At 42.5% G+C, this 57671-nt stretch carries 56 protein-coding genes, 7 tRNA genes and 1 rRNA gene (1 of these 64 running past the window's edge); 11 read left to right on the top strand and 53 right to left on the bottom strand.

Annotation, left to right across the window (positions count from 1 at the left end; genetic code table 11):
• From CRO04_RS18310 to CRO04_RS18295, 4 genes are all read right to left on the bottom strand, one after another.
• Positions 1–878: the 5' portion of a DUF5711 family protein gene (locus CRO04_RS18310; protein WP_097005686.1), read on the bottom strand. The gene continues 397 nt to the left of window position 1, outside the view; the window shows 878 of its 1275 coding nt (coding positions 1–878); it begins with the start codon at positions 876–878; the stop codon falls past the left edge of the window.
• Between the two features lie 72 nt (positions 879–950).
• On the bottom strand, positions 951–2165 hold the full coding sequence (locus tag CRO04_RS18305; RefSeq protein WP_097005685.1) for a LysM peptidoglycan-binding domain-containing protein: 1215 nt from the start codon (positions 2163–2165) through the stop codon (positions 951–953).
• A 62-nt stretch (positions 2166–2227) separates the two neighbouring features.
• Positions 2228–2827, bottom strand: a complete 600-nt coding sequence (gene yyaC / locus CRO04_RS18300) for a spore protease YyaC (RefSeq protein ID WP_097005684.1) — start codon at positions 2825–2827, stop codon at positions 2228–2230.
• A gap of 142 nt (positions 2828–2969) precedes the next feature.
• Entirely contained in the window at positions 2970–4061 is a 1092-nt protein-coding gene (locus CRO04_RS18295) for a hypothetical protein (RefSeq protein ID WP_097005683.1), read from the bottom strand.
• Positions 4062–4227: 166 nt separating this feature from the next.
• Here CRO04_RS18295 and CRO04_RS18290 point away from each other — a divergent pair, with 166 nt between their 5' ends.
• A complete protein-coding gene (locus CRO04_RS18290) occupies positions 4228–4494 on the top strand; it encodes a hypothetical protein (protein ID WP_097005682.1) in 267 nt (88 codons plus the stop codon).
• A 58-nt stretch (positions 4495–4552) separates the two neighbouring features.
• On the opposite strand, the gene CRO04_RS18285 is transcribed toward CRO04_RS18290, so the two are convergent.
• The 10 genes from CRO04_RS18285 to CRO04_RS18240 all read right to left on the bottom strand — a co-directional run bounded on the left by CRO04_RS18285 (position 4553) and on the right by CRO04_RS18240 (position 14348).
• Positions 4553–5899 carry a glucose-6-phosphate isomerase gene (locus CRO04_RS18285; RefSeq protein WP_097005681.1) on the bottom strand — a complete coding sequence of 449 codons (1347 nt, stop codon included), beginning with the start codon at positions 5897–5899 and terminating at the stop codon, positions 4553–4555.
• A 111-nt stretch (positions 5900–6010) separates the two neighbouring features.
• Entirely contained in the window at positions 6011–6928 is a 918-nt protein-coding gene (locus CRO04_RS18280) for a hypothetical protein (RefSeq protein ID WP_097005680.1), read from the bottom strand.
• 127 nt (positions 6929–7055) lie between these two features.
• On the bottom strand, positions 7056–7754 hold the full coding sequence (locus CRO04_RS18275; protein ID WP_097005679.1) for a 5'-methylthioadenosine/adenosylhomocysteine nucleosidase: 699 nt from the start codon (positions 7752–7754) through the stop codon (positions 7056–7058).
• A gap of 84 nt (positions 7755–7838) precedes the next feature.
• Positions 7839–9653: a methyl-accepting chemotaxis protein gene (locus CRO04_RS18270; protein WP_166432610.1), complete on the bottom strand. Its 1815-nt coding sequence runs from the start codon at positions 9651–9653 to the stop codon at positions 7839–7841.
• Positions 9654–9724: 71 nt separating this feature from the next.
• A complete protein-coding gene (gene idi, locus CRO04_RS18265; protein ID WP_097005677.1) occupies positions 9725–10252 on the bottom strand; it encodes an isopentenyl-diphosphate Delta-isomerase in 528 nt (175 codons plus the stop codon).
• Positions 10253–10260: 8 nt separating this feature from the next.
• The gene (locus CRO04_RS18260; protein ID WP_097005676.1) at positions 10261–10641 is read right to left on the bottom strand and encodes a hypothetical protein; all 381 of its coding nucleotides are present in this window, start codon (positions 10639–10641) and stop codon (positions 10261–10263) included.
• A 31-nt stretch (positions 10642–10672) separates the two neighbouring features.
• On the bottom strand, positions 10673–11236 hold the full coding sequence (locus CRO04_RS18255) for a UbiX family flavin prenyltransferase (RefSeq protein WP_097005675.1): 564 nt from the start codon (positions 11234–11236) through the stop codon (positions 10673–10675).
• Positions 11237–11260: 24 nt separating this feature from the next.
• Positions 11261–12643, bottom strand: coding sequence for an SLC13 family permease (locus CRO04_RS18250; protein ID WP_097005674.1), 1383 nt, complete (start codon positions 12641–12643; stop codon positions 11261–11263).
• A 33-nt stretch (positions 12644–12676) separates the two neighbouring features.
• The gene (locus CRO04_RS18245; protein WP_097005673.1) at positions 12677–12883 is read right to left on the bottom strand and encodes a non-oxidative hydroxyarylic acid decarboxylases subunit D; all 207 of its coding nucleotides are present in this window, start codon (positions 12881–12883) and stop codon (positions 12677–12679) included.
• Positions 12884–12908: 25 nt separating this feature from the next.
• Positions 12909–14348 (bottom strand): non-oxidative hydroxyarylic acid decarboxylases subunit C, encoded by a 1440-nt coding sequence (locus CRO04_RS18240; RefSeq protein WP_097005672.1) that lies wholly within the window; start codon positions 14346–14348, stop codon positions 12909–12911.
• 413 nt (positions 14349–14761) lie between these two features.
• On the opposite strand from CRO04_RS18240, the gene CRO04_RS18235 reads away from it, so the two are divergent.
• Positions 14762–15652, top strand: a complete 891-nt coding sequence (locus CRO04_RS18235) for a LysR family transcriptional regulator (RefSeq protein ID WP_166432609.1) — start codon at positions 14762–14764, stop codon at positions 15650–15652.
• Between the two features lie 85 nt (positions 15653–15737).
• Positions 15738–15983 (top strand): TIGR03905 family TSCPD domain-containing protein, encoded by a 246-nt coding sequence (locus tag CRO04_RS18230; RefSeq protein WP_097005670.1) that lies wholly within the window; start codon positions 15738–15740, stop codon positions 15981–15983.
• A gap of 59 nt (positions 15984–16042) precedes the next feature.
• Here the strand turns inward: CRO04_RS18230 and fsa are convergent, their stop codons facing one another.
• The 8 genes from fsa to CRO04_RS18190 are packed head-to-tail and all read right to left on the bottom strand — an operon-like array spanning position 16043 to position 22711.
• Complete coding sequence (gene fsa / locus CRO04_RS18225) at positions 16043–16699, bottom strand: fructose-6-phosphate aldolase (protein ID WP_097005669.1); 657 nt, start codon at positions 16697–16699, stop codon at positions 16043–16045.
• 16 nt (positions 16700–16715) lie between these two features.
• Positions 16716–17111: a cupin gene (locus CRO04_RS18220; protein WP_097005668.1), complete on the bottom strand. Its 396-nt coding sequence runs from the start codon at positions 17109–17111 to the stop codon at positions 16716–16718.
• Positions 17112–17129: 18 nt separating this feature from the next.
• A complete protein-coding gene (locus tag CRO04_RS18215; protein WP_097005667.1) occupies positions 17130–18056 on the bottom strand; it encodes a transketolase family protein in 927 nt (308 codons plus the stop codon).
• The gene (locus tag CRO04_RS18210; RefSeq protein ID WP_097005666.1) at positions 18057–18857 is read right to left on the bottom strand and encodes a transketolase; all 801 of its coding nucleotides are present in this window, start codon (positions 18855–18857) and stop codon (positions 18057–18059) included. It lies immediately after the preceding gene.
• 24 nt (positions 18858–18881) lie between these two features.
• Positions 18882–19718 (bottom strand): carbohydrate ABC transporter permease, encoded by an 837-nt coding sequence (locus CRO04_RS18205; protein WP_097005665.1) that lies wholly within the window; start codon positions 19716–19718, stop codon positions 18882–18884.
• 2 nt (positions 19719–19720) lie between these two features.
• Positions 19721–20593 (bottom strand): carbohydrate ABC transporter permease, encoded by an 873-nt coding sequence (locus CRO04_RS18200; RefSeq protein WP_097005664.1) that lies wholly within the window; start codon positions 20591–20593, stop codon positions 19721–19723.
• A 58-nt stretch (positions 20594–20651) separates the two neighbouring features.
• Positions 20652–22007: an ABC transporter substrate-binding protein gene (locus CRO04_RS18195; RefSeq protein WP_097005663.1), complete on the bottom strand. Its 1356-nt coding sequence runs from the start codon at positions 22005–22007 to the stop codon at positions 20652–20654.
• Positions 22004–22711 carry a FadR/GntR family transcriptional regulator gene (locus tag CRO04_RS18190; protein WP_097005662.1) on the bottom strand — a complete coding sequence of 236 codons (708 nt, stop codon included), beginning with the start codon at positions 22709–22711 and terminating at the stop codon, positions 22004–22006. The genes CRO04_RS18195 and CRO04_RS18190 overlap by 4 nt, the downstream gene beginning before the upstream one ends.
• Positions 22712–23219: 508 nt before the next feature.
• On the opposite strand from CRO04_RS18190, the gene CRO04_RS18185 reads away from it, so the two are divergent.
• Positions 23220–24242 (top strand): right-handed parallel beta-helix repeat-containing protein, encoded by a 1023-nt coding sequence (locus tag CRO04_RS18185; RefSeq protein ID WP_097005661.1) that lies wholly within the window; start codon positions 23220–23222, stop codon positions 24240–24242.
• Positions 24243–24304: 62 nt separating this feature from the next.
• Here the strand turns inward: CRO04_RS18185 and CRO04_RS18180 are convergent, their stop codons facing one another.
• The 21 genes from CRO04_RS18180 to CRO04_RS18080 all read right to left on the bottom strand — a co-directional run bounded on the left by CRO04_RS18180 (position 24305) and on the right by CRO04_RS18080 (position 46107).
• The gene (locus CRO04_RS18180) at positions 24305–24922 is read right to left on the bottom strand and encodes a nucleoside recognition protein (RefSeq protein WP_097005660.1); all 618 of its coding nucleotides are present in this window, start codon (positions 24920–24922) and stop codon (positions 24305–24307) included.
• A 53-nt stretch (positions 24923–24975) separates the two neighbouring features.
• Complete coding sequence (locus tag CRO04_RS18175) at positions 24976–26091, bottom strand: NAD(P)H-dependent flavin oxidoreductase (RefSeq protein ID WP_097005659.1); 1116 nt, start codon at positions 26089–26091, stop codon at positions 24976–24978.
• Positions 26091–27815 carry an acetyl-CoA carboxylase carboxyltransferase subunit alpha gene (locus CRO04_RS18170; RefSeq protein WP_097005658.1) on the bottom strand — a complete coding sequence of 575 codons (1725 nt, stop codon included), beginning with the start codon at positions 27813–27815 and terminating at the stop codon, positions 26091–26093. The genes CRO04_RS18175 and CRO04_RS18170 overlap by 1 nt, the downstream gene beginning before the upstream one ends.
• 21 nt (positions 27816–27836) lie before the next feature.
• Positions 27837–29189 (bottom strand): acetyl-CoA carboxylase biotin carboxylase subunit, encoded by a 1353-nt coding sequence (locus CRO04_RS18165; protein ID WP_097005657.1) that lies wholly within the window; start codon positions 29187–29189, stop codon positions 27837–27839.
• A gap of 10 nt (positions 29190–29199) precedes the next feature.
• Positions 29200–29625, bottom strand: coding sequence for a 3-hydroxyacyl-ACP dehydratase FabZ (fabZ, locus tag CRO04_RS18160; protein WP_207654470.1), 426 nt, complete (start codon positions 29623–29625; stop codon positions 29200–29202).
• 62 nt (positions 29626–29687) lie between these two features.
• The gene (accB, locus tag CRO04_RS18155) at positions 29688–30161 is read right to left on the bottom strand and encodes an acetyl-CoA carboxylase biotin carboxyl carrier protein (protein ID WP_097005655.1); all 474 of its coding nucleotides are present in this window, start codon (positions 30159–30161) and stop codon (positions 29688–29690) included.
• Between the two features lie 12 nt (positions 30162–30173).
• Positions 30174–31412, bottom strand: a complete 1239-nt coding sequence (gene fabF / locus CRO04_RS18150) for a beta-ketoacyl-ACP synthase II (protein WP_097005654.1) — start codon at positions 31410–31412, stop codon at positions 30174–30176.
• A 16-nt stretch (positions 31413–31428) separates the two neighbouring features.
• Entirely contained in the window at positions 31429–32169 is a 741-nt protein-coding gene (fabG, locus tag CRO04_RS18145) for a 3-oxoacyl-[acyl-carrier-protein] reductase (protein ID WP_097005653.1), read from the bottom strand.
• 16 nt (positions 32170–32185) lie between these two features.
• Positions 32186–33103, bottom strand: a complete 918-nt coding sequence (gene fabD, locus CRO04_RS18140; protein ID WP_097005652.1) for an ACP S-malonyltransferase — start codon at positions 33101–33103, stop codon at positions 32186–32188.
• Positions 33104–33119: 16 nt separating this feature from the next.
• Complete coding sequence (gene fabK, locus CRO04_RS18135; RefSeq protein WP_097005651.1) at positions 33120–34043, bottom strand: enoyl-[acyl-carrier-protein] reductase FabK; 924 nt, start codon at positions 34041–34043, stop codon at positions 33120–33122.
• Positions 34043–34276 (bottom strand): acyl carrier protein, encoded by a 234-nt coding sequence (acpP, locus tag CRO04_RS18130; protein ID WP_097005650.1) that lies wholly within the window; start codon positions 34274–34276, stop codon positions 34043–34045. Before acpP ends, fabK begins: the two co-directional genes overlap by 1 nt.
• A gap of 78 nt (positions 34277–34354) precedes the next feature.
• Positions 34355–35320: a beta-ketoacyl-ACP synthase III gene (locus tag CRO04_RS18125; protein WP_097005763.1), complete on the bottom strand. Its 966-nt coding sequence runs from the start codon at positions 35318–35320 to the stop codon at positions 34355–34357.
• A gap of 146 nt (positions 35321–35466) precedes the next feature.
• Positions 35467–36324 carry a 16S rRNA (cytidine(1402)-2'-O)-methyltransferase gene (rsmI, locus tag CRO04_RS18120; RefSeq protein WP_097005762.1) on the bottom strand — a complete coding sequence of 286 codons (858 nt, stop codon included), beginning with the start codon at positions 36322–36324 and terminating at the stop codon, positions 35467–35469.
• A 40-nt stretch (positions 36325–36364) separates the two neighbouring features.
• Complete coding sequence (locus CRO04_RS18115) at positions 36365–37102, bottom strand: tRNA1(Val) (adenine(37)-N6)-methyltransferase (protein WP_097005649.1); 738 nt, start codon at positions 37100–37102, stop codon at positions 36365–36367.
• Positions 37092–38000: a PSP1 domain-containing protein gene (locus CRO04_RS18110; RefSeq protein ID WP_097005648.1), complete on the bottom strand. Its 909-nt coding sequence runs from the start codon at positions 37998–38000 to the stop codon at positions 37092–37094. The genes CRO04_RS18115 and CRO04_RS18110 overlap by 11 nt, the downstream gene beginning before the upstream one ends.
• A gap of 3 nt (positions 38001–38003) precedes the next feature.
• A complete protein-coding gene (holB, locus tag CRO04_RS18105; protein ID WP_097005647.1) occupies positions 38004–38993 on the bottom strand; it encodes a DNA polymerase III subunit delta' in 990 nt (329 codons plus the stop codon).
• A gap of 107 nt (positions 38994–39100) precedes the next feature.
• Positions 39101–40180, bottom strand: a complete 1080-nt coding sequence (locus CRO04_RS18100; protein WP_242974546.1) for an alpha/beta hydrolase family protein — start codon at positions 40178–40180, stop codon at positions 39101–39103.
• Positions 40181–40261: 81 nt separating this feature from the next.
• Positions 40262–41857 (bottom strand): extracellular solute-binding protein, encoded by a 1596-nt coding sequence (locus CRO04_RS18095; protein WP_097005646.1) that lies wholly within the window; start codon positions 41855–41857, stop codon positions 40262–40264.
• Positions 41858–41897: 40 nt separating this feature from the next.
• Positions 41898–42809 carry a carbohydrate ABC transporter permease gene (locus CRO04_RS18090; RefSeq protein WP_097005645.1) on the bottom strand — a complete coding sequence of 304 codons (912 nt, stop codon included), beginning with the start codon at positions 42807–42809 and terminating at the stop codon, positions 41898–41900.
• A 10-nt stretch (positions 42810–42819) separates the two neighbouring features.
• Positions 42820–43767, bottom strand: coding sequence for an ABC transporter permease (locus tag CRO04_RS18085; protein ID WP_242974545.1), 948 nt, complete (start codon positions 43765–43767; stop codon positions 42820–42822).
• A 183-nt stretch (positions 43768–43950) separates the two neighbouring features.
• Positions 43951–46107 (bottom strand): helix-turn-helix domain-containing protein, encoded by a 2157-nt coding sequence (locus CRO04_RS18080; protein ID WP_097005643.1) that lies wholly within the window; start codon positions 46105–46107, stop codon positions 43951–43953.
• A gap of 363 nt (positions 46108–46470) precedes the next feature.
• Here CRO04_RS18080 and CRO04_RS18075 point away from each other — a divergent pair, with 363 nt between their 5' ends.
• The 6 genes from CRO04_RS18075 (at position 46471) to CRO04_RS18050 (ending at position 54196) form a co-directional block, all read left to right on the top strand.
• Positions 46471–48114: a response regulator transcription factor gene (locus CRO04_RS18075; protein ID WP_097005642.1), complete on the top strand. Its 1644-nt coding sequence runs from the start codon at positions 46471–46473 to the stop codon at positions 48112–48114.
• A complete protein-coding gene (locus CRO04_RS18070) occupies positions 48115–49149 on the top strand; it encodes a sensor histidine kinase (protein WP_097005641.1) in 1035 nt (344 codons plus the stop codon).
• Positions 49146–50498: an ATP-binding cassette domain-containing protein gene (locus CRO04_RS18065; RefSeq protein WP_097005640.1), complete on the top strand. Its 1353-nt coding sequence runs from the start codon at positions 49146–49148 to the stop codon at positions 50496–50498. Before CRO04_RS18070 ends, CRO04_RS18065 begins: the two co-directional genes overlap by 4 nt.
• 188 nt (positions 50499–50686) lie before the next feature.
• Positions 50687–51664, top strand: a complete 978-nt coding sequence (locus CRO04_RS18060) for a sugar ABC transporter substrate-binding protein (protein WP_097005639.1) — start codon at positions 50687–50689, stop codon at positions 51662–51664.
• A gap of 34 nt (positions 51665–51698) precedes the next feature.
• Positions 51699–53198 carry a sugar ABC transporter ATP-binding protein gene (locus CRO04_RS18055; protein ID WP_097005638.1) on the top strand — a complete coding sequence of 500 codons (1500 nt, stop codon included), beginning with the start codon at positions 51699–51701 and terminating at the stop codon, positions 53196–53198.
• Complete coding sequence (locus CRO04_RS18050; RefSeq protein WP_097005637.1) at positions 53195–54196, top strand: ABC transporter permease; 1002 nt, start codon at positions 53195–53197, stop codon at positions 54194–54196. The genes CRO04_RS18055 and CRO04_RS18050 overlap by 4 nt, the downstream gene beginning before the upstream one ends.
• 64 nt (positions 54197–54260) lie before the next feature.
• Here the strand turns inward: CRO04_RS18050 and CRO04_RS18045 are convergent, their stop codons facing one another.
• Entirely contained in the window at positions 54261–54845 is a 585-nt protein-coding gene (locus CRO04_RS18045) for a guanylate kinase (protein ID WP_097005636.1), read from the bottom strand.
• Positions 54846–54862: 17 nt separating this feature from the next.
• On the bottom strand, positions 54863–56344 hold the full coding sequence (locus tag CRO04_RS18040; RefSeq protein ID WP_097005635.1) for an aminotransferase class I/II-fold pyridoxal phosphate-dependent enzyme: 1482 nt from the start codon (positions 56342–56344) through the stop codon (positions 54863–54865).
• 138 nt (positions 56345–56482) lie between these two features.
• On the opposite strand from CRO04_RS18040, the gene CRO04_RS18035 reads away from it, so the two are divergent.
• Positions 56483–56713, top strand: coding sequence for a hypothetical protein (locus CRO04_RS18035; protein ID WP_097005634.1), 231 nt, complete (start codon positions 56483–56485; stop codon positions 56711–56713).
• 69 nt (positions 56714–56782) lie between these two features.
• Here CRO04_RS18035 and CRO04_RS18030 read toward each other — a convergent pair.
• The 8 genes from CRO04_RS18030 to CRO04_RS26620 form a co-directional block, all read right to left on the bottom strand.
• Positions 56783–56855: transfer RNA gene (locus CRO04_RS18030), tRNA-Lys, on the bottom strand.
• Positions 56856–56858: 3 nt separating this feature from the next.
• A tRNA-Phe gene (locus CRO04_RS18025) sits at positions 56859–56931 on the bottom strand.
• Positions 56932–56974: 43 nt separating this feature from the next.
• Positions 56975–57048: transfer RNA gene (locus tag CRO04_RS18020), tRNA-Met, on the bottom strand.
• 46 nt (positions 57049–57094) lie between these two features.
• Positions 57095–57176, bottom strand: a tRNA-Tyr gene (locus CRO04_RS18015).
• A 20-nt stretch (positions 57177–57196) separates the two neighbouring features.
• Positions 57197–57269, bottom strand: a tRNA-Thr gene (locus tag CRO04_RS18010).
• 35 nt (positions 57270–57304) lie between these two features.
• A tRNA-Val gene (locus tag CRO04_RS18005) sits at positions 57305–57377 on the bottom strand.
• Positions 57378–57399: 22 nt separating this feature from the next.
• Positions 57400–57473: transfer RNA gene (locus CRO04_RS18000), tRNA-Asp, on the bottom strand.
• A 92-nt stretch (positions 57474–57565) separates the two neighbouring features.
• Positions 57566–57671: ribosomal RNA gene (locus CRO04_RS26620) — 23S ribosomal RNA — on the bottom strand; the annotation flags it as partial.

Raw genomic sequence — 57671 nt, 5'->3', positions numbered from 1 at the left:
GTGGAGAAAAATGAAATACCGTTATCTGCAAACGCACAGGAATACGTGTCATCAAGGAACCGGACCTGTGCTACAAGTGATTGCTCGTATGGTTCATCAAATCCGCCTACCAGCCTGTCCGGTACACTTTTACCAATTTCGGCAAAATTATGAAAGGCAACTCTACCATTCATTGTTCCATTTTTTAAATATGCATAGGCTCCAATCAGCTGGGTTCCATCCGGAGATAAACTGATGTCAACCGGATAACCGGAATCTCCTCCTAACAGAGCTTTGATCTTCACATCCAAAGAGCTGCCATCCCGTTTGTAAAAATACACGTAATTAGAAGTGCTGTCTTCTAATATTACCGCCACAACTCCGTGGGCAGATACTGTAGCTTTTACAATGGGCAGCACCGTCGTAGCCATGCCTGTATTTCCTGTCTTGTCAAAGATATAGATGGAATTGCCCTGCTGGTCTGCAATGACCGCGAAAGGTCCATTCACACTGACAACCGGGGATTTCATCTCGTAGCTTTGGATCCATACCTCTTTGCCCTGGGAATCGATATAGGAAGCTCCATCTTTGCTGTATTTCAGCACATTGCTGCCGAAGCTTAAATATCCTACATAGCTGCCCTCATTCAACGATTTTTCCCAGATGACACTGTATCCAGTATACTGACAATATTTAAAATATGTATACAGACTGACTGCTCCGGCAGACAGGAGCAATAACACCACCAGAAAAATCTTAAATCTTTTCTTTTTTACCTTTGTGCGGGCTCTTTTTATAATTTCATTGCTGTCCTCGTCCTTTTGCGGTAAAGCCGGGACAATCTGACGCCGCAGCTGGTCTTTCTTTATCTCTCTGTTCATTGAGTTCATATCGCTCATGCAGTTTCTCCTAAAAATGCCCATATATAATTGTAGTATACATCAAATCAGAGAGAAACGCATTAAGTTTTTCTAAGGAAGACGCAATTTCTGACCCGCAACTATCTTATTTTCATCTTCCAGCCCATTTAATTCACAAATTTCTTTTAATTTACTGATATTATTGTATTCGGACATACAGATTCCATACAGAGTCTCGCCTTCCACCACAACATGAGTCCTCTGGCTGTCCGATACTGCCGCCTCCGTCGCAGCTGAGGTTTCAGGCTGTGCTGCCTGAGTTACCTTCTCTTCCGTGTTCGTCTGAGGCGCAGCCGTTGTTTCACCGGCCGTATCCCCGGCCTTTGCTTCTGACTTTGCGGTCTCAGGCATGGTTTCAGACATAGTTTCCTTATTGACTGCAGAGGTAGGATAGACTTCTCCTTCTGCTTCCTCCACCACAACTCCGGATTCCTTCTTATCTCCATTTTCCTTGCTTTTATCACCCAGAATTATTTTTTCAGCCTTTGCCGGAATTGCAGATACTACTACACTTTCCATACCACGCATCTGTTCATAGTTGTTAAACATAACAATTCCGCCAGCTAATATGACGACTGACATGGCCATGCACATGCCCCGGAGAAGTCCGACAGTCTGATGCTTGTCCGATGCCTCTTCCTTATTCTCGCCCATTCGCTTGCGGAATTCTTCAATTACCTTATCATTTGTATCGGTTTCGATACGTTTTACATCCTTTCGCAGCACCATATAGTCCTGCATCATCTGATTTCGTTCATAATAGATACTGTACCCCTGAAGTCTATAAAACCCATCCTCCGAGGTGACATAAATTGTCTCATCCCCCTCCGTACCACAACTCAGATACATTAACTTATTCGGTCCTCCAAAATACTGCATATGCTGTTTCCAGTAATTTAAAGGAGTCAGGTCATCTCCCGGACTTCCGCATATAAACCAGCCCTGTATGGACCGCTTGGGAAACAGCTGTTCCATGCTCTGGGAAGCCCTTTTCCAGGATAGCTCTGTAAATGCCACCTTCCGCCCTTCTTCCGTTACATCCTCCATTTCCAATGCTCCGTCAATGAAGATATATGGAGTTCCTTCATTTAACTCCAGACTGCCTAATAGAAGTCCAACCCTTAGTCTTTGTCCACTTACAGGATACAGACGTTTTAAATATGTGTTAACATAATCTTCTACATACAGTTTTACGATCTCATCCCGTTCCCCAATCTGTCTGATGTTTTTTGGCAGCTTTGGGAACGGATTGTATAATTCATCCATTGGATCACCCCGCTATTCTATTTAATCCAATGAATCATAGCATACGGTGATTGAAAAACGTGTCAAAGAAAGTACGTATTTTCCCATAACTTTTCGACAAGGCAGATACTCCGGCTGATACAGTCTGCCATCCGCATTACAACAGAAAGCCGGATGCTCTGAAGCATGAGCGGATCATAATTTCCGCAGCTTCCTACGATACCAGTAATAAATATATCACCTACTGCCCGGAGCTCCTTGCTCACTCCAAGTCCCGGTTTTAGTGCTCCTTTTCCAAGGGTAACATAACCGATGTGCTCCATATTTCCAACAGAAGCATCCACTGCTATCACCACATGATTGGGATAACGTAGTTTTAAAATAGTCTGATAGGTTTCTAAATTCATGGCATGAACCGGACGCTCCAGCGTTCCAAGTATATCAATATGCTCAATTCCCATTTCATTTAGCTTATAACCAATTAAGGGCCCAAGGCTGTCTCCCGTGGAACGGTCGGTACCAATGCATAGAAACAACACCCCCGCCGTTTTTCCATTCTCCTGCTCCGAGCATATCATGTTGTAAAGTCTGGCAGCAAACTCCTCAGCTTCAAAGGTCTGCCTTGTGTCATAATAAAAAACATCCCGATTTCCCCGGATTGCAATTCTTTCCCATAATTTCATAATATACTGCCCTGCTGTCCTTATTTTTCTCTGTTCTATTATAAGCCGGGTTCTCTGGAATTATTCACCTTACTCTCCTTCAAAAAAGCAAAAAAAGTACAGGTCTGCTATTTCCCTGTGCAGGTTCCTGTACCTTCTTAAATTAGTCTTTCATGCTATTGTAAACGTCTTTGGCTTCACTGATTGTTGATGCCTTTCCCATTCGTATGATATCAGCCAGCTCATCAAGCTTTTCCGGTATCATAAAATCAGATCCGATATAAGAAGCATAATTATCATTGATAAAAAGAGTTTGTTCCTTCACCCGCATCTGTGCTTCCTTCCAGTTTTTTACCGTCTCTTCATGTTCTTTCTCAAGCATTGATATCTTTTCTCTCTTGCTGCTTGCAATTTCATCCGAGATGATAGTACTTGTCACCTTATCAAACGTGTTTAAGGCCTCCTGTTTCTTATCTGCTATATTCATAAGATCCTGTTCTGTCTTAGCTATTTCATCATCAAACCGTTCCAGATTATAGACCTTCTCATTCCTGTCCTTCTTTATGGCACGGATAATGGCACGAAGCTTCCTGCGGTTGGACTTAATAGAGTTCTTAATCAGCCGCCCTTTCTTCAGTGCCTCAGGGTGTCTCACCCTGGTCCGGTTATTAATCAATATATAAATTCCTCCAAAAAGCAGAATGGAGACAAAATAAATGCCTGCCAGGTAAAATGTATTTCTTTGAGGTATCAGAAAATAGATCCCGCATGGTATAACCAGAAAGAAAATTAGTGCAGTAATCAGCAATAGGATCATTTCAGAAAATCCCCTGGTAAAAAACAGGGCATAGTACCAGGTGCTTCTGCAATAAGCCGGAACATGATCCCGTTTAAAAACAGATTTAAGTTCCCCGGCCAGCTCCCTGTTTTTATCCTTAAGCTCCTGGGTTTCTTCTTCAATCCGTTCCTTTACGCCCTGGGTCTTCGCTTTCTCCCGCTTATTCCTCAGGCGCTTTAAATGTTCCTGTTCCTTTGCGATCTCACCGTCGTAAGTATCGTTAATCTCCTGGACACGCTTCTTCACCGTAAGGCTGATAGCATCGGTCACAGCCTTTCTCTCCGCTTCCAGTTCTCTTAAAAGACTCTTTTCTTCCAGACGGTATTTTTCCAGCAAACTTTTACTTACCGACAGTTCCTGAACAGCTCTGCATGCTTCTCCCAGAAATCCAACCTGATCTTCAATCGGCTGTGCCATCTTTCGTCTTCCTCCTTCGGTTTTTCCTCTGATAATTTTATCATAGGATGATTGGTTTTACAACGTCCTGTATTTCTTCCTTGCCAGATTCCTTCACATAATGCTATAATCGACTCAGTATTATGCTATGTAAACCGAAATTTGTCTGATAGAAGGGAAAATTATTATGTTTCGTATGTGGGCAAAATTGATAACGAATACCCGGATCGTTAAGGATACCGTCATCTGCAACTCCGACTACAGTCTGTCCAGGACTTCCATGGTGTTTCAGTCTCTGGAGGAAATCTGCTATCAGTTTGATCTTGGAAAGCCCATTTGGCTTGATTCAACAGTAAAAGATTTTAAAATGCATTCAAAAGCACGATTTACTCAGGATAATTTTATAGAACCCATTGATTTTGATTTTCTTGAAATACAGATTATAGAAGAATAAACTCAGGGTATAAAAAAAGTCCGCCACAACCGTGGCAGGACTTTTTTATTGGTAATACTTATAATCTCTTTAAAAGCTCTTCTCTCTCCTTCTCAAACCCGGGTTTGCCAAGCAGAGCAAACATATTCTTTTTATAGCTTTCCACCCCCGGCTGGTTGAACGGATTGACTCCCAGAATATAACCGCTTACACCACAGGCATATTCAAAGAAGTAGAACAGCTGTCCTAAGCTGAATTCATCCTGACCCGGAATGTTAACCATCAGATTCGGAACATCTCCGTCACTGTGCGCCAGAATTGTACCATTCATCGCGCTCTTGTTGACGAAGTCCACGCTCTTTCCCGCCAGATAATTCATTCCGTCCGTATCAACCTCTTCTTCCTTTAAAAGGATTTCTGCCGGAGATTCTTCCACATTTAATACAGTTTCAAACATAATTCGGGACCCATCCTGAATAAACTGTCCCATAGAGTGCAAGTCTGTGGTTAAATCCACTGCTGCAGGAAAAATACCTCTCTGATCCTTTCCCTCGCTTTCTCCAAACAGCTGTTTCCACCACTCGGAAACATAATGAAGGCTTGGCTCATAATTGGCCACGATCTCAACCGCTTTTCCTTTTCTTAAGAGGATGTTGCGGATCGCCGCGTACCGGAGAGCACCGTTAGACTCATAAGGTGCGCCTAATGCCTCTTCTCTGGCTGCTGCCGCGCCTTCCATCAATTTATCAATATCAGCGCCGGATACTGCAATCGGAAGAAGGCCGACTGCCGTAAGCACTGAGAAACGTCCTCCCACATCATCCGGAACAACAAACGTCTGATAACCCTCCTGGTCCGCTAAATTCTTTAACGCACCCTTCGCCTTATCCGTAGTGGCATAAATCCTTTTATTTGCCTCTACACGTCCATACTTTTCGATCAGCAGATCCTTAAATACGCGGAATGCAATTGCAGGCTCTGTGGTTGTACCGGATTTGGATATAATATTAACGGAGAAATCTTTTCCTTCCAGCACATCCTTTAAATCCCGGATGTATTTACTGCTGATGCTGTTGCCGACGAAATAAATCTCCGGAGTTTTACGTTTTCCTTTTGGTAATACGTTATAAAAGCTGTGGGATAAAAATTCGATCGCTGCCCTTGCACCAAGATAAGAACCGCCGATCCCGACAACCAGCAAAACATCCGAGTCATTCTGAATTTTTTCTGCCGCTGCCTTTATTTCCTGGAATTCCTTTTTATCGTAATTGACCGGTAGATCAATCCATCCCAAGAAATCATTACCTGCACCAGTTTTGTTCATCAGCACTTCTTTCGCACACATTACTGTGGCTTTCATGTTATCCATCTCTTCTGCTGTTACAAAACCTGCTGCTTTGGAATCATCAAACACTATATTTCCCATTGCTAATATTCTCCTTTTCCTATTATGTCAGGTTCCTGTCTGCCTGTTTAGGAAAATTATATCATAATATTCATTGAAATGCGACTTTATTTTCTTCTGCCCTCCAAACGTTCATGTTAAATACTCCTGAAGAATCTCCCCGATAAGCTTTATTTCCTCCGGGTTTAAATCCTTAAGCCAGTCCTCTCCCTGCCTGCTGCCCCGCACCTTTTCCCGGCTGGCCGCAATCTGTTCCAGACTCTTTTTTAAATAATCCACGTCACGGACGGAGCCTTTTGCTTCCACTGATTCCATGGGTTCTCCTCTCATTGACAAATTCTCCATTTCATCAGAATATTCCTCCGCCTGCTTTTGAGGACGGTTACGCCCCCTTTGCCTGGTGCTCCTTCTGTCCGCTTTCCGGTCCGGTTCCGCTTCCGGCTCTGCTGCATTCCTTGTCTGGGCAGCATAGATCGAGCGGATATTCTCACGAGGCTCCAGTCTGGGACCAGACATGGAGGCCGACTCCTCCCGCTCCTGATCCAGCCGGTAGATCAATGTATTCTCCAGATAATTATCCAGTGCTGCAAACAGCTGCTGCCGCTTTTCTGTTATTCCGGCACCATGATCCACCAGTATGGTAAACAGCCCTGCCATAATACCTACCGAACCATACAGCACAATATAGTAAGGATCTGTCCGGTACCAGTAGGAACCAAATGCGGCGGCACCGCCTCCTAAGAAGCACCAGAGTGTCATTTGATTGGAAAACATGTTCCAGCCATGGAGTGTAATACCCATATGTTTAAAATCATACATCTGTCTTTCCAAATAAGCCTTGACCCTGGGAATCCCCTGGTTCATTTGATAAGTTGATTCGGTCTTCTGTTTAAATGCACGAAGGTTCCTGTTTTTGGTAAGTGTCAGATTATCTGATTCTTTAATCAGTCTTTTGTAGAGGTTACGTGTCAGCCATCTGGTAATAATACCAATACCGCAGAAAATTGCAAGCACGTATAACGCTTTGCCTGTCTGTAAAAATTCCAGCATAATAATAGCTCCCCTTTCTTCCCGGCATCTCCGGGTGATAGGTTTATTATAAACACCCGGACTGCCTTTGGGAAGATGAGAGAGCCTAGAATCGTTCGTCAAATCCTGCCAGGATTCGATTCTTAAGTTAATCTGAATATTTTTCTGCCATAGCTAAAATAAGGTTCACAGAAGCTTTAACCGCCTTCTGTTCAAACTCGCTGTAGTCCATATTTGCGCTGTCATCCGCCTTATCTGAGATTGCTCTGATAACCAGAAACGGTATGTGGTTTAAGTGGGCTGTCTGAGCAATTGCAGCACCCTCCATCTCCGTACAAAATCCTTTAAATGTATCAGAGATCCATGTTTTTTTAACCCTGTCAGAAACAAACTGGTCCCCTGAAACCACTCTTCCTTTAAAAATTCCAACTTCAGGATTCACCTCTTTGCAGCAATTCTCAGCCAGATTCCGAAGATTTTCATCCGCATGAAATGAAAATTCCTTCATCTGGGGAATCTGCCCTGCCGGGTAACCAAAGCCGGTGGCATCCATATCATGATGTACCACATCGGTGGACAGAACTACATCACCAATATTAATTTCGTTCTTTAAAGAACCGGCTATTCCAGAATTAATGACCGCGCTCACATGGTAATGATCCGCCAGAATCTGTGTACAGATGGCAGCATTAACCTTTCCAATCCCGCACCGGACCACAACTGCTTCAAGTCCTTTTAACGTTCCTTTATAAAAATCCATTGCCGCTATGGTTTCAACCGTAACATCCTTCATGGATTCTTTTATTTCTGCAACTTCCACATCCATTGCTCCGATAATTCCTAACATAGCAGTCCTCCTTTATATTTTATCCATTATTTCACCGGCTACCGTATTATTATAACGGAAAACGGAGCAATTGTGTGATTAATTTCAATATTTTCCAGACGCAGAGTCAATAGCAGCTGATTGATTTAATTCCGGTTCCACAGTTCTTTTCTTGTAAGATTCTTTTCCGGTTGTACCGGTTACCGTTGTAAGCTTGAATTTTGAAATCTGTTCCCGAAGAATCTGTGCCTGTGCAGCCAGCTCCTCACTGGAAGCAGAACTTTCCTCTGCAGTTGCAGCATTGGTCTGTACAACTGCAGAAACCTGGGAAAGTCCCTGATTAATTTCAACAATGGCATTTGCCTGGTCCTGAGTGTCGGATTCTATCTGTTTTATTGCTTTATCAACCAGATCCGCTTTTACTGCAACATCATCTAAAAGCTTTAAGCTTTCATTGGCCATCCGTTCCCCTTCAGCTACCTTATCCGTAGATTTCTGTACCAGATCTGCCGTCGGCTTGGCCGCTTCCGCTGATTTTGCAGCCAGATTTCTGACTTCATCTGCAACAACCGCAAAGCCCTTTCCTGCCTCACCCGCTCTTGCTGCTTCCACTGCCGCATTTAATGCCAGGATATTTGTCTGGAAAGCAATGTCTTCCACAATCTTTGTTACCTTGGAAATCTCTTCAGAAGAATGGCTGATTTCTCTCATTGCTTCGTTGAGCTGCTTCATTCGGTTATTGCTTTCTCCCACGCCCTGGCCGGCCTGCAATACGGATTCCGTTGCATTACGTACAGATGTCGTATTCTTTTCTGCTTTTTCTGTTACACTGTGAATGGAAGCAGTCAGCTCTTCTATCGTGGCCGCCTGCTCTGTTGCACCAGATGCAAGTGCCTGGGAAGCATCAGAAACCTGACCTGCTCCGGAGTTCACCTGCTCCGCAGCGGTATGAATTACCTGCATGGTTGCATTCAGAGAAGAAATGGTACTGAGTAAAGACTCTTTAATTGCTGAAAAATCCCCAACATAATCCAGATCAACAGTAAAGTTCATATTTCCCTGAGACAGCATGGTCAGTTTTGAAATAATATCTTCAATATATGATGTAAGTCTTGCATTGGTGGAACGGATGCTGTCTGCCATACGTCCCAGCTCATCACGGCTTTCATAGTGAATTTCTGAGCGGAGATTTCCTTCCGCCATATCCTTATAAACTTCTTCTATTTCTTTGACTGGTTTAAGTATTGCCCGTGTTAATATAAAAATAATAGAGAGGGTTGCTAAAACAGATGCCACCAGCACCACCAGTAGAATCACCCAGGACTCAGCAATCACATTTTTTGCTGTCTGCTTCTGTATATCTGCTTTTTGTGCTCCAACCACATTCATCTGTTCCATTATATCTGTAATCTGATTAAAAGGCGGTAAAAATTCTTCCTGGAAAATTTTATAGGCAGCTGATGCATCCTTAGTAGACGGATCATTTAACAGTTCCAGTATTTTATTACGGGCTGCTTCTGCCTCCTGTACATGCTGATTTACATCTGCTATATTTTTATCATTTGCTGCGCTTCGCTGGTTTTTAGCAAATTTATCAAAAACCTCCATGAAATTTTGTGCGCTTTTACCGGACATATCAAGAGAGGACTGGTAATCTTTCCCTGATTCCTTTTCTAGAAGCGCCATCAGCAAAAATCTCTGAACCGACACAGCTTCCCGTTGAGCCACTAAGTTGTTATAGGTAAGTGGATAGGTAAATTTGGAATATAATTCTACCTGATTACCTATTTTGGATATACTGGCCGCAGAAGTTCCAAGGGAAACCAGCAATATTAAAAAAACAACGCCAAACCCGATTGATAACTTCCATTTAACCGATAAGCCTCTGATGAATTCATTGAAACCTTTTTTCTCTCTCATAATTGTACCTCTCATTATGTATTTATTCTAAAGCATAGATAATATCTCTGAACAGCGAAAAATCCAGGTCTTTACCCTGGTTTTTTTCCGCCCGTCAGTTTTCTTATAACCATAGGTGCTGCAGTCAGAAACCATACCGTATATTGTTCTGGATTGTGCAGCATGCTTTCAGATAAATCAGCTATTTCCATCCATTTCAGATCCATAATCTCTTCCTTGTCCGGACTGATTTCTCCATAATACTGACCAATAAATACGTGATCATATTCATATTCATACATCTCGTTATGAAACTTGTGAAAATAAATAAATTCTCCTACCTCTTCACAGCTGCAGACAACGGAAAGCTCCTGGTAAAGCCGCCGCTCAACTGCTTCCGTTAAAGATTCCTGACAGCGGGGATGGGAGCAGCATGCATTGGTCCACAAGCCGCCGGAATGATATTTCTCCAATGCACGCCGCTGAAGCAGTAATTTTCCCTCATGATACAAAAATACCGAAAAAGCCCTGTGAAGCAATCCTTTTTTATGACACTCCTCTTTGGTTGCATTCCCAATTTCCCGATCTTGTATATCAACACAGATTAAATGATCCATCATTGCTCCAATCAGTCATCTTTCAGATATTCTTTTAAAAACAGATCTGCAGCTGCTTCCACATTTTCACACAGGAGATTAATGTCCTGTGCCGTTGCATGCTCTACGTGGACGCCAAGGCTTACAGACACCGGCTCTCCGGTTTCTAAACATAACTTCTTTGCAATCTTTTCTGCCAGTTGTACATCTTTGTGTCCCGGTACTGTCAGGGTCCAAAGATCGCAGTTTGAAAGCTGCTGCCCGTCAATCTTTACACCCGGAGATGCTAATGCCACACCTCCCAGATGCGCCCGTTCGCCTCCATCAACAATAACGGCCAGCCCGCTTCCGTTTGTCAGATGGGCAGTAAGATTTATTCTATGTTTTCCAGCTCCGAAGGTTTTGCTTATCATAGTGTCACTTCCTTTTTTAATTTCCGCGGCCCTACTCTGCACCGTGCCAGGGAACAAAGCTTTTTAAATCCAGTCCAAACTGCATCAGAATCTTACCAACCACATGATTAATCTGATCATCCAGGGAACGGGCGCCATTATAAAAAGTCAGCATGGGGGGGATTATGGTACAACCTAAATCTGCAGCCTCAGACATATTGCGAAGATGAACCTTTCCAAGAGGCATTTCTCTTGTACAAAGAACCACTTTCCGGTTTTCCTTCATACAGACATCTGCTGCCCTGATCAGGAGATTATCGGTGAAACCGTTTACTACTCCGGACAGCGTCTTCATACTGCAGGGCAATATAATCATTCCGTCTGTCTGATATGAGCCGCTGGAGATGGCTGCTGCAAGATTATATACATCATAATAATAATCTGCCTGTTCAATTAACCTCTCAAAGGGTTCATCTGTCTCAAGCTCCCAGGTTTTTCTGGCACAATCCGATACCACCAGATGTACCTCACAATCCTTAAAACTTTTCAGCGCTTTTAGCAGATATAAACTCATCACTACACCGGTTGCTCCTGATACACCTACAATAATTCGCATTAAAACACCTCTCTTAACAAGCAGTTATAAAATACCGGACACGGTAAACCAGATAACTGCAAAAGCAACGGTAAAAAATATCGGAATAAGAAGCGGAACTCCCATCTTTACTGTTTCCTTTTGCGTATACATTCCATTTTCCTCTCCCTGTCCCACCAGTATATTCAGGTGGTGGAACGGAAGAATATAATGACCGGAAATAGCCAGATAAATGACAAAAATCACTGCCACTTCATTGATTCCCAGTGCATTGGTACATACAAGGATTGCCGGTATGGCAACACCCATGACTGCTATTACAGACCCCATAAACATATGAATTGCAATAGCAATTGCGGCAATCATCAGGGATAGTACAAATATGTTGCCTGGCATGGTTTTGGGAAGAAGGGTTTCTGCAAGCCATTCATTCATGCCCGTTACTGCTCCTACCTTTCCAATCGCAATGGCAGAGGTTAGAAATACCAGGACATGAACAGGAACATCCCCCCACTCCTTTACTGTCAGAACATTACCAATTACCGGAAGAGCCATACACATTGCCACAGCCAGAGTGACCCATCCCACATCAAGTCCGGTAATCCCATTGGTTAACCAGAGACCAATTGCAATCAATATCCAGATCAGGGTTCTCTTTTCCCTTTCAGTCATTTTACCAAGGGATGACTGCGCAGCACGCACTTCCTCAAAATTAACTTCAACTTCTTTTGACGGTTTAAACAGAATCAGAATCAAAAGCATGGTTGAGATGCTTAAAAACAGGGCCGGAGGTCCCATTAACTGAAACCAGCGTACAAAATTAATACTTTCTGTCGTACAGTAAGTCACTACCAGGGGGTTGATGACAGAATCTCCGGTTAAAAAAATAAGTGAAACCGGTACTGAGGCTGCAAATACCGTAAAGCCTACTTTGACTGCATCTTCCTTTGGCATATTAGCCGCCTTAATCACAACCGACATGACAGACATGATTAAAAACGCCCGCGGCCAGGGGTGGGGTATAAACAGTGATAATATAAAGGTCAGTACAAAAATGCCAATGATAATGCTCTTCCATGAGCTGACAAATCTGAGGATGTAGGCATAAGAAATACGTTCCCCTAATCCAGACTTTTTAACAGCTGCCGCAATCATATAGGCACCAATGACCAGCCACAGGGTTGAGGTTGTCCAGCCTGCAAATACCACTTTCGTATCAGCAAGCTTTAATAAACATACGCAGACCAGATAAAATCCCCCAATATAGCCTGACTGGGCAACCTGCGCCGCCCACCAGACTACTGTCATTAATGTTAATCCAAGACAAATCTGTCCTTCCTTAGACAGACCGTCAAGGGGAAGAAGTAGGACAAGGACAAAAACAATAATACCGATTAAAAAACCTGTTTTCTGTTTGGTGGATGTCACGAAGCTTCTCCTTTCACAATTAAAATCCTAAAATCACTTATCAAGAGGCGGAATAGGAGGAATAATCTGAAGAGTATCAATCTGTTCCTTTTTCAGCTTGAATTTTTCATGAATCTGAGGAGTTTCAGTAGATCTCCAGGAATAGAAGCAATCCATACATTCGTAAACTTCCCATACATTTCCTACAGGAGAGGTTGCAATCACTTCAATTTTAGTTCCGTCACAGCGGGGACATTTCATAGTTCAATCTCCTTTCGTTATCAGCTTACATCTCAGACATCAGTTTTCGGATCAGATCTTCATACTTCTCATAGCCTGCCGGCGGCTCTAAAAGTTCTACTTCTCTTGGGTTTGGCTCCGGATCTTTTGGAGTTGTGGCATCAATAATCAGTTTGGAATGCATTCCTGCAGGATATGAGGAGGGGTCCAGAGGCATTCCCGGACAGTTAGGAATCACTACAACATCCTTATCCGGTCTTACCCGGGTTGTCAGAGCCCACATAACCTGGGGGAGATTAAATGGATCGACAAATTCATCAACAATAATAATAATCTTACTGTAAGAACCTCCATGAGGGGTAGAAAGAAGCCGGAATGCCACTTCTTTGCCAAATCCGCCAAACCTTACCTTCGTGGATATAATACAGCCGATTCCATGTGTATACATCGCATTGACAGCCTGTACTTCCGGGAAGTCTCTTTTTATCTGCTGGTAAAGAGGAACCGATGTATTTAATGCCATAAGATAATCAATTTCAGTCCATGGAATACCAAGATACAGATTTTCAAAAATCGGGTTGGTTCTGTGAGTTACATGAGTAATTGTAATAACGCACTGGCGTCTGGAACCGGAGTAGGAGCCCGGAAATTCTCCGAACGGACCTTCTACTTCCCGAACCCTTGGCTCAATATAACCTTCCAAAACAACCTCAGAACCGGCAGGAACATAAAGATTCTTATATAGATCAGACTGGACAATCTGAGTCGGCACACCATCCTGCAGGGCTCCTACGAATTCGTACTCATTTTGTGTATACATAACTGGTGTGGATGCCATATAGGTTACCAGAGGGCTGTTTCCGACTGTAATACAGATCGGAACCTTTTCATTCTTTCTCTCTGCCGCTTCCAGTTGAATCGCAATATCATGAAATGCCAGCGCCTGAATGCCTACACGGTTTTTCCCTTTTATCTGAATCCGGTATGTACCTACATTTAGCTTGTCAAAGTTATCCGGCTCCTTTGGGTCCGCCGTAATAATAGAAGCTTTGGATAGGAAGAAACCGCCATCCTGGTCATTAATCCGATATAATGGAAGAAGCTCAAACAGATTAATATCCTCCGCCTTATCAATGATATTTTCTTTACAGGGAGCGTCTTCTCTTTTAAGAATTTCAGGTTTCACCGGGAATCGGTCCCATCTGCGGTTAATTTCATGAAATTGCTCCTTAACGGTTGCCTTTTTCTCCATCCCCAGCATCAGAGCATGATTAGCCCATGAACCGTGTACATTGGTGACTACGCTGTAAGGATATCCTTTAACCTTCTCAAACAAAACAGCCGGGCCACCCTCAATGTTTGCCGCTGCCCTGCCTGCCGCCGCAATATCCGGCTCTGGATTGACCTCCTCCTTAATTCGTACTAACTGACCGTTTTCTTCCAGAGTGGAAAGGAAACTGCGCAAATCCTGATAAACTTTTGCCATAAATTTTCCTCCTGATCTTCTTCATAAACTGCTGATACGGTTACAAGCTGGATTATTTTTCCAACATAATAAAATTATAATCATTTACAATTTTCATGGCAATTCGATTAAAATCGCAGTAATATTCCAAAATGGAAACAGAAAACTCCCAATCATTTCAAATTTGACTTGAAAGAAATGATAAAACTTTAGAATGGTTATATAGAAATGCGTAATTATAGTGATTATACAAATAAATGATAGTTAATACTTATAAATTTTTTATATTTATAAGTATTCTAAAATGTCATTACAAAATAGTATAAACATATTTTCCTTCGCGTCATTCTGTATTATAATAGTGTTAATGACAAAACGTACATCTGAAAATGGATTTTTACGATTTATCAGTAACTAAAGGGGGCTAAATGATTATGACAAAATGGATTGATGATTTCCTGGCATTGGCAAAATACAAAAACTTTTCATCAGCAGCAGAGAGTATTTACATCTCTCAGTCAGCATTATCAAAACATATCAAGGCAATTGAGAACGAACTTGGAATTGTACTGTTTATCAGAAGCAACACAAAAGCGGAACTTACAGAAGCTGGTAATATTTATCTGGAATACGCACTGAGCATACGCCAGTGCACCCAGGATTTAAGAAACAAATTACAGAAGTTTAGTTCAGCCTGTTATATTACTCACATAACAGTGGGAACCATTCCATGTCTTGCAGAATCGGGAGTTATGCAGACGCTTCTTGATTTTCAGGAGAAGTTTGGAAATTATTCCATAGAAATAGTGGAAGACGACCAGACGCATCTTCTCAAGCTGCTAACTCAACAGGAAGTTGATGCAGCCATCTGCCGCACTGACTTACTGACAGATTCGGAATATGATGTCATCCCTCTGGTAACAGATGAGATGGTTCTAATCTGCAGCAAAAATGTATTTCCTTTTGAGCAGGGCAGCGAAATTGATTTGACCGGATTTAAATTTGATCATATTTATACCATTGCCAAAGAGTCTGATATTTACAGGCTGACTAAAAAACAGCTATACGATATCGGATATACAGGCAGTATCTCCGGTACATTTCCCAGGCATATGATGCTTTTGTCTTTTTTGTCTCAAAAAGGAGGCTGTGCTATATTACCCCGGCAGCTTGCTAATCTTCAAATGTTTCCACAACTTACCTACTATAGAATCAGGAATTCAGTTAAAACTACCATTGGTTTTGCGAAATTGTCCTCCAATAATACAAATCCCCAGTTACTTGATAAATCCAATATACTGTTTGATTATCTAAAGGAACTGTGATCTATTGACACTGCCCCTGGAATTCGTTATAATTCTTTAAAGTTCCAGATAAGACAAGTGTTATGATTATACGGAGGTATCAATGATGAAATATAAAACACACGGAGTATGTTCCCAGGAAATTAACTTTGAAATAGAAGGCAGTAAGGTTGCTCATGTACAGTTTGTTGGTGGTTGCTCCGGTAATACCCAGGGAGTCTCAAGACTGGTAGAAGGTATGGAAGTAGACGAAGCCATTCGCCGTCTGGAAGGAATTAAATGTGGATTCCGTCCAACCTCCTGTCCTGACCAGTTATCCAAAGCTTTAAAGGAATATAAGGGAAGTCATTAATATGAAAAGGGCTGCCAGATGAGCGGATTTTTCGGCATCTGGCAGCCCTTATTTTATATTTATGATTCTCCGAATACAGCTCTGTAATCAGCCTGAAATTTAGCAATTCCCTGCGCCGTTAACGGATGGTTAACCATTTGTTCCAGGATCTTATACGGAACCGTTGCAATATCGGCGCCTGCTTTTGCACAATCAATTACGTGAATGGGGTTGCGGATACTGGCAGCAATAATTTCTGTTTTTATATGGTGTGCTTTAAAAATATCGGTAATTTCCCGTATCAAAACAATTCCTTTCATGGAAATATCATCAAGGCGTCCCATAAACGGTGATACATAAGCCGCACCTGCACGCGCGGCTAAAAGGGCCTGGGGTGCCGAAAATATCAGAGTTACATTGGTCTTTATCCCTTCTGCTTTTAGTACCTTAACTGCTTTTAAACCTTCTGTTGTCATAGGAATTTTTACTGCCATATTGGGGTGAAGGGCAGCAATCTCTCTTCCTTCCCGTATCATACCATTTGCATCAGCCGTTGTTGCCTTAACTTCTCCGCTGACCGGTCCGTCAACGATGGCTGTAATTTCCTTTATAACCTCCTTAAAATCTCTTCCTTCCATCGCAATCAGGGAAGGGTTGGTTGTAACGCCGCAGATAATCCCCATGTCATTAGCTTTTCTGATGTCTTCCACATTGGCTGTATCAATAAAAAATTTCATTTTATCCTCTTCTTCCCTATACAAGACTTCTGATATTTTCTATCTGGTCTTTGTCAAGCTTTAATATATCACTGTTCTCCATAGAAGTATTTGAATCTTCTATTAAAATCATTTTTGTATCTTTCCCAGTTATCGTATTATGCCATAAGGATGCCGGTATGTTAAATACCTTTCCAGGTACCATTTTAACAGCGCTGAAGTTTAGTCCGTTTTCTGTTTCATTAGCATAAACAAGGGTGCAGCCGCCTTCTGTCAGCACAAAGAGCTCATCCGTTTTATTATGCCTTTCCAGACAGTCAATACCAGTAATGTCATTGGCTGGTTTCCAGTTTTTAATACCAACCGTCCATTTCTTATTTTCATATACCCGCTGCATGCCTTCTCCGGCAAATTCATACTGTGTAATATTCATTTTTAAGTAACTCTCCTTTTATTTTAACATCTCTGTGCAGGTTTTTACTACATGTGCTGCCGTCAGACCGTAAGCTTCAAAAAGCTGATCCGGTTTCCCTGACTTTCCAAACTTATCCTGAATTCCCATGATTGCAAATTTAGCTCCCCCATGACCCGCCAGAACTTCTGCGACCGCAGAACCCAGACCGCCGATCACGGAATGCTCCTCCAGGGTTACAATGCCTTTACAGGTTTTATTCATTTTCAGAATAATATCCTTATCAATCGGTTTAATGGTATGCATGTTCACTACACAAGCTTGGATACCACCCTTATTAAGCTCCTTGGCGGCCTTCAGTGCTTCATGTATCATCAGACCGCAGGATATAATACAGACATCATTTCCCTCCTTCATAACATTTGCTTTGCCCGGAATGAAGGGTGTATCTGATGTTGTAATATCATCACAAACCGGTCTGGCTACACGGATATATACCGGACCGTTAATTTTTGCAGCAGCCATTACTGCCTTTTCTGTTTCACTTGGATCACAGGGAACAAAGATCGTCATGTGAGGCATCTCTCTCATAAGAGCAATGTCCTCAAATGACTGGTGGCTTCCTCCGTCCTCTCCTACAGACAGCCCGGAATGGGAGAAGGCGAACTTTACGTTTGCATTGGTATAACAGATCGAATTGCGTATCTGCTCATAGGCACGTCCTGCTCCAAACAATGCAAACGTACTTGCAAAGGGGATATATCCGGTACTTGCAAAGCTTGCGGCCGCACACATCATGTTTCCTTCTGCAATTCCCATATTAAAGAAACGGTCAGGATACTCCTCTTTAAACATGCAGGTCTGGGTGGCATGTGCCAAATCCGCATCCAGTACCACTACTTTCTCATTTTCTGCCCCTAGTTTTACAAGGGATTCTCCATATGCAACTCTCAGTGACTTTCCCATTTAAACTGCCTCCTGTTCTTTCATTGCCACGGCAAATTCTTCTGCATTCATTGGCCTTCCATGCCAGCTATACTGATTTTCCATATAGCTGACCCCTTTTCCCTTAATGGTATTGCAGCAGATGAATTTCGGCCTGCCTGATACCGGAGTCTTCAGAGCCTTTATAACAGCACTGATATCATGACCATCTACCTCCATGCACTCAAACCCAAATGCATCAAACTTCTTTCTGATGTCTCCAAGACTCATTACTTCTTCATTGCTCCCATCAATCTGAAGCTTATTATAATCCAGCATAAATGTTAGATTATCCAACTTGTAATGGGATGCAGCCATAGCCGCTTCCCAAACCAGCCCTTCCTGGCATTCCCCGTCACCAAGAACTGCATAAACCTTATAGGAAGCCCCTGCGTGTCTGGCTGCAAGTGCCATTCCCATTGCAAGAGATGCCCCCTGGCCTAAAGATCCTGTATTCATATCCACCCCAGGTGTCTTTGTACAATCCGGATGTCCCTGAAGGTGGCTGCCAATCTGCCTTAGTCCTGCCAGATCCTCCTTTGGGAAATATCCCAGATCTGCAAGAATTGCATATAATGCAGGGCAGGCATGACCTTTGCTTAATACGAGCCGGTCCCTGTCGGGGTTATCAGGATTTTCAGGGTCTATGTTCATTACGTCATAATAGAGCGCCATAAGCATTTCTACACAGGATAAAGATCCTCCAGGATGCCCTGACTGACAGGCAAATAACATCTTAAGAATCTCTGCCCGCAATTCTTTTGATTTCAAATCGTAATTCATAATTTTTTCCTCCTTATTATCAGCCTAGCCCTTTACAGCTCCGGCCGTTAAGCCTTCCACCAATCGTTTCTGTGCGAAGAAGAACATGACACATACCGGTATAATCGTTATGATTCCACCTGCTGTAAGTAAATCCCATTGAACACCAAGCTGTCCGATCAGACTTTTTAATGCTACCGGAATGGTGCGTGTCTCTGTATTGGTAAACATCACAGCAAATGTATACTCATTCCATGATGTCATAAAAATATAGACACCGGTGGCAACCAGACAAGGACCCAGAATCGGAAGAATGATCCTCACAAAAGCTACTCCCCTGTTGCAGCCATCTACCAGAGCAGCTTCCTCAAGAGACATAGGAAGATCATTTAAAAACCCCAGCAAAAGCCATACGGAAAACGGAATAGTAAATGTGGTATAAGATAATACCAGTGAGGTGTGTGTGTACAGCAGACCCAGCTTACGCATAATGGAATATAACGGAATCAACAGCAATACCGTAGGGAACATATTATTGCAGAGGAAGGTACACATTAGAATCTTTCTTCCTGTGAACCGGTATCTGGAAAATGCATATGCCGCAAGAGTGGATGCAGTCAAAGATACCAGTGTCGTCAGGGCAGCTACAATAAAACTATTTTTGATAGCTGCAAGAAAATTAACCGTAGTTGTAAAAAGCTTGCTGTAGGACCCAAACGTAATTGATTCAGGCCAGTATGTAACAACCATTCCATAAAGTTCTTCCTCTGGTTTTACTGAAGTAATAAACGTCCAATAAAAGGGAAACAAAAGAAAAAGCAGTATAAATACCAGCGGAAGATACACACACACAATCTGTTTTATATCAACTTGCTTCCTCATTCTTATCCCTCCTCCTTAAAATTCAATCTCAAATACGGAACTGCTGCAAATAACAGTAGTACTGCCAGTAATAACGCCATAGCGGATGCATAACCCAGATTCAATGCATTTCCCTTATTGAAAATATAGACACTGAGGGTCTGGGTAGAATAAGCCGGACCGCCTTCTGTCATGTTAAAAATTACGTCAACGGAGTTTGCAACCCAAATCACGCGAAGCAGCACCGTAACAAAAATTGTATTTTTAATCGATGGTATTGTTATATAAAATAATTTCTGCAGGAAAGATGCCCCATCAATGTCAGCCGCCTCATAAATCTCAGCGGATACCCCTTGCAAAGCGGCCAGAAGCATAAGTGAAAAAAACGGGATCCCCTGCCAGACAATCGTCACAATAATACTTGGAAACGCAGTGGTTACCTGAGAAAGAAATGGTACTTTATCGGTAATTATATGGATTTTTAACAAAAGGTCGTTTAATACCCCAAAGTTACCATCATAAATCCATCTCCACATTAACCCGATCAAAACCCCCGGTGTCACCCAGGGAATCATGCTGACCGCCCTTATTACTCCCCGCCCTGCAAATTCCTTATTTAATAAAAGTGCCAGAATAAACCCCAGCAGGAACTGAAAGCCAACGCCGCATATCACCCAGACTATGGTCCGAAACAAAGCCCCCTTAAAAAGCGGATCCCTGCATGCCGCTATATAATTGGAAATTCCGTTAAATGCAATCTCCTTTGGTCTTCTAAGATCATAGTTCTGAAAACTCATAATAATTGCATTAAAAACCGGTATAAATACCACGCACAGTATAATCAGCACAGCCGGAGCCACTAATACATACGGCCATATCGTCCGTTTCTTAACCATTCGTATTTTCCCTCCCAACGGATGGGCTGCATAAACAGCAGCCCTGCATATAAATTTCTTATTTATAAAGTCCATCCTGTAAGGTCTGCATACACTGTTTTGCAGTAATACTTCCAGTCAGTGCCTGAGATACGGTGTTGGGCCATAGATCAGAAATCCATTCCGTTGTCGTATCAAGAATAGGAACGATACCTGCAAACTTCTGTCCGTTAATGGATGCTTTCATAAAACGGTCGTTCTGGAAGAAATCAGACTCTTGTACGCTCTTGCTTACAGGAACATTTCCGGTTCCCTCACACCACATTTTCTGACCTTCCCCTGCTGCCAGATAGGAAACCCATTCAAATGCGGCTTTTTTATTCTCACAAGATTCAAATATGACTGTTTCCGTATCACCCATTGATGTCCACTGTCCCTTTCCTTTCGGAAATGGAAAAGCAGAAACATCATCTCCAAATAGCTTTTCCATATCTTTACTTGAGCCTGTATGATGAATTGTCATTGCAGCAAGTCCTGACTGAAAATTAGCGATAATTTCGCTAAATCCATCACTGGTAGCTGTAGGAGGTACATAGCCTTTCTGATAAATATCAATGAAATCCTGCATGCCCTGTACGGCCTCAGGTGTGGTCAGATCTTCAAAGCTTCCGCCCCGTCCATAGATAAAGCTTCCCCATGGCTCCTGGCCTCCCTTTGCACCTCTCATAGCAAAGCCGTATACATCCGTCTTTCCGTCTCCATTGGTATCCATGGTGCACTTTTCAATTGCCTCTAAAAATTCTTCATAGGTTTTCGGCACCTGGATTCCTGCTTTTTTAAAGATTGATGGTCTGTAATATACATACAGAACCTGAATATTCCATGGCATTACATAGATCCGCTGCATATCTCCAGCCTCTACCATAATGTTGTAAATATTATCATCAATTTCAGACTTTTTGTCCCAGGCATCAATCATCGGTGTTAAGTCAGCCAAAAGACCGTTATTTACAAATAATGGTGTAGATGTTAGCTTCCAGGCTGCACAGTCCACATCTCCGCCTCCCATCTTCGAATTAAACAGATTTTCCGAATAAGCACCGCCATCCCACGGACTCTCTTCACCGATAACAGTAATACCTTTTCCGTTTTCAGCATTAAACTTCTTAATGATATCCTGCATAAGCTGGGAATAATCAGTATTATCAGCCCAGTAGCGGAATTTGATTTCACACGGTTTGATTTCATCGGCAGTTGTCTGCTCCTCCTTTGACTCAGAGGCCACTGTGACAGCTGCAGCTGCAGCTGATGTTGTTTCTGTCACCTCAGCTGTTGTCTCTTTGTTTCCCGAAGAACAGCCTGTCATACCTCCTGCTGCCATAAGAGCCGCCGTGATAACTGCCATTGTTCTCTTTCCAAATAATTGTTTTTTCATTCGTATTTTTCCCCTTCCCTTACATCAGTTAACGTTTCCCATACATGCCTCTCAGCCAGAAATTTGGCTTCCATAAAGTTGCCGTCGGCAATTGCTTTATAAATATCCCTGTGGCTTCGTTTTGCCCTTTTAAAGCTCTCCAGGTCATATTGGGTTTCCAGGTGGCTGCGCCGGATGGACTCATTAATAATAGGGACCACCCGGATGAGCACTTCATTATGCGTGCATTCTGCAACCGCTGTATGGAATTGAACATCCATTTCAGCAGTAGAAGTGCCGTTAATTTCGATCTGTTCCATTTCCTTAACAATCCTCTCCAGATTTCTAATATCCTGATGAGTTGCCCTCTGCACAGCCAGACCGGTGATTTGAGGCTCAATCAGCATACGGGTCTCAAAGAGATTTTGAATCAGATATTTCTGGTTGGTAAAATGCAATCCAAGAGGATCCTCTCCTATACCTGTTCCTGCACTGATAAAGGTTCCGCTTCCCTGGCGGATAATTACAACATTTTCTGCCCGTAAAAACTTCATAGCCTCTCTTAAAGTAGACCGGCTTACCTCAAACAGCTCTGCCAGCTCCTTTTCCGTTGGCAGCCGGTCTCCCGGTTTCATCTCCCTTTGTATGATCATCGTTTTTACCTTTTGTGCTATGGCCATAGGTAACGCATCAATATTCGACATTTTATCTGAATTTCTCCGCATGGCATTCTCCTTTTTGATTGCATTGGACACTTTGCACAGATTGTTGCAATTTTGACCACATTTGTTTGGTTGTTTTTGTCATTGGTCTGGTCATATGCTAACACGTCATATGATGTATGTAAATATACATTCAGCATATTTTTTGCTTTTCATCATATTACGACATTTCAACCATTGCTTTTTGTGTGTTTTGCATAATTGTATATGCAAATTCATCATACCTTTACCGTATCAATCATACCAATTGGTATGTTGTTTTTTGTATTACAGATTCTTTTTATAAAACAGGTAAAATTAGTACTGTTAAATTATTTTTTGATTTTACGCATTTCATTCCTCCTATAACTTGATAATTATAGTATCATATATGACATTTTGGAATAATTTAAAAATCCCCCTGTTTTTTATTGACAAATGATTTTTACTATTTTAGTATCTGATTATAAGCCTGGAAAAACCGGACCAAATAACTGATCCGGTACCCAGATAGATTGAAAGGGGATAAGCTATGAGAAATGGAAAAAGAATTATCAGTATCATCACTACCTGCTTCATGATCACCGGTCTGTGTATCATCAGTTCAACACCTGCACAGGCAGCTTCAAAAGATTATTATGTATCAGCAAACGGCAGCGACTCCAATAACGGACAATCAAAGGACAAGGCATTCAAGACAATCGATAAGGCATTAAGCAATGCGTCCGCAGGTACCACCATCTTTTTAATGAATGGCACCTATCGCTCCTCAAAAACATATAAATTAAGCAAGAGCGGCACCTCCGGTTCACCCATTAAAATCTTGAATTACAGCGGTCACAAACCTGTGGTTGACTTCTCCAGCCAGCCATATGCTGACAGCTCCAGAGGCTTTCAGATTACCGGAAATTACTGGATTATTTCCGGTCTGACCATCCAAAATGCCGGAGATAACGGAATACATATCAGCGGAGGGAATAACCGGATACTGGACTGTTTCATTACCAAATGCGGTGACACCGGACTTCAGATGAGCAACGGTGCCTACAATAACGAGATTACACGTGTTACCTCAACCTATAACTATGATGCCAAAACCAATGGTGAGAACGCAGATGGTTTTGCCGCCAAATTAAGCATTGGAAGCGGAAATGTATTTAAAAACTGTATTGCACTTAACAACTCAGATGACGGTTTCGATTTCTATTCCGCCGGCAATGCAGTTAAATTATATAACTGTGAAGCTTCGTACAATGGTAAAGGAGATGGAAATGGACAAGGCTTTAAGGTCGGCGGCAATTATACCCGTGATAACCATTACCTGGAAGGCTGCACCGCCATTGGAAACAAGAAAAGAGGCTTCGACCAGAATAACAATACTGGTTATATCACCCTTAAGAATTGTACCGGAAAGAATAACAACGTTAATTTCTATTTTCCAAAAGCCCCCTCATCAGGGACTCACAAGTTTACAGACTGTATTTCCAGCGGCGGTGCAGGTAAAGATGTCATCGTCGGCGCTACTGTTGTAAACTGTTCTTTTAAAACAAAGTAATAAAAAAAGCTGCCGGTCTTTCCCTCATGGGAAGAACCGGCAGCCTTCTGTCTAATTATGTATTAACGGTCGAGCAGCCTGCATAAAGCCACTCCTATCACAGTGGAAAACAATGTGGCTGCAATTGCAGGCCCTACGATTGCCGTAGGGTCCAGACTGCCGTACTGGCTTCTGTAAGCAATCATATTAACAGGTATCAGCTGGAGAGATGATATATTAATAATCATAAAGGTACACATTTCGTTACTGGCAGTTCCCTTGGAAACAGGTTTGCGGATTTTCTTTCCCTCTGAATATGCTTTTCTCCTGGTCTCTTCTAAATCCTGTAAGGATTCCATTGCTTTTAAACCGGCAGGAGTGGCTGCCCACCCCAGCCCCAGAATATTGGCTATGATATTCGTGGATATATGTTCCAGGGAAGGGTGCTTATCGGGAATCCTGGGAAAAAGGAAATGCAGCATTGGCCCCATCCTTGAAGACAGCCGCTCAATCAGCCCCGATTTCCTCCCGATCTCCATCAGTCCAGTCCAGAAAGACATAATTCCAAGCATGGTAACACACAGCATAACGGCTTCCTTTGCAGAGGTTAATGCTCCATCCGTTACAGCACTTAAATTACCATGAAGTGCTCCCCAGATAACCCCTGCCAGTATCATAAATGCCCAGAGATAATTTAACATCTGTCATTCCACATTTCATTGCTTTCTTTTATCCTATTCCCAAAAAGTTAAGTTTATGAGCAAAGATCCTTTATTACTTCCTCTACAGTTTCCATCTTCTCTGCTCTGAAAGCATTGCTTCCGCAAAATACCAGTCCTTCATCGGTTCTTCCTTCTGCCGATGAAATAAGTGCTTTTGTAATACAGTATGGTATCGTCTTTTTGTCACATTTCTCCAGACAATCGTAGCAGTGTTCCAGACGGAACGGGGTATCTGCTACATGGTTTAAGAAAGGGTTTTTTATGGCTCTGCCCGGCATCCCAACCGGACTTTTTGTAATAACGATATCCTCTTTCTTCGCCTGAATGTAGGCGTCTTTAAACTCCTGGGGAGCATCACATTCCTCAGTTGTCACAAACCTGGTTGCAACCTGAACACCGTCAGCCCCAAGATCAATCTGATGCATCACGTCCTCGTGCGTGTAGATTCCTCCCGCAGTAACTACAGGTATCACTTTATTATACTTTTCGCCATACTCTCTCACAAGGCGGATAATCCCTCTTATTTCCTCGTCATATTCTGACTGATGGAAGGTGCGCTCCACATCCTCTGTATCGACGCCCAGTTCCGCCAGATTGTCTCTGGAAAATCCCAGATGTCCGCCTGCCAAAGGACCCTCCACCACAACCAGGTCCGGTGCCTGATGGAATTTGCGGTCCCACATTTTACAGATAACCATTGCTGACTTTACTGTAGAAACAATAGGGGCGATCTTTGTTTTCAGCTTAATACCGGCCTCTTCTGCTGCTTCCGCCACATATTCCGGTAGACTTACAGGCAGGCCCGCTCCGGAGATGATAATATCCGCTCCGGCCATTACCGCTTTTTTTACATAGCTGGCGTAATTTTTGGTGGCAACCATTATATTAAAGCCAATAATTCCATCTGGTGCAATTTCTCTTGCTTTTTTCATTTCCTCACCGATCGCCCGCAAATTGGCTTCTAACGGATTCTTAAGGAAATCCGGCTGTTTAAAACCAATCTGAGCCGTTGATATAATTCCCACTCCTCCTGCCTTTGCCACAGCTCCTGCAAGGGATGAAAGACTGATTCCAACTCCCATTCCGCCCTGTATTACCGGATATTTTGCCACCAGATCTCCAATTACCAATGGTTTTAATGTTCCCATCACATTCTCCTAAATCTATCATATCTTTGATTTGCAAGTTCTTCCCCAGTCATAGCAAGAAAATCTGAAAAGAATTCCATCAAGGCCCGGTCTATTTCCTTTGCAATTTCGGGAAGGTTTTCTGCGCAGGCAGGCTCTTCTTCCGATATCACCCTCTCAATCAGACCAAGATCCATCAGATCTTTTGCTGTAATTTTCATAACTCTGGCTGCATCATTCGCTTTTTTACTGTCTTTATACAAAATGGAGGCAAAGCCTTCCGGAGAAAGAATGGAATAAATGGAGTTTTCCATCATCCACACTTCATTGCCTACTGCCATGGCTAGCGCTCCGCCGCTTCCGCCCTCTCCGATTACAATAGAAAGAACCGGGACTGTTAAGTCTGTCATCTCAAATAAATTTCTGGCGATGGCCTCACCCTGCCCCCGCTCCTCTGCCTCAAGACCGCAGAACGCTCCCGGGGTATCCACAAAGCAGATAATCGGACGTTTAAAACTCTCTGCCTGCTTCATCAGCCTTAAAGCCTTTCTATACCCTTCCGGTGACGGCATACCAAAATTCCGCCTGATGTTATCCTTTGTGTTTTTTCCTTTTTCCTGCCCGATGACTGTAACAGGCATACCATGAAAAGAGGCAATTCCGCCTACAATCGCCCCGTCATCTTTAAAATAACGGTCTCCTGCAAACTCCATAAAATCATCAAAAAGCTGATGAATATAATCGGAGGCTACCGGACGGTCTGCACTCCTGGAAAGCTGTACCGTATCCCATGGGCTTCGTTTATTCTTCTTAGACCAGAAACTGCTCTTTTTTCCACACGGGCTTTCATCCTCTGTCAGGTTATCCACACAAAACCCTTCCTTATTGTGTGGATTGTGGAGCCTTAAAATCGCGGTCAGCGTATCCTTCATCTCTTCTCTCGGAACAATCTTATCCACAAATCCATGCTCCATTAAAAACTCTGCCCTCTGGAATCCTTCCGGCAGCTTCTGTCCTATGGTCTGCTCAATAACACGAGGTCCTGCAAAACCAATTAACGCTCCCGGCTCAGCAAGAATGATATCTCCAAGCATTGCAAAGCTTGCTGTGACACCACCTGTTGTTGGATCTGTCAGAACACTGATATAGAGCTGCCCCGCCTTATGATGGCATTTTAAGGCCGCAGAGGTTTTAGCCATCTGCATTAAGGATACGATTCCCTCCTGCATTCTGGCTCCACCTGAACATGCAAATAAGATTACAGGAAGCTTTGTTTCAGTCGCACGCTCCACAGCTCTGGCAATCTTTTCTCCTACTGCATGCCCCATACTGCTCATGATGAATCCAGCGTCGCAAACTCCTAAGACAGCTTTCTGACCGTTGATTTCGCAGATACCGGTCACTATCGCTTCAGATAGTCCGGTTTTTTCTCTGGCTGCAGCGATCTTCTTTTCATATCCTGGAAAATCGAGAGGATTCTCAAATTCCATCTCTTTATCCCACTCTTCAAAGGTTCCCGGATCTGCTGTCATTTCAATTCTCTGAAAGGCATGAACCCGGAAATACCCCTTACACTTCGGACAGATGTAATGACTGTTCCTGACATCCTCCGCATAGATTGGCTGGCAGCATTTATTACATTTTTTCCATAAGCCTTCCGGTATATTTGGTTCCCCCGTTTTTTCCACAGTTCTGTATTTGCTGTCAATCAGGGTATAAGTTTTCTTAAACATGTCTCTTAACATAAGATTTGCTCCTTTCCCTGTTTACCGGACATAATCCGGGAAAAATTTAGGAATAAAATCCGTATCCACGTCACCGTCACGATATGCCTCATGGCTTAAGATATCGAACTGAAAATCAACATTTGTCTCAATTCCTTCAATAATCAGTTCTCCCAGGGCACTTCTCATCTTCGCAATTGCTTCTGTACGGTCCTTCCCATGGACAATCAGCTTCATCAGCATGGAATCATAATTAGCAGGAACCTTATAATCATTGTAAATATGGGTATCAATTCGTACTCCATTGCCTCCCGGTACGTGGACGTTTTTAATAAGACCAGGGCAGGGCATGAAATTTTTCGCCGGGTTTTCTGCATTAATTCTGCATTCAATCGCATGACCTGCAATTGTGATATCAGACTGTGCCACACTCAAAGGTTCTCCTGCTGCAATCCGGATCTGCTCCTTTATAAGATCAAATCCTGTTACCATCTCTGTTACCGGATGCTCTACCTGAATTCTGGTATTCATTTCCATAAAATAGAAATTTTTATCCTTATCCAGCAGGAATTCAATGGTCCCTGCATTTACATATCCAACCGCTTTTGCTGCACGGACTGCAACCTCACCCATCTGATGACGCAGTTCCTCTGAAATTGCGGCAGAAGGCGATTCCTCCAGAACCTTCTGGTGCCTTCGCTGAATGGAACAGTCCCGTTCCCCCAGATGGATCACATGGCCCATCTGATCTGCAAGTATCTGAAATTCAATGTGTCTTGGCTTTTCAATATATTTCTCAATATACATGGTATCGTCGGAAAATCCTTTTACCGATTCCATCTGTGCATTTTTGAAATTAGCATCAAAATCATCCATACTTCTGGAAATTCGCATTCCTTTTCCGCCGCCGCCTGATGACGCCTTGATCATAACCGGGAATCCGATCCGCTCAGCCATTTTTCTGGCTTCTTCCACATGGTGAACCGCTTCCTTGCCGCCAGGAACTACCGGAACACCTGCTTCCATCATGGTTTTTCGGGCTTCAGATTTATTTCCCATCTTATTGATGATTCCTGCATCCGGCCCAATAAAGGTTATATTGCATTTTTCACAAAGCTCCGCAAATCTGGCATTTTCAGAAAGGAACCCAAACCCGGGATGGATTGCGTCTGCTTTCATGGCGACAGTTGCAGTGAGAATCCGTTCCATGTTTAAATAGCTCTGAGTTGACGGTGCGGGACCAATACAGATGGCTTCATCTGCCAGAAGGGTATGAAGACTTTCCCTGTCTGCTTCCGAATATACCGCAACCGTTTTAATCCCCATCTCCCTGCAGGCTCTTATGATTCTTACCGCAATCTCACCGCGGTTGGCAATTAAAATCTTATCAAACATTGGTCTCCACCTATCCAATCATAAATGTCAGTTCTGCACTGGCTGCAATCTTACCGTCAATGGTAGCAACCGCTTTCCCAACGCCTACCGGACCCTTTCTTTTTATGATTTCACATTCCAGCTTCAGTTTGCTTCCGGGAATGACCTTCTGCTTAAATTTAGCCTTGTCAATTCCACCGAAATAAGCAATCTTTCCCTTATTTTCTTCCATGCTTAAGATCGCTACCGCTCCAACCTGGGCCAGAGCCTCAATGATTAAAACACCAGGCATAACCGGTTCCTCCGGAAAATGTCCCCGAAAAAAAGATTCATCATACGTAACACATTTATACCCTGTGGCTTTTACACCTGGCTCCAGCTCTTCAATGCAGTCAACCAGTAAAAACGGGTGTCTGTGAGGGATAATCTCCTGAATTTCTTTTATACCTAACATCATACTCTCTCCTTATGTTTAAAAGAGAGGTCCGACTCTGGACCTCTCTTAGATTTTACAATAAATTACCGGATACGGAACAGAGGCTGACCGTATTCCACCACATCTTCATTTCCAACCAGAACGGCTTCTACCACACCATCGTATTCACATTCAATCTCATTCATCAGCTTCATTGCTTCGATGATACCAAGTGTCTGACCTTTCTTAACCGCATCACCCGCTTTTACGAACGGTGCGCTGTCTGGTGAAGAAGCGTTGTAAAAAGTTCCGACTAACGGAGAGGATATCACCTTATCGGTATCCAGTATCTCCGCCTTTTCCGGATCCAATCCGCTTTCCAATACTGGTGTTTTCGTTTCCTGACCGGCACAGGCAGGGATCGCCAGATTTCTCTGAACATAATCTCCTTCTGTTGCAATCACCATCTGTTTTTCTTTCTTTATGGATAACTTAACGTCTCCATCTTCCAGCTTAAAACTGGTGAGACCCTGTTCTGAAACGGCCTGCATCAGTCTGATTACATCATTTATTTCCATTATAAATGCCTCCTACTGTTCAAACTTCTTTACAAGAATGCTGGCATTATGACCGCCAAAACCCAGGGAATTGCTGATGGCATAGGTTACGTCACAGGTAACCCCTTCCCCTTTTGTATAGTTTAAATCACAGCCTTCTCCTTCTGTTTCAAGACCTGCAGTGGCATGAACGAATCCATCCAGTATGGATTTTACACAGGCAATGAATTCCACGCCGCCTGCTGCACCCAGAAGGTGTCCTACCATGGATTTTGTAGAACTGATTTTCACATTTTTTGCATGCTCACCCAAAGCGGCTTTGATTGCCATGGTTTCAAATAAGTCGTTGTGATGTGTGCTGGTGCCATGCGCATTGACATAGTCCACGGATTCCGCTGTAATACCGGCATCCTTTATAGCATCTGTCATAGCTCTTGCAGCACCGCTTCCGTCCTCAGCAGGAGAGGTAATATGGTATGCATCACAGGTAGCCCCATAACCCACTACTTCACCGTAGATAACGGCATTTCTGGAAAGCGCGTGTTCCAGTTCCTCCAATACCACTACGCCTGCACCTTCTCCCATGACAAAGCCGCTTCTGTCCTTATCAAATGGGATGGAAGCGCGGAGCGGATCATCTGAAGTGGTAAGTGCAGTAAGAGCCGTAAATCCAGCCACACCGATAGGTGTAACGCTTGCTTCCGCACCACCAGCCACCATCACATCCACTTCCCCATACTGGATTGATCGGAACGCCTCTCCTATGGAATGAGTTCCTGTGGCACAGGCCGTCACTACGTTAATGCACTTTCCCTTTAGTCCGAACTGAATCCCCACATTTCCTGCTGCCATATTGGATATCATCATGGGTACCAAAAGAGGATTAACTCTGCCCGGACCTTTTTCCAGTAATTTTTTATGCTCCCGTTCTAAGGCCTGCAGACTTCCAATCCCGGAACCCACACTAACGCCCACACGATAAGGATCTTCTTTTTGCATATCGATTCCTGACATTTCAAGCGCTTCTTTCGTAGCTGCTACCGCAAACTGGGCAAAACGCTCCATGCGCTTGGCGGCTTTGGGATCCATATAATCCTTTGGATCAAAATCCTTTACCTCTGCAGCAAGTTTTGCTTTATAATCTGATGTATCGAATTGAACGATCGGCGCAATTCCAATCTTTTTCTCTTTCAGTCCATTCCAGAAACTATCTACATTCTTGCCAATTGGAGTTATCGCTCCCATACCGGTTACTACCACTCTTCTATTCATACCGTTACTCTCCTTTTTACATAGCCATTCCGCCATCTACACTGATGACCTGACCAGTGATATAACCAGCCTGGTCCGATGCCAGAAATACAGCCGCAGCCGCAACATCTTCCGGGGTTCCAAAACGTCTCATAGGGATCTGCTCCATAGATGCCGCTTTCACGGTATCAGACAGCACATTCGTCATATCTGTCTCAATGTATCCGGGAGCTATGGCATTAACTGTGATTCCTCTGCTGGCAGACTCTCTGGCAAATGATTTTGTCATACCGATCACTCCTGCCTTAGCTGCACAGTAGTTTGCCTGACCTGCATTTCCAAGAATTCCAGATACAGAAGAAATGTTGATGATTCTTCCGCCTCTCTGCTTAATCATCTGGCGGGAAACATGCTTCATACAGTTAAATACACCTTTTAAGTTAATACTGATTACAGCATCAAATTCTTCTTCAGACATTTTCATTAGAAGATTATCTCTGGTAATGCCTGCATTGTTTATAAGAATATCCAGCCTTCCATACTTTTTAATCACACCATCTAAAAAAGCACCGGAAGCTTCAAAATCGGATACATTGCAGGCAATTGCTTCCGCTTTTCCGCCCTTTTCTTCAATCTCCTTCACTACCTGGAGGGCTTTCTCCTCCGAGCCGTTATAATTGACAATTACAGTAGCTCCTTCCAGTCCCAGTCTCAATGCAATCGCTCTTCCGATTCCTCTGCTGGCACCGGTGACAACTGCTATTTTCCCTTCTAACATATCTGTCACCTCCCCGTTAAATTTCCACTAATTTATCAATATCTTCCAGTTTTTCTATATTAAAGACTCTTACATCTCTCGTTATCTTCTTAATAAACCCTGCAAGGGTTTTACCAGGTCCGATTTCTATAAATGTATCCACTCCGTCCGCTATCATGGCTTCCACGCTCTGCTGGAACTTAACGGAAGATGACACCTGACGGACCAGCAAAGGCTTAACCTCATCTGCTTCAGTAACATAACCGGCTGTTACATTTGCTACATAAGGGACGACAGGCTTGTGAACTTCAATATTCTCAAGGACTGTACCCAGTTTTTCACCTGCACCCGTCAGCATACTGGAATGGAACGGACCGCTGACATTTAAACCAATCACTCTCTTTGCACCGGCTGCCAGCAGCTTCTCACCGGCTTCCTCTACCGCTTCTTTCTTTCCTGATATAACAATCTGCCCTGGGCAGTTATAATTTGCAATCTGAACTCCGTCGATCTGGCTTAATACTTCTTCAATTTTAGAAGCATCCAGCGCAAGAACCGCTGACATCGCTCCCAGCCCGGCAGGAACCGCTTCCTGCATAAGGATTCCTCTCTGTCTGACTGTTAAAATTGCATCCTGATCACTCATCACACCAGCTGCTGCAAGTGCGCAATATTCTCCCAGGCTTAAACCAGCCGTCACATCCGGTCTGATCCCTGTTTTTTCTTCCAGCACCCTCATCATGGCGATTCCTGTTGTCACCATAGCTGCCTGCGTATACTCTGTAATGTCCAGCCGGTCATTCTTCTCAAAGCAGAGTTCCGGCAGGGAAAAACCAAGAAGCCCTGATGCCATATCATAGATTTCTTTTCCAATTGCTGTCTGCTCATAAAAATCCTGGCCCATACCGCAGTACTGTGCGCCCTGGCCTGGGAAAATAAATGCGATCTTGCTCATAGTCATAAACTCCTCTTTAACGGCCAAGAAGCTTCCCGGCCTGTTCCATCATTTCTTCTATCATTTCCTTACAGGTCTGTTCCTTGCTGATCATACCCGCAATCTGTCCGGCCATAACCGTGCCGTTAATTACATCTCCCTCTAAAACTGCGTTGCGAAGGGTTCCAAGGGTTAAATATTCCAGCTCTTCAAAGGATTTTCCTTCCTCCTCCAGCTTCACATACTGTCTGGTCATCTGGTTTCTTAAAGATCTTACCGGATGGCCGTGTGTACGCCCAGTCACTGCGGAATCAATATCCTTTGCTTTTATAATTCTCTGTTTGTAATTATCATGTACGATGGATTCTTTGGAAACCACAAATCTGGTTCCGATCTGAACAGCCTCCGCACCCAGCATAAATGCTGCAGCGATTCCTCTGCCGTCACCGATTCCACCTGCTGCTATAACAGGTATGGATACCGCATCTGCTACCTGGGGAACCAATGTCATGGTGGTCTGCTCTCCAATATGTCCGCCGGATTCACATCCTTCTGCAACAACCGCATCAGCACCATATCGTTCCATTCGCTTTGCAAGAGCTACAGAAGCAACTACGGGAATTACTTTAATCCCTGCTGCCTTCCACATCTCCATGTATTTCTCCGGATTACCGGCTCCGGTGGTTACCACCTTAACGCCTTCCTCCACGATTACCTTCGCCACATCTTCTGCGTGAGGACTTAAAAGCATTACATTCACACCGATTGGCTTATCGGTCAGCTTCTTCGCTTTACGGATTTCCTCACGTACCACTTCTCCTGGCGCGTTGGCTCCGCCTATTAATCCCAGACCACCAGCTTCTGAAACTGCTGCTGCAAGATGGTGCTCCGCAACCCATGCCATACCGCCCTGTATGATTGGATATTCGATTCCCAAAAGTTGGGTAATTCTGGTATTCATTACGCTTCCACGCCCTTTGCTTTTAAATAGTCCATAACCTGCTGTACTGTAGTTAACTTCTCTAAATCTTCTGAGGGAATCTCAACTGAGTACTCATCCTCAAGAGCCATAACCAGTTCAAATAAATCAAGGGAGTCTGCTCCTAAATCCTCTTTGAAAGATGATTCCGGTTTAATAACTCCGGCCTCTACATTTAACTGCTCTGCGATAATTTCCTGCATTTTTTCTAACATCTTTTAATCTCCTTTTGCTTCCTCGTATTCATTTTTTATATGCTATTACTTTGATTTTCAAAGTATTAGTCCTATTAATTACCACTCTAATAGAGTGGCTCCCCAGGTAAGTCCTGCCCCAAATCCGGCAAGTACAATCTTATCTCCCTGCTTAAGCTTTCCCGCTCTGTTTAATTCGTCTAATAACAAAGGAACCGATGCTCCCGATGTGTTTCCATACCGTTCCAGATTGGTAGGAAATTTCTCCATAGGTACCTTCAGCCTCTTTGCGATTGATTCAAAGATCCGGTAATTGGCCTGATGCAGGATAAAATACTTGATTTCATTTAAATCGGTTCCGCTCTCAGAAAGCACTTTTAAGATTGCTTCCGGAACAGTTTTTACTGCAAACCGGAACACTTCCTGCCCATCCATGGTCATGTATCCTGTTTCCGGTTGGTGACCAGTCAGGAAATTTCCTGTTGTCCGTGACACACAATCCAGTGCATTTCCTCTTGTGCCATCTGCACCCAGTGTCATATAAAGCGTTCCCTTATCCTCGGTCCGGACCACAGCTGCTCCAGCACCATCTCCAAAAAGTACGCAGGTTCCTCTGTCCGTCCAGTCAATCAGCTTACTTAATGTATCCGCTCCGATTACCAGACCTGTTTTATAGATTCCGGCCTGAAAAAATGCGGAAATTGTATGAAAAGCATAGATAAAACCAGAGCATGCAGCACTTAAATCAAAAGCGATTGCTCCATGTGCACCAATAGCCGCCTGTACCTCACAGGCTCCGCTTGGAAAGCAGCGGTCCGGAGTAGAAGTAGCCAAAATAATAATGTCCAGTTCATCTGCGGATATACCGGAATCCTCTAACGCAGCCTTTGCTGCTTTTATAGCCAGATCCGTAGTTCCCGACTGGGCCTCAGCAATCCGGCGTTCCAAAATTCCCGTTCTGGACCGGATCCATTCGTCACTGGTCTCCACGATCTTTGCCAGATCATCATTGGTCACAACCCGGTCCGGTACTGCTGAACCTGTTCCAATTATTTTTGTTGTCATAGATTTCCCCCATTCATGTTTCTGTTCCATTCCGGTATCTTCCGGCCTGGAATGAAATCATGCCTCGTTGGATAGTTTTACATCTCAAATATTTTGAATATCAAAATAATTCTATTAAAATAAACGCCTCTTGTCAAGATATTTTTTTATATTTCCCTGTTCAGCAGATACTGATAAACCTCTCTTTTACTGATTCCACGGTCCTTTGCAACCATACGCATAGCTTCTTTTCTGTCCATTCCCTGTCCTTCATAAAGCTCCATATGTTCTTCCACAGACATCTCTTCAAAGACTTTTGTCTGCTCCATACGTATCTCTTCAAAACTCTTCCCCTCTACTACAATGACACATTCCCCCTTAGGGTCCTCGTTCTGATAAGTACTTAATGCCTGAGTAAAGGTAGTGCGAAAGGCTGTCTCATACCGCTTTGTCAACTCCCTGCAGATCGTTATTCTCCGCTCACCCAGTGACTGATAAAGCTCTTCTAACGTCCGGACCAGACGGTGAGGTGCCTCATAGAGAATGATAGTTCTTGTTTCATCTTTCAGTTCATTTAAAATCCACTGCTTTTCCTTCTTATCCGTGGGCAGAAACGCCTCAAAACAAAAACGCCGGGTTCCCAGTCCGGACAGTGTAAGCGCTGTGATACAAGCCGCCGGACCAGGCAGAGATGTTACCTCCACTCCAGCCTCATAACACTGCTTCACCAGTTCTTCTCCAGGATCAGAGATCCCAGGTGTTCCCGCGTCTGTAATCAGAGCCACCATTACCCCCTGCTTCATCTGCTCTACCAGATAAACTGCCTTCTCCACCTTATTGTACTCGTGGTAGCTGGTCATGGGAGTCTTAATATCAAAATGATTCAGAAGCTTAATGCTGTGACGGGTATCCTCCGCTGCAATTAAGTCGGCTTCCTTTAAAGTATTTAAAACCCGCAAGGTAATGTCATCCAGATTACCAATGGGAGTGGCACATAAATATAATTTACCTTTTTTTTCATCCATTTTTCCTGCTCCCTGCAAAGATTCTTTTTTAATCTGTCGGTCAATATCCATAAATCGTATAAATCTCGTCTGTATACACCCCTGGTTCCTTATAAACAACAACCGGTGCCTCCACCTTAATCATGGACCGCCCCCCTCTTACCGCTTCAATAAGGACCATGTTTGCTTCCTTATCCACAAAGGGGTGAACCATCTTCATGCGTTTAGGCTCCATCCCCACACTTTTTAATGCTGTTATAATCTCAATCAGCCTGTGAGGCCTGTGAACCAGGTAAAACCGCCCGCCTGGACGGAGAAGCCTTGCTGCTTCCCTCGTCACATCCTGCAGCGTGCACAACACTTCATGACGGGATATTGCCTTTGGCAGATCCGGATTTTTTAAACCATGGGCATCATTCATATAGGGAGGATTGGAAGTCACCACATCAAAAGAAGCCGCACCAAATAAACGGCTGGCTTCCTTTATGTCTCCTCTGACAATGGATATTTTATCTTCCAGATGATTCAGTGCCACACTTCTTGCTGCCATATCAGCCACTTCTTCCTGGATCTCCAGACCGGTATAATGAAGCCCCTGATTCTTCGCTTCCAAAAGAATAGGGATAATTCCTGTCCCGGTTCCAAGGTCCACCGCCTTTTCCCCTGGCTTTACCTTAGCAAAGCCAGAGAGCAGAACGGCATCCATTCCAAAACAGAATCCATCCCGGTTTTGTATAATCTGATAACCATTCCGCTGTAGGTCATCAATCCGTTCATTGTCTTTTAACTTAATTGTCATCTAACTTGGATTTTCCCTCTTTTTTTTCCAGTGCTTCCAAAGCCTTTAGCTCCTCATCCGTCACCTGGTTTTTCTCCCTGCGGCGTCTGGGCTTAAACTTTAACTGCTCTACCTTGTATTCCCTGATTTCCTTTTCGTCCTTAATGCTAACTACTACCTTAACCAACTGTCTGAGCACACTGACAGAGTGAACTTCACCCTTTAATCCGTCATCTGTGGTCACAAAATCGCCCACGTTCGGCAGCTTGCTGTTCAGTTCCTCGTAGGTCTCTTCCTCATTCTTCAGACAGCACATAAGACGTCCGCACACTCCGGAAATCTTAGTAGGATTTAAGGAGAGATTCTGCTCCTTCGCCATCTTTATTGAAACCGGTATGAATTCAGAAAGGTAAGAGTGGCAGCATAATGTTCTTCCGCAGATACCCACTCCTCCAACAATCTTAGTCTCATCTCTGACACCTACCTGGCGCAGTTCAATTCTGGTTTTAAAAACAGAAGCCAGATCCTTCACCAGCTCCCTGAAATCAATTCTTCCGTCTGCAGTAAAATAAAACAGCACCTTGTTGTTGTCAAAGGTATACTCCGCATCAATCAGCTTCATTAAAAGGCCATGCTTTTTAATCTTTTCCTTACATATCTTAAAAGCTTCCTTTTCCTTTTCGTGGTTCTTTTTCTCCACCTCATCATCTGCATTGGTAGCCATGCGGATCACTGATTTTAAGGGCTGAACTACCTTCTCATCCTCTACTTCACGGGCACCGAGAACAACATAGCCATACTCAATCCCTCTTGCTGTTTCTACGATTACATGATCTCCCGCCTTTGCTTCCAGATTTACAGGATCAAAGTAATAGATCTTTCCTGCATTCCGGAATCTGACGCCAATAACTTTTATCATCAATTAATTCTCCTTCATTACAAGCAGCATAAGCTCCATCGCCAGTTCCATATTCACGTTGGCATTTAAACGGACCCTTGCCTTATCTATGGCCTGTAGAATCAACTCGATTCCCTCATAAGAGCTGGCAGCGCTCATCTCTTTCATTGTATTAAATTCTTCTTTAAAAACAAGAAGATTGATATCCTGTGTTACTTTAAACATTAAAACATCCCGATACCACAGCTGCATAAAATCCAGGCAGTCAGACAAATCCGGATCCTGTTCCTTTATCTTCCTGATATAATTAAGCAGTTCCATGATATCCATCTCTTTTAAATGCTTCAGCATATGGATTAAATCCAGATACAGCGTCTGAAATTCTTCTGACGCAGCCAGATGTATGGCACGTCCTAAATTACCTCTGGCAAATGCTCCGTATACTTCCGCCCTGCTCTCTCCGATTCCCAAAGATCCCGTCAGATAGGAAATAATAACAGAATCCTTAAGCGGCTTTAATTTTAACTGCACGCATCTGGAGAGAATAGTAGGCAGAAATGCCTCCTGGTTGGTAGTAAGAAGCATGATAACTGCATAGGAGGGCGGTTCCTCGATGGTCTTTAAAAGAGCATTCTGTGCCTGAACCGTCATCTTTTCCGCCTCATCAACAATATAAATTTTATAATAACTGCTGTAAGGCCGGATCATAATTGTATCCTGTATCTGACTTCGGATGTCATCTACACCGATACCCGCTGTTTTTTCATGTGTGACAGTGATAAGATCCGGATGGTTTCCGCTCATAACCTGCTTACAGGCATGGCACTGCATACAAGGCTCACTGGTTCCTTTTTCACACAGCAAGGTCATGGCAAATGCGTTAGCCAGAGATTTTCTTCCCATTCCCGCTTCTCCGGTAAGAATATACGCATGGGATACATGGTTTGATTCAATCGCCTTCTGTAAATGTTCCTTGATTCTCTCATGACCGATAATATCGTGGAATCCTGGCATAGAGACACCTCCCTATCGCTGTTGTATGACCCGTTTTCTAAAAAACCAGCCAGTATCATTATAACATAGAACGTTTTTCATCACAAGAAAGAAGTATTGGTAAAATCTTATCCCTTTAAAAATTTCTCCAGATGTTCTCCATGAAAACAATGGCCTCCATCCCAGACATCATGATAAATCTCATTTTCCTTCCCAAACAGACGGTATGCCTTACGGATCACTGCTAACTGCTCCATAACATTATCCATTCCCCTGTAACCATTCAGATGATCGGAACGGGCCGACTGCACCATCAGCGGTCTTGGTGCCAGGAGCGCTCCAATATCCCCCATATCCACATATTCCCAAAGATGAGGCACATAATTACAGCTGCAGTTTCCATTCAGCCTTAAAAGAGAGTCCGAATATCCATATAAGTATCCGCTGATTATCACAGTTTTAATCCGGTCATCCAGCGCAGAAAGCCAAAGCGTCTGCATCCCTCCGCCGGAGAATCCCACACAGCCAATAGACTCCTCATCCCATTCTCCCCTCTCCTTAATATAATCAGTCAGTCTCATTAAATCCCAGGTACACATACCAATGACAGTCATGCCCAGCGGTTCTGCCATATGCGCCAGATGAAAACAGGTTGAATTTAAAAATTCACTTTCCTCTTCTCCCTGCAGCGCAGCTTCCCTTCTCTCCCCAAAGCCGCGGCAGTCAGGACAAAGTACCACATAACCAAGCTTTGCCATCTGCAGGCCGTAATCGTAATGAAACAGTTCTATCTTATCTGCAACTGCAGGAATCGAGCGAACCCCGGCAACCGAATATTTTCCTGCTCCCTGGTGGCCTGGAGGCGCCAGAAAGCATTTCAGCTTTTCTTCTCCCCTCTTTGGAGGTATCAGTACATAAACAGGCATATATACTTCCGGTTCTACCTGAAGGAGAATCTTCTCGCGTATAATTCCATCCTCTATCTCAACACGTTCCAGACAATCCGGCTTTAAGGGGCAGTCTTCCATGTTGTGCAGACCAATCAGAGATTTTAACAACTGTCTTGTTTCCTGCTTCCAAATCTCATAATCTGCTTTGGTTTCCGCACTAAATCTATTCTTCCTTCCCTTCTTTTTCATCCTTTTAACAAGCTGTTCTTCACAGGTATAAAATCGGGAAATCGGAATAGTTCTCTTTTTCTCTTCCATATTGTAACCTTTCTTAAACAATATAATTAAAACTGTGAAAAACCGGCACAAAAGTAAATCTCTGTGCCGGTCTTAAAATCATTATTTGGTAGATGAAACGAAACGGTCATACTGCTGCTGTTTCACCTTCAGCAGTTCTTTTAATCCCATGTTATCCAGTGTGGATAAATAGGAATCAAATGTATTTAAGTCCGTCGTTCCCGTAATAAATGCCACATTCATTTCATCTACATAAGTAGTGATATCAACCAGATACTGAGAAATTATATTCTGCTCATCCTTTGTTGAGTAGATGAAAGGCCATGGTGCCTTAGAAAATGCCTGCAGCTCCTTATCCTTATCAACATGCCATTTTGGAAGCAGCACATCCGTTGCCTCTACCGACTGCTGGGATGGAAGACATCCTGCATTGATACCAAGCTGCTGAAGCCAGTTATTATCAGAAGCTTTCTCCGTATAAGCCTTTTTTCCATCTGAAGATACGGTGTAGCTCTCTCCTTCAAGTCCCCATACATAATAGTTCTGCGCTTCCTCGCTCATAGCATAATCCAAAAACTTAATGGCAAGAAGCGGGTCCTTTTGAGACTTGCTGATTCCGAATATATTGGCAATGGGGTTTCTTCCCAGATAAAAGCCTTTTGATTCTCCGGAAAGAGGAGGAATACCAACCATAATTCCCTTATCACCAGTATACTCCGGATACTGCTTGCTGTAAAGCTGGGACATCTGCCAGCTGTAATCAAATGTCGCACCTGTTATATTTCTTGCACAACGCTCTGTAATCTGGTCACGGGTAAGAGATGTATATTCTACTTCTAAAAGCCCTTCTTTATAAAGACCATTTAAAAATGTAAGGTACTTCTTGTAATTTTCAGATTCTGCTGCTGAATAGTGAACAGTCCCTTTTTCATCAGCGTAAAAACCATCCACCAGGTTGAGCCCAAACGCCGGACCAAACATATAAGGAAGATTTTTCGCTGTGACGCTTAACGGAATTTCATCGGTTTTATCTCCATTTCCGTTCATATCATTGTCCCGGAATGCACGGAGATCTTCCACAAACTCATCCAGTGTGGCTGGTACCGGAAGCCCCAGTTTATCTAACCACTGCATATTCATCATGGTACACGGCTGATAGTTATCTGTTACAACCGTCTGAGGTACATAATAAATATGACCATCCTCAGCCGTAAGACTGGCTTTTATCTTAGGGTTGTTATCCAGAAACTTTTTGTAATTAGGCATATAATTCATGTACTCATCCAGGGGATAAAAAAGCCCTGCAGTAATATATGTCATGTTATCATCCAGATCCGGAAGTTCCACAATATCAGGAAGATCCGCTCCTGATGCCAGCATAGGGCTTACGCTGTCTTTGTAATTTGTCGGTGATACAAGCGTCCAGTCAATCGTCACCCCTGCATTGGAAGCAATGGTCTTAATGATGTCCGCATTGGCATAATCTACTGTAGAATACCAGGAATTCTGCGCCAGAACACTGACCTTTGCATCAGGAGTATCGGTAACTGGTGCAGCCCCTGTATAATTAAATTCCGCCTCTTTGTTGTTTTCCTCTTTTGGCTGTGTCTGTGTGTTCTTTCCTGAACACCCTGATAATGCCGCTGCAGCTATCATCGACAATAATACGGCTGCTTTCCAATATCCTCTCTTTTTCATTGTAACTTCCTCCTTTTTATTATATATAATCAAAACATGACTATCCTTTTACTGCCCCCAGCATCGTTCCTTTTACCAGATATTTCTGAATAAAGGGAGTAAGGCATACAATCGGCACCATGGATAAAACGATACAGACATATCTGATCTGAATGGTGGACTGGGCTGCTGCACTTGCTGCAGTTGCATTTCCGGAAGCCTGCATGATCTCTGTAGAGGCCATCAGAAGAATTCTTCTCAGAAACAGCTGTAACGGCTGCAGATTCTGCTTTCCAATATAAAGCAGTGCACTGAAAAAATCATTATAACGTGCCACTGCATAATACAAGGTCAAAACTGCCAGCGTTGGTTTAATTAAAGGAACTGCAATTTTTAACAGGATCTGAAAGTCATTGGCCCCTTCCAGATAAGCATTCTCAAATAATTCCTCTGCAATGCCTTCAAACGCAGAACGGCAGATCATGACATTATAGGCGCTGACCAGTACCGGAAGTATCATGGCAAGTCTGCTGTTATACAGCCCAAGCCCGGTTACTACCAGATAGCTTGGTATGAGTCCGCCTGAAAAATACATGGTAAATGCCAATAGGAAATTCATTTTCTTTCTTAAGAAAAACCGTTTTCTGGAAAGCGGATATGCCGCCAGACAGGTAAATATGATATTTAAGCAGGTTCCTGTAATTGTGTAATAAAATGTATTTCCATAGGAGATCCAGAGGTCCTTATAAGCCATAACCATCCGGTATGTATCCAGGTTAATATCAACCGGAAGCAATGTTACTATCCCCTTGTTTACCGCTTCGCCGGAGCTTAGTGAAATGCTTACCACATATACAAAAGGATACAGGGTAATACAGACTGCTGCTGCTATCAGTATCCAGATACCAACATCAAACATCTTATCCGTGATACATTCATTTTTAAATTCTGTCCATGTGCTTTTCTGATTCATCTCTTCCTCCTTACCATACAGATGTTTCTGTCAGCTTTCTGCTCAGCCTGTTTGCCGTAAATACGATGACAAAACCGATCAGAGAATTAAACAGTCCTACTGCTGTGGCATAGCTGTAATTCTGATTTCCGATACCCTGCCTGTATACATAGGTAGATATTACATCTGCAGTTTCGTATATTCCGGAGTTGTAAAGCAGATAAACCTTCTCAAATCCTACATTCAGTAAATTGCCCAGTGACATAATGAGTAAAAGCACGATGGTCGGCTTAATGCTTGGCAGAACCAGATAACGTATGGTCTGAACCTTACTTGCACCATCCACCTTCATGGCTTCATAAAGCTCTGGTGCAACTCCCATAATGGCAGCCACAAAGATAATAGAATTGAACCCAAAACTCTGCCACGAACCGGATATTACATAGACAGCTCTAAACCATTTTGGCTCTCCCAGGAAATTCACCACCGTTCCTCCGGCCTTCACAATGAACTGATTGATAATGCCGCTGGAAGGTGATAAAAGGTTGGTTATCATTCCACATATTACCACTGTGGAGATAAAGTAAGGAAGATATGTAATAATCTGAGTTCCCTTCTGTAAATACTTGTTTTTTATCTGAGTGATACACAATGCAAAAATAATGGGAATGGGAAACCCAAATATCAGTGAATAAAATGACAGTAAAAACGTATTACGGATCAGCCTGAACGCATATGGTGAGTTAAAAAACTGAATAAACCATTTAAGTCCTACAAAAGATCCCGTATATAGCCCCATCATCCCGCTGCCTGCCTTAAATTGTGTAAACGCCATTACAAGACCTGTCATAGGTAAATAGGCGAATATCAGATAGTAGATCAAAACTGGCGCAAACATCAGCAGCAGATATTTATCTCTCTTAACATTTTTGCGAAAAAGCATCTTTTTCTCTTCCTTAGAAAGCTTTTTACGAATCATTCCTTTAATCCCCTTCCATTTGATGAGTAATACATTTATTGTATATATTGCATTATTTATTTGCTAGTTTCACTTTTTTCAATAGCGTTTTGCACACAAAAAATGAATGAATCAAAAAAGGAGAGAAGATTTTCTATCCTTTTTTGATCCATTCTTCATCTTTTATTCCATTTATTTGGTTAATTATAACGATTCATCTTCCCCTGTCTTATCTCCCCGGAAGTCACTTGGATTACATGCCATAATTGCTTTGAAATTTCTTCTGAATGTCAGCATATTTGTATAACCGCATTCCTCCGCTATTTTTTCAAGCGAAAGGGATGAGTTCTTTAACAGATCTATGGCATGGGAAATTCTCCGCTCCTGTACATACTTTAAATAAGTCATCCCAAACTGCTTCTTTACCAAAGCTGTTACATATTTGCTGCTCACAGAAAAATGCTCTGCGATCTGAGTGAGAGAAAGGTTAGGATCTTTGTCATTTTGATTAATATACTCAATTAATTCCAGATCTGACTGATTGTTATTCTCTCTGATTTCCTCAGACTGGTCTATTTCAAGAAAAATGTCTGTTACCAGACTGCTGTAATAGCCTGTTACTTCCTCCATGGTTCGGTATGGAGGACACTTGTCCACCCTTCTTAAGGGAATGCCATACTGATCCCAAACCGCCTGCATTGCTTTTACCACGGTAACATACAACTCACTCAGCAAAAGTTTTCCGGCATAAACAGAGTTATCAAATTCCATCTGGTTTCTTCTTTCGATCTCTTCAAAAAAATAGCTGATGCTCTCTCTGTCCTGATCCTTTATTCCTTTTGTCAGCTGCCGGATTCCATCCTTTGGAAAATAATAATTCATGGAGCACTCTGACTGGGAATCATGAAAATAGATACACCCTCTTCCCTCCCAGAGAATCTTTTCAAGTGCCAGCATTGCATTATCACAGGAAACTGATAATTCCTCCAGTTCCTCCTTTACATCATCCGCACCAACCGTTACCACACATTTTGCACCCACAGTCTTTTTCATTTTATCAAAAAATTCGTAGAGCCTGTCTTCCAGATGTTCACCATTATTGCTGTTAAAAATCAGATAAACATGCAGTGTATCCTTTTCATAGCACAAAATCTTAAATTCTGCATCTGATTCCTGTTCTGCCAGATTCGATATTGCCTTTAACGCCTTTTTTGCTTCTTCCTTTCCCCACATCTCTCCATAATACAAATCCACCATTGCAGTCAGAAAAAACACTCTCTTTAACTGAATAAACTCTTTTATAAACTCTTTATTACCGGATTCTTCATCATTTCCCATAATAAGACTATGAAGGATCCCCTGGCTGGCATAGGGAGACATATTGTGAACCTGCTGCATATATCCATTCCTTTCTCCCAGAAGGTCCATCACACCAGAAACAATTTTTTCTTTTCCAACCAGATGCCGGATCTTCTCAAATGGTGAAGAATACCGGTTTGCAAAAAAGTAGGCAATAATAAGATAACCCATGCATATGAAAAAACCAAAAAGCATGGCGATAGACCCCAGATCCGACAGCTCAAACCCAAACTTGTCTTTCTTTGCAATAATCTCATAAGAGATTAAATTACTGACCCGGGAAGCTTGATTAAAAACTCTGCCATCTTCAATCCCTTCCTTAATAACAGGCTTTCCATTATAATAAACGGCATAGCCGCAGGCTTCCCCTGAGGCAGACTTAAGCATGTCCTGAATTTTCTGATTTTCAAACAGAACACAGATAATACCTCTCTGTGATCCGGACCCATATTGATAAGCACCGCTGTAAATCAGATATTTCTTGAAAAAAGTCAGCTTGCTGTTGTTCCTGTTTAAGCAGGTGTTTAAATCCGTAACCGCTAATCTGTCTGTCTTCCATCCGGATAAATCAATGCGGTCCGATAAGTGGATAACCTCATCACTGGTGTATATCTTATTATAATTATTGAGCATCAGAACAACATCAGAGATATTAAAATCATCTCCCGCTGTTTTCTGGTAACGAATATCATTTAAGATCTGGTATAACAGATAAGAATCCACCGGACTATTCATTTGAACTGTCATATAAAGTTTATTGATTAAAGAAGAATTATTAAGGTTTGATATAATATTCTGAGCACTGTAAATCTGCTGGTCCATCCCGTTGGCAAATGCCTGAGCTTTGGTTTCATAGTATGTTACAGCCTGATTTTCCTTCACCTTTACCGCTTCATATATCACAGTTGCTGAGTATACCAGGAAGCTCAGTATGATAATCAGACAATAGGACAGAAACATATTCTTAAAAAACCGGCTCTTACGTGCTTCCATAGCATTCATAATTTGTTCACCTTATTCATCCCTCACCATTTCTTTTGCACTTTTCCGTACATATTTCATAATTAATATACCAAATCAGTCAAACGTTAGCAAGAATATTTACTATGCCGGAACACTTTCAGATATATACAGATCTGTGCGCTTCTATACCATCATCAATTTTTATGCATTTTCTTTATTTAAAGATGGATCAATGTATATTCATAAGGCATTATTACTAATCTTTCAGTTCTTACCGCCAGTATTATTACATTTTTCTACAAATTATTCTCTTTATTTTCAGTATTTGTGTTGAGAATCTCTTAACTGTGAAGTATACTTAACATAAAAGGCAATACTGTTATAAAATGATAAAAACGGGAGATGGTTGCAATTTTAGGTATGGTAATTGCAGACGATGAAAAAAAGATCTGTAAGCTCATCGAATATTTAGTTAATTGGGATGAAATTGGAATACAGCTGCTGGGGACTGCATATGACGGTATCACTGCGTTGCAGCTGATCAATGAAAAAAAGCCGGATATTCTTCTTACAGATATCCGCATGCCTGGAATGGATGGGCTTTGTCTGATTGAGGAAGCAAAAAAGCAGAATGAGATTCTTAAATGCATCATCATCAGCGGTTATAAAGATTTTCAGTATGCCCAGCAGGGAATGAGATTTGGGGTGAGGGATTATCTGTTAAAACCAATTAATCAGGAAGATTTAACCCGTACATTAAAAAAACTGGTTAAGGAAACCCACGAACAGATATCGAAACAATCAACACATCTGCATCTTGAAGAAACATTAAAAACTTACACCGGAACCTTTCAACATCTGTTTTTTAAAACGGTTCTTCAAAAAAATCTATGTGAGCAGGAAGAAACCATTTTACAGGAATTAAGGGAAATCAGTGCTGCTGATATCATAAAAAATTCCTCCCGCTGCATTGCAGTGAAACCAAATATCAGTTACAGGGAATTTACGAAAGAAAGCTATCAGCTTCTGACAGAAAAAACTCTGGAAATCGCAGAAGTGGAATTTTCCTCACACAACTGGATCTGGATATCCGAAATTACCAGGGAGGGAATCTATTTTCTTCTTTTTTATGATACTTTGGACCGGAAAGAGCTGTTAGAATCCATTAACCACATAAAAGAACGTGTTCTCAGTCTGCAGGACCTGTTTCCCAGACTTTACTTTCATGCTGTCATTAGTGAGCCGGCTGACAGCTGTCTCCAGCTGATTCACCGCATTAAAGAAAGCCGGATTGCCATAGGAAACCGCTTTCTCACAAGTTTAAACACGGTCTCTGAGATTAAATCACCAGACACTCTGCCGGCAGAACCAGAATCCATAGACACCATGATCTCCAGTCTGCTGGAAGGCAGACCGGAAGCATTTGATATGGCTGGAATTAAAAAATGCGTGGAAGCCGCCAGAGATATCATGACAGCAGAGGACGTCTCCTCCTGTTTACAGGTAAAGAAAAATCTATTGGTTCTTCTGAATTATTACCTTAAAGGATTCAGACAACTGGATACTACCCTGGCAGACAGTGAAATAGAAGCCTGGTTTTCTGAAATGTATGAACACTGTACCTGTATAGAGCAGACTTTCTGCCTTTTGGAGGAAACTCTTTGTAAGACACTTCAAAATGTCTTAGAACATTTGAAAAACAGAGAAATCAAACCGGTGATCTATGCCAAACATTATATAGAGGAAAACAAAGGAATCAATATTAAACTGGAAGAACTGGCAAAAAACACAGGATTCAGCTATACCTATTTTTCCTCTCTTTTTAAAAAGGAGACGGGAAAAACATTAACGGAATACATACAAATGGTACGGATTGAAAGTGCAAAAAAACTACTGACTGAGAAAGAACGAAGCATCAGTGAAGTGGCAGAACTGGCCGGTTATAATGATATAAAATTTTTCACCAGACAGTTTAAGAAGACACTTGGCGTATCCCCCAATGAGTACCGGAAATTATTTACAAACCGGTCACAAGGAGGTCATTGATTGAAAAAGCTATGGTTGAAAAACCGGTTTGTATTATGGACCGGTCTCCTCATAACCTGGAACATTCTTTCTCTCGTCCTGCTCATTCTGATCCTTACGGCGAATCACAAACAGGAATACTATCCTGCAGTGTTCCTGGTATTCATCCTGGTCCTGGGACTTATCCTCACTCTTTTGTGGGGAAAGGTTAATATATGGGAACCTCTGCGTTCTATGGAAAAGCAGGCAGAGCTTTTTAATAATGGGATTATATTCACTGAGCTCTTTAAAAGTCTGAAAGGAATATCTCCCAGCTTTGATGAATTATTATCAGGACTTCATACCAGTCTGGATAAGGATAGGATGATAGAGAATGCCAAACAACAGGCCCGCTACCTCGCTCTTCAAAACCAGATAAATCCTCATTTTCTCTATAATGTTCTGGAATCCATCCGTTCGGATGCCATTATGGCAGGTGTCCCGGAGATTGGAAAGATCACAGAAGCACTGGCAGTCTTTTTCCGCTATACTACTTCCAACATGGAGAGCCTGACAACACTGGAAGAGGAACTTTCCAACGTCAGGAATTATTTTTTGATTCAGAAATACCGTTTCGAGGATAAAATTGATCTGGATATCCTGCTGCCGGAGGAGGAAGATCTATTAAAGGCCAGGATTCCAAAACTCACACTTCAGCCTATTGTTGAAAATGCAATTAAACATGGATTAGAGCCAAAGATAGAAGGTGGAAACGTAATAATCGATATTGATCACAGTGATACTATTCTTTATATTTCCGTTACAGATAACGGCGTTGGAATCGATGAATCCACGCTGGAACATCTAAATGATACGCTCTTACATATGGCAGGATGCAATGGTTCCGTCAGAGAAGATAAAAAAGGCGGTATCGCACTGAACAACGTAAATTCCAGAATCCGTCTTCTTATGGGAGAGGAATTTGGATTACACCTGTTTAGTTCACCTGATTCCGGTACAGAGGTCTCACTTACGCTTCCCTACATACTTGATGAAGCAGAAAGGCTGGGAAAATGAAACAGGAAGTACTGCGCTACGAAAATATTTACTGCTCCGAAGGAAATCAACCCCTTCTCAAAGGCTTATGCCTGCGTGCTTTTCAGGGGCAGATCTGTTTTGCAATTATTCCCAATCTAATCGAGAAACAGAATTTTCTCAGTCTTCTGGACGGAACCTTAAAACCTGACTCCGGCTGGATTTACTGGAATGGGAATAAATTAAATTCCCGCCGTTCCCAGGATCAGATCCGGAAACAAACCTCTTTTATCGGCAGGAACAGAGGTGTTTTTTCCCAGCTAAGCGTTGGGGAGAATATTTTTGTTGCAAATAGCAGGGTGCTCTGGTGGAACCGGGCAACCTTACTCTGCAGAAAGGCTCCGGATCTATTGAAAGAACTTAGACTTACGCTTCCCATGTCTGCCAAAGCCCATTCACTGGACTTTGGCAGACAAAAGCAGATTGAACTCCTGCGCGCTTACGTATCCGGACGAAAACTGGCAGTCATTACTGATCTGGAGATGTTTCTGTCAGAAGAAGAGATGAAGGATTTTTTTGATCTCACTGTAAAATTAAAAATGAAAGGTATGACCTTTCTTTATGTTTCAGGAAGCAATACCGATTTATGGAGCCTGGCAGATGAGGTTACCATTATAAAAAAGGGCAGATCAATCAGCCGGATAATACCCAGTCACATCATCTCCTCATCAAACCAACCATGTACTGCGGCTGGCTTTGCTGCTAAAAAACAGGCGTCCTCTCCCTATGTTTCTCTCGACCAATTTATAAAAGGAGGAGAACTGGTAACTATACTTGATACAAATTCTGCAGAATGCTGTCATGCCATCTCCATACTGGAAAGCTGCAGTTTCTTAACTTCAAAAGCAATCATATCCTATCAATACAAAAACTGTTTTCGCTCCATACTAGACGAGATTGTTTTTATTGAAGCCAGGTCTCTCAATGAAATGGTATTTACCAGTATGACCATCATGGATAACTTAATTTTTATGCTTATGCAGAAGAATGCAGGTATTTCATTTAAGAAATCCTATCGGAAACTGGTACAAAATATGACCCATGGCATTTTCACAGAAAAAGAGCTTTCACTAAGAGCGGATAAAGCCAGTGATGAATGTAAGCTGAAACTGATTTATTACCGTTGGATTTTTCTCCGGCCTAAAGTTATGGTATGTATCAAACCCTTTACATCCATGGATTATCAGCTTCGCTCCCTGACCATCAGCCTTCTTAATGAAGCTTTAAAATCCGGAATTGCCGTCATACTCATTACAAACCATATAACAGAAGCATATACCATGAAAGGAAAACATCTAACAGTTAAGAATAACTGTTTACTTAAAGATTAGTCCTTTCTTTCTCAAAAAAAGCCGGCCAGGCTTTTTTTCTTCCCCTGATTATCCCCATATCCAAACATTTACCCCCTTACAACACAAATTATACCATTGTTTTATTGTGTTTTTGCCTATAAAATATTAATTACATTGTATCATTTTATGCATCTTGTATAACATTTGTTTTGAAAGGAGATTAAACTATGAAAAAAAGTATCTTATCCCTGATGTTAGTATCTGCCTTGCTGGTATCTGCTGCCGGCTGTGCAGGGAAAAAAGCAGACACTTCCCCTGCCGGCAGTGAAACTGCTTCCACGGAAGGAGAAATCAAAGTTGGTGTAATCCTAAAAACGCTTTCCAGCGAATACTGGAGCTACGTTGCTGCCGGAGTCAATGCTGCCTCAAAAGATTTAGGTGTTAAAGTTGACCTTCAGGGACCTGCCTCAGAAACAGCCTATGACGAGCAGAACAATATGATTGAGACCATGCTCGCAGGAGGAATTGATGCTTTTGTTATCTCTCCCCTTCAGTCAGAATCCGTTGCAAGCGTAATTGGTGATGTAAAAATACCAATCATAACCGTTGATACAGATGCAGAAATTCCTGGGAAAGTTGCTTTTGTAGGAACCGGCAATGACAAAGCAGCCTATCAGGGGGGACTGTTTGCTGCTGAAAAAGCAGGCAAAGGAACAAAAGCCGTAATTATTGGCGGTGTTGAAGGAAATGCAACCAGTGATGCCAGACAGGCCGGTTATACCAGAGCAATGGAAGAAAAAGGAATCGACATTGTTTCCGTACAGTATGCCCAGTCCAATCCTGATACGGCTGCCAACGTGATGGAGAATATGATTACTGCCCAGAGTGGTGACATTCAGATTGTATTATGCCATAACGATGATACGGCTGCAGGAGCTGCAACTGCCTGTAAACAAAGCGGATTAAACGATGTTATTATTGTTGGTTTTGATGGAAACCAGAGCGGTGTACAAAATATTATTGACGGAACCATTACCGCCACCTGCGCTCAGTCCGCTTACACCATGGGATATAAAGCGGTAGAAACTGCAGTCAAAGCAGTAAAGGGTGAGACAGTAAAATCCTTTGTAGATACCGGCTGTCAAGTCATATCCTCCGAAAATGCAAAAGACTATTTAGAACAACTGAAAGGCTATTTAAACTAACCTGTCAGCAAGAAACAGAAAGGGTTGAACTGCTATGAGCTTAATGGAACTGAAACATGTGACGAAACGCTTTCCGGGAGTTGTGGCTCTGCGCAATATGTCAATGGAAATTAAACCAGGAGAGATTCATGGACTGATCGGGGAAAATGGTGCCGGCAAATCCACGCTGATTAAAGTACTGACCGGGGTATATACCCCGGAAGAAGGTACCCTCTTAATGGACGGTAAAGTAGTCTCCTTCAAAAATCCCCGAGAGGCGGCTGCCCACGGAATTGCCTGTGTCTACCAGGAACTAAATATTGTGCGCCTTTTATCAGTCACAGATAATATTTTTATAAATAAAGCACTGAAAAAGAAGAATAGTCCGCTTCTGGAATATGAAAAAATGCATGAGACAGCGCATAACGTGATGATGTCACTGGGACAGGATATTGATGTAAAGAAAGAATGCGGTTCCTATGGTATGGGAATACAGCAGATGGTTGAAATAGCAAAAGCTGTTTTAATCGATGCAAAACTGATCATTATGGATGAACCCACCTCCAGTCTTGGAGAAAAAGAGGTTGCCCAATTAATGAAAACCATACGTTCTTTAAAGGCAAAAGGCATTTCCATACTGTTTGTTTCCCATAAGCTGGAAGAGCTCTTTGAGTTATGCGACCGGGTCACCGTTATGAGAGACGGAGAACATATCCTGACAAAAGACATTACAGAGATGGACAATGATTCTCTCATTTCCGCCATGGTAGGAAGAACCCTGGAAAACCAATATCCAAAGCTGAATACAACAAGAGGCAGAGAAGCCTTACGAGTGGAACATCTAAATACAAACGGAGTCCTAAAAGACATTAATTTTCATGCCAACTACGGGGAAATACTTGGTTTTGCCGGACTGGTAGGCGCGGGACGGACAGAAACCTTCCGGGCAATATTCGGCGCTGACGCCCACGATTCCGGTAATATTTATATTAATGAAAAACCTGTAACAATTAAATCACCAAAGGATGCGATCCGTCTGGGTATGGCATTTTTAACAGAGGACAGGAAAGGACAGGGTCTGGTTTTGACCCAATCCGTACGTACCAATCTCATTCTCAGTTCCATGGAGAAATGTAAAAACGGACTCTTCCTGGATGAAAAACACATTGATCAGCTGGCCGGAGAAAACGTAGACAGTTTAAAAATTAAAATATCAGATTCAAAAGAAGCAGTGGGACAACTGTCAGGAGGTAATCAGCAAAAAGTAGTCATTGGCAAATGGATTAATACCAATGCAGATATCTATATCTTTGATGAACCTACCAGAGGTATTGACGTTGGTGCAAAAGTTGAGGTTTATAACATTATGAACAGCCTGATAAAAGCCGGCAAATGCGTGATCATGATATCCTCAGAACTGCCGGAAATTATCGGAATGAGCGACAGAGTTATTATAATGAGAGAAGGAAAAGTGATGGGTGAACTTTCAAGAGACCGTGATTTACTGAATCAGGAAACAATTATGAAAGCTGCCTGGGGAGGTGCTATACAATGAAAACAAAAAAACTAAAAGACGCAATCAGTAAGGCAGCTCCGCTGCTGGCACTGATCCTGTTGTTTATGATCCTGTCAGTGGCAACAGATAAATTTCTAACTGTGAATAATATGATGAACATCTTACGTCAGACAGCCGTAAACGGTCTTATCTCAGCAGCTATGCTGGTTGTACTTATTACTGCAGGAATTGATCTTTCTGTAGGTGCAAACGCTATATTATGTGCCTGTGTGATGGGTATGCTTAAAAATTCACTGAGGATCACCAACCCATTCTTACTGATACTGGCCTGTATCATCACCGGACTTCTGGTCGGATTTGCAAATGGTATTCTGTTGACCAAAATGCATCTTCCTCATCCCTTTGTATCAACTCTGGGTATGAAAAATGTACTTTGCGGCCTTGCTCTTTTCGTCGTATCAACCAAAACAATTTCAGACTTTCCAGTAGGCGTTACATTTTTAGGGTCCTTTAATTTATTTAAAACAACCGGCGGTTTCTCCGGAATCCCGCTTTGCTTTATCGTTCTCATTCTGATTTACGGAGTATACCATTTCTTTTTAAATAAAACTGCGCTGGGCAGAATGGTCTATTGTGTAGGGGGAAATCCGGAAGCCGCCCGCTTATCCGGAATTAATTCTGACAACGTGCTGATCTTTGTTTACACCTTATCCGGCTTTATGTGTGCCATTGCAGGTCTGGTTATTGTAGGACGTTCTGCAGTTGCCAATCCATCCGCAGCTATATCCCCCTATGACACGGATGCTATCGCAGCATGTATCATAGGCGGTGCTTCCTTCATGGGCGGAAAAGGAACAATCTGGGGAACTTTAATTGGTGCACTGATGATCTCTACCATTCGCAACGGGCTGACACTTCTTAATACCTCAAGCTCCGTTCAATACATTGTAATTGGTATGGTTATTATAGCAGCTGTCTTTATTGACGTAACAAGATCCCGCATGGAAGCAAAAGCCAGAAGACTGGCAGCCAAATAGCTGAAAAATGCTCTCTGTAATACAACAGGGAGCATTTTTATTATTCTATTTCTTATTCCAATTTTTAACTCTTCTTAATCTGGTCCACTATCTCATCCAGACAGCGCTCCAGATTATCATTTTGAAAACGGATTTCAATACCACAGCGAAGCAGATTCTCTTCTTTAAAATCCTCTTCATCAGCAAGAAATCTTCTGCACACCTCTTTATATTTAGGAACCTCCTGCCCCTGCTCTCTTTCTATGGAACGCAGTAATCGCTCTCTGTCACCAACCTCCACATAAATAGGATATAAATACTCATAACCAAAATAATCCCTGGTTTTCTCATAAGACTCCAATGTTCCAATCATGAGATAAGTACTCTGCCCCATACGGTCAAACTGCCCGTCGTCTACCGTAAAATAACTCCATGGGCCATAGATAGTTTCATAAGTACGTTCTTCAATTAACTTTTCTTCCCTGCGGAACTGCTCCAGCTTTTCTCTGGTTGTGAAAAAATATTCCACCCCGTTCACTTCCCCATCCCGAATGGGTCTGGTCGTATATGGGATAATGGTTTTCAATCCGGGAATTCTCTCCAGAAGTTTTTTATATATAGTATCCTTTCCTGAAGCACTTTTACCCATAATATAAAATATCCTGCTCATCGTTCACTACTCCAACTTTATTTAATCGTCTGTCCATCTAAAATATAAATAAATTCAATTCTTTGGTCTTCCAAACCCTGTACCGGAAGCCCCATCTTCTTATATGATACAATAAGATCTATGAGTTCCCTCTTTAAAACTTCACCAGGGGCTACAATGGGAATTCCCGGTGGATATATATAAACAAATTCCGCTGAAACCTGACCCAAAGCATCTTCCAGATGAATCTTCTTTCGATGTAAATTCATTCCCTTTGCAATGGTAGTTCTAATTTCCGGCCTGACTGGCTGATCACCATATCCTCCTGACCTATCCAATCTGACCAGAATCTGCCCCGATTTATCTCCGGCCTTTGCATCGATCTCTGACAGTGCCTGTAAAAGCCTTCTATAACCTTCTTTTGTATCAGCCAGTGTCAGAATAGCCGTAACATAGTCTGGCCCGCACATCTCCATCTCCAGATGATATACTTCCCTTAGTTTTTGATCCAGTTGTGCTCCTGTCAAATTAGAATTCCTTGTAGATATTATCAGTTTAGAGAGATCCACATCATAAACACCAGCCGTTCCTTTCACCTGCTCATCCAAAACTTTTAAATAAGAAAGGCTCTTTAATTCCTCCCTTAATCCCATTATCTTTCTATTAAATTCTTTCATACATTCCTGGCCCTGTTCTGCCATAAATCCAATGCAGTTATCAATAGAAGCCATTAATACATAAGAAGGGCTGCTTGTCTGATATATATGCACATACCGGTCCAGCCTGTCCAAATCCACATAACTGCCTTTTACATGCATAACAGCCGTCTGCGTAAGAGAAGGGAGTGTTTTATGAAGGCTCTGAATCACAATGTCCGCACCCAGCTCTATTGCTGATACAGGAAAACCTGTCTCCTTACCAAATGAAAAGTGAGCCCCATGTGCCTCATCAACAATTAATGGCAGATTAAACTTATGAGTTATATCTGCAAGCTTTCTGATATCCGACACAATCCCATCATAAGTAGGAGAGACCACAAGCACCGCCTCCGCCTCCGGATGGTTTTTCAACATTTCTTCCATATCTTCCGGAAGTATTCCACCTTGAAGACAAAACTCACCAATTAATTGTGGATAAATGTACTCTGCTTTTAAATCATTGAGGAAAACTCCATGAAATGCCGACTTATGACAATTCCTGCTCATTAATATGGTGCCCCCTCTGGATACGGTTCCGCTTATGGCACTTAATATCCCGCAGCTGCTTCCATTCACCAGATAATAGGTTTTATCACTTTTGTAAATGGCCGACGCCCTGTCCATGGACTCCTTTAAGATTCCCTGAGGATTATGCAGATTATCAAAACCATCAATCTCCGTAATATCGATTGAAAAAGGATTGGTAAATTTCTTACTGAACGATTCTTTGAATTGCCTCTTATGTCCAGGCATATGAAAAGGATAAAAATCAGAGTGTCCATACTCTGCTAATTGATCAAATAAATCCGGTTTTCGATTCACTATATAAACCGCCTCCCTTAATAGCTTGCTGATCAATTTTATTAAATCAGCATATTTAGTATATCATTCTTATCTCATCTTTACAATTTTTTCCCGCAGCGTTATAATAACCTGGAATCAAAAAGGAGAATACCCATTATGAGAATGATAGAATTTAAAATGGAACGCCCCGGACTTGTTGAGGCTGGTGAGGAAGTCCAGATTATTGAACGGGAAGGAACCAGCAGCTACAGCTATATTATCGATCCTGCAGTTGCCATGTCAGGCTGCTATATGGGTCGTGACCGCATTAAATCAGACCATGGAATTGTAAAAGAAATCAAACATAATGACAGAGGATATTATGTAATTGTTGAATTCGATGAATAGCCACTTTTTCATCGAATATTTTTTTGTAAAAAAATAAGCCCTGAAACATCACTGTTCCAAGGCTTGTCCTGAGACACCGGGGATTCGAACCCCGGACAACTTGATTAAAAGTCAAGTGCTCTACCACCTGAGCTAGTATCCCATATGCCCAAAGCCGGAATCGAACCAGCGACACGAGGATTTTCAGTCCTCTGCTCTACCAACTGAGCTATCTGGGCTCATGTGTAAAAACACATTATCCATAAAAAATACCAACAAAAATTGCGGGGGCAGGATTTGAACCTGCGACCTTCGGGTTATGAGCCCGACGAGCTTCCAGACTGCTCCACCCCGCGTTATTCAATTATATTATATGCAGTGATTCGAATTTTAATCACTGAATGGATGGAGATGGATTCGAACCATCGAAATCGTCGATAACAGATTTACAGTCTGCCCCCTTTGGCCACTCGGGAACCCATCCAAAATATTGTTTTTGATACAAGCCGATGATCGGACTCGAACCGATAACCTGCTGATTACAAATCAGCTGCTCTGCCAATTGAGCCACATCGGCACAACTCTTCTCATGTATGAAACTTGCATACAGAATGGGACCTATAGGGCTCGAACCTATGACCCTCTGCTTGTAAGGCAGATGCTCTCCCAGCTGAGCTAAGATCCCATATTCAAATTTAGTTGTGAAACGACCCGGATGGGATTCGAACCCACGACCTCCGCCGTGACAGGGCGGCGCTCTAACCAGCTGAGCCACCAGGCCAAAACTATTTTTTGAAAGCTGGTACACATACCCTCAAAACCACACATTGTTATATATCTTTCATCCGTTCTTCCTCTATTACCTAAACCAACTTGGTTAAGCCCTCGACCTATTAGTGACAGTCAGCTGCACATGTTGCCATGCTTCCACCTCTGCCCTATCTACCTCGTCGTCTTCAAGGGGTCTTACTCTTGCGAT

Source organism: Lacrimispora amygdalina, from assembly GCF_900205965.1.
Lineage (GTDB): Bacteria > Bacillota > Clostridia > Lachnospirales > Lachnospiraceae > Lacrimispora > Lacrimispora amygdalina_A.
This window is presented reverse-complemented; position numbering and strand designations above follow the sequence as displayed.

Excerpts from the sequence above, each read along its gene's own strand:
- CRO04_RS18305 (WP_097005685.1), bottom strand. The coding sequence starts at position 2,165 with ATGGATGAATTATACAATCCGTTCCCAAAGCTGCCAAAAAACATCAGA.
- yyaC (WP_097005684.1), bottom strand. The coding sequence starts at position 2,827 with ATGAAATTATGGGAAAGAATTGCAATCCGGGGAAATCGGGATGTTTTT.
- CRO04_RS18295 (WP_097005683.1), bottom strand. The coding sequence starts at position 4,061 with ATGGCACAGCCGATTGAAGATCAGGTTGGATTTCTGGGAGAAGCATGC.
- CRO04_RS18290 (WP_097005682.1), top strand. The coding sequence starts at position 4,228 with ATGTTTCGTATGTGGGCAAAATTGATAACGAATACCCGGATCGTTAAG.
- CRO04_RS18285 (WP_097005681.1), bottom strand. The coding sequence starts at position 5,899 with ATGGGAAATATAGTGTTTGATGATTCCAAAGCAGCAGGTTTTGTAACA.
- CRO04_RS18280 (WP_097005680.1), bottom strand. The coding sequence starts at position 6,928 with ATGCTGGAATTTTTACAGACAGGCAAAGCGTTATACGTGCTTGCAATT.
- CRO04_RS18275 (WP_097005679.1), bottom strand. The coding sequence starts at position 7,754 with ATGTTAGGAATTATCGGAGCAATGGATGTGGAAGTTGCAGAAATAAAA.
- CRO04_RS18270 (WP_166432610.1), bottom strand. The coding sequence starts at position 9,653 with ATGAGAGAGAAAAAAGGTTTCAATGAATTCATCAGAGGCTTATCGGTT.
- idi (WP_097005677.1), bottom strand. The coding sequence starts at position 10,252 with ATGATGGATCATTTAATCTGTGTTGATATACAAGATCGGGAAATTGGG.
- CRO04_RS18260 (WP_097005676.1), bottom strand. The coding sequence starts at position 10,641 with ATGATAAGCAAAACCTTCGGAGCTGGAAAACATAGAATAAATCTTACT.
- CRO04_RS18255 (WP_097005675.1), bottom strand. The coding sequence starts at position 11,236 with ATGCGAATTATTGTAGGTGTATCAGGAGCAACCGGTGTAGTGATGAGT.
- CRO04_RS18245 (WP_097005673.1), bottom strand. The coding sequence starts at position 12,883 with ATGAAATGTCCCCGCTGTGACGGAACTAAAATTGAAGTGATTGCAACC.
- CRO04_RS18240 (WP_097005672.1), bottom strand. The coding sequence starts at position 14,348 with ATGGCAAAAGTTTATCAGGATTTGCGCAGTTTCCTTTCCACTCTGGAA.
- CRO04_RS18235 (WP_166432609.1), top strand. The coding sequence starts at position 14,762 with ATGACAAAATGGATTGATGATTTCCTGGCATTGGCAAAATACAAAAAC.
- CRO04_RS18230 (WP_097005670.1), top strand. The coding sequence starts at position 15,738 with ATGAAATATAAAACACACGGAGTATGTTCCCAGGAAATTAACTTTGAA.
- fsa (WP_097005669.1), bottom strand. The coding sequence starts at position 16,699 with ATGAAATTTTTTATTGATACAGCCAATGTGGAAGACATCAGAAAAGCT.
- CRO04_RS18220 (WP_097005668.1), bottom strand. The coding sequence starts at position 17,111 with ATGAATATTACACAGTATGAATTTGCCGGAGAAGGCATGCAGCGGGTA.
- CRO04_RS18215 (WP_097005667.1), bottom strand. The coding sequence starts at position 18,056 with ATGGGAAAGTCACTGAGAGTTGCATATGGAGAATCCCTTGTAAAACTA.
- CRO04_RS18210 (WP_097005666.1), bottom strand. The coding sequence starts at position 18,857 with ATGAATTACGATTTGAAATCAAAAGAATTGCGGGCAGAGATTCTTAAG.
- CRO04_RS18205 (WP_097005665.1), bottom strand. The coding sequence starts at position 19,718 with ATGAGGAAGCAAGTTGATATAAAACAGATTGTGTGTGTGTATCTTCCG.
- CRO04_RS18200 (WP_097005664.1), bottom strand. The coding sequence starts at position 20,593 with ATGGTTAAGAAACGGACGATATGGCCGTATGTATTAGTGGCTCCGGCT.
- CRO04_RS18195 (WP_097005663.1), bottom strand. The coding sequence starts at position 22,007 with ATGAAAAAACAATTATTTGGAAAGAGAACAATGGCAGTTATCACGGCG.
- CRO04_RS18190 (WP_097005662.1), bottom strand. The coding sequence starts at position 22,711 with ATGCGGAGAAATTCAGATAAAATGTCGAATATTGATGCGTTACCTATG.
- CRO04_RS18185 (WP_097005661.1), top strand. The coding sequence starts at position 23,220 with ATGAGAAATGGAAAAAGAATTATCAGTATCATCACTACCTGCTTCATG.
- CRO04_RS18180 (WP_097005660.1), bottom strand. The coding sequence starts at position 24,922 with ATGTTAAATTATCTCTGGGCATTTATGATACTGGCAGGGGTTATCTGG.
- CRO04_RS18175 (WP_097005659.1), bottom strand. The coding sequence starts at position 26,091 with ATGGGAACATTAAAACCATTGGTAATTGGAGATCTGGTGGCAAAATAT.
- CRO04_RS18170 (WP_097005658.1), bottom strand. The coding sequence starts at position 27,815 with ATGTTAAGAGACATGTTTAAGAAAACTTATACCCTGATTGACAGCAAA.
- CRO04_RS18165 (WP_097005657.1), bottom strand. The coding sequence starts at position 29,189 with ATGTTTGATAAGATTTTAATTGCCAACCGCGGTGAGATTGCGGTAAGA.
- fabZ (WP_207654470.1), bottom strand. The coding sequence starts at position 29,625 with ATGATGTTAGGTATAAAAGAAATTCAGGAGATTATCCCTCACAGACAC.
- accB (WP_097005655.1), bottom strand. The coding sequence starts at position 30,161 with ATGGAAATAAATGATGTAATCAGACTGATGCAGGCCGTTTCAGAACAG.
- fabF (WP_097005654.1), bottom strand. The coding sequence starts at position 31,412 with ATGAATAGAAGAGTGGTAGTAACCGGTATGGGAGCGATAACTCCAATT.
- fabG (WP_097005653.1), bottom strand. The coding sequence starts at position 32,169 with ATGTTAGAAGGGAAAATAGCAGTTGTCACCGGTGCCAGCAGAGGAATC.
- fabD (WP_097005652.1), bottom strand. The coding sequence starts at position 33,103 with ATGAGCAAGATCGCATTTATTTTCCCAGGCCAGGGCGCACAGTACTGC.
- fabK (WP_097005651.1), bottom strand. The coding sequence starts at position 34,043 with ATGAATACCAGAATTACCCAACTTTTGGGAATCGAATATCCAATCATA.
- acpP (WP_097005650.1), bottom strand. The coding sequence starts at position 34,276 with ATGTTAGAAAAAATGCAGGAAATTATCGCAGAGCAGTTAAATGTAGAG.
- CRO04_RS18125 (WP_097005763.1), bottom strand. The coding sequence starts at position 35,320 with ATGACAACAAAAATAATTGGAACAGGTTCAGCAGTACCGGACCGGGTT.
- rsmI (WP_097005762.1), bottom strand. The coding sequence starts at position 36,324 with ATGGATGAAAAAAAAGGTAAATTATATTTATGTGCCACTCCCATTGGT.
- CRO04_RS18115 (WP_097005649.1), bottom strand. The coding sequence starts at position 37,102 with ATGACAATTAAGTTAAAAGACAATGAACGGATTGATGACCTACAGCGG.
- CRO04_RS18110 (WP_097005648.1), bottom strand. The coding sequence starts at position 38,000 with ATGATAAAAGTTATTGGCGTCAGATTCCGGAATGCAGGAAAGATCTAT.
- holB (WP_097005647.1), bottom strand. The coding sequence starts at position 38,993 with ATGCCAGGATTCCACGATATTATCGGTCATGAGAGAATCAAGGAACAT.
- CRO04_RS18100 (WP_242974546.1), bottom strand. The coding sequence starts at position 40,180 with ATGGAAGAGAAAAAGAGAACTATTCCGATTTCCCGATTTTATACCTGT.
- CRO04_RS18095 (WP_097005646.1), bottom strand. The coding sequence starts at position 41,857 with ATGAAAAAGAGAGGATATTGGAAAGCAGCCGTATTATTGTCGATGATA.
- CRO04_RS18090 (WP_097005645.1), bottom strand. The coding sequence starts at position 42,809 with ATGAATCAGAAAAGCACATGGACAGAATTTAAAAATGAATGTATCACG.
- CRO04_RS18085 (WP_242974545.1), bottom strand. The coding sequence starts at position 43,767 with ATGATTCGTAAAAAGCTTTCTAAGGAAGAGAAAAAGATGCTTTTTCGC.
- CRO04_RS18080 (WP_097005643.1), bottom strand. The coding sequence starts at position 46,107 with ATGAATGCTATGGAAGCACGTAAGAGCCGGTTTTTTAAGAATATGTTT.
- CRO04_RS18075 (WP_097005642.1), top strand. The coding sequence starts at position 46,471 with ATGGTTGCAATTTTAGGTATGGTAATTGCAGACGATGAAAAAAAGATC.
- CRO04_RS18065 (WP_097005640.1), top strand. The coding sequence starts at position 49,146 with ATGAAACAGGAAGTACTGCGCTACGAAAATATTTACTGCTCCGAAGGA.
- CRO04_RS18060 (WP_097005639.1), top strand. The coding sequence starts at position 50,687 with ATGAAAAAAAGTATCTTATCCCTGATGTTAGTATCTGCCTTGCTGGTA.
- CRO04_RS18055 (WP_097005638.1), top strand. The coding sequence starts at position 51,699 with ATGAGCTTAATGGAACTGAAACATGTGACGAAACGCTTTCCGGGAGTT.
- CRO04_RS18050 (WP_097005637.1), top strand. The coding sequence starts at position 53,195 with ATGAAAACAAAAAAACTAAAAGACGCAATCAGTAAGGCAGCTCCGCTG.
- CRO04_RS18045 (WP_097005636.1), bottom strand. The coding sequence starts at position 54,845 with ATGAGCAGGATATTTTATATTATGGGTAAAAGTGCTTCAGGAAAGGAT.
- CRO04_RS18035 (WP_097005634.1), top strand. The coding sequence starts at position 56,483 with ATGAGAATGATAGAATTTAAAATGGAACGCCCCGGACTTGTTGAGGCT.